The sequence below is a fragment of the Actinomyces provencensis genome, assembly GCF_900155435.1.
GTDB lineage: Bacteria > Actinomycetota > Actinomycetes > Actinomycetales > Actinomycetaceae > Pauljensenia > Pauljensenia provencensis.
The window spans coordinates 2,664,099-2,721,769 of sequence record NZ_LT700212.1 but is presented as its reverse complement, the minus strand read 5'-3'; the positions used below and the strand labels follow the sequence as shown (position 1 = coordinate 2,721,769).

Here is a 57,671-nt window from a genome sequence, read left to right as displayed (position 1 = left end):
TGAGAGTTCGACCATCGGCGCATCGGCGCGGCGGCGTGTTTCAGCAAGGTCGCGTTCTCGTTGTTCCACACATCAGTGATCGCTTCGTCCAGCTCGTCGTCCGTGGCACCGTTCCCGGCTTGTCGGAGCACGCGCAATGTGCCTTCCATATGCCAGCGTCCGCACATCGCCCAACCCAACGGAGCAAAGAGCGCCACGGCTTCGGCCAGTTGGTCGAGAGTGGGATGACTGACCACGCCGAGGCGTCGCGCGACCTCGCGCGCTTGCTCCGACTGCGCCACCTTCCCACCTCGTCTCTCAGCGACCGAATGCTCTACATCAAGGATCGCAGACCCGACCGACAGCGTTCAGAGACGAGGACCGCGATTCACGGCCTGCACCACCGGGCGCCCAGTCTCCGGCGACGACATGCCGGCGTTGAACTCCCTTAGCGCGGCCTCGGCACGGGCACGGTCGATCTTCTGCCGGGTGCTCTGCGGTGCCGGGCCGAGTGGGGTTCGGTCGTCGGTGATCTGGTACCGGTCCCGGTACGCCGCGACGATGACAGCCGCTCGCCGCCATGCCGCCCGCTGCTTCGCGTCCTTCGGCACCGGACCGAGCTGGCTCGTCCACGGCACCTTGTCGGTGAGCGCGCCCGTGAGTACGGCGTCGGCTCGGGCTTCGATCAGCTCACGGCGCTCATCCAGAGCCTGGCGCATGTCGTCGGCCATCGGCCCTCCCGCGTAGGGGATGAGGCCGGCGATGAGCCGCGGTGGCCTGCGAGTGCGGCCGGACCCGGCGGGCCGGGCCGTGGTGCGGGCGACGCGGGCGTGGATCACCGAAGCGAGGTCGTCGGCATCGCCCAGCCCTCGCGCGGCGATCAGGCGCGGTAGCAGGGTGTCGAGGTCGTGGTGGTTGGCTTCGGCGTGCCGGAGTTCGGCCGACAGGGCCGGGTAGGCGTCGGAGTCGAGCACGGCATCGACCTGTGTACTCGTGAGCCCGGCGGTGGCAAGGAGGGTGGCCCAGCGGTCGTGTTGGGCGGCTTGGGCGATGGTTTCGTACTCGGCGGCGAGCTGGCCGATGTTGCTCCACCGGTCCTGTTCGGCGCTGATCGCCTCGTGCGCGGAGAGTTCGGCGCCGATGTGCTGGATCACGCCGTAGAGCACCGACTTGGCTGTGGCGTCGGGGTTGTCGCTGGGGTGCGGCACCCCGTGGCTGTCGTCGGGCCGGTCGAGAACGACATAGGCGAAGTTCCCATCGGCGCCGCGGGTCATGGATACGTAGAAGTTCTCCCGCGTCGTGGTCGCGGTGGCGATGACGTGCGCGGTGTCGGTGGTCACGCCTTGCGCTCTATGGGCGGTGATGGCGTAGCCGAGGTCGAGGTGTTCGGCCACGTAGTCGGCGGGCAGGACGATCCCGCCACGGAGCCGGCGGCCGACCGGGCGGATGCTGACCGACCCGTCCATGTGGACGCCGGTGACGGTCCAGCGGTCGCCGTTGCGGACCCAGGATCGGCCGTTGCGGAGGCGGCGGTCGTTGTGGCGGGTGATGACCAGATCGCCCTCGGACACGGCGGTGCCGCCATGCAGGCCGACTTCTCGGGTGCCGTGCACGGTGCCGTCGATGATCCGGTCCGCTCGGGCGCGGGCGTTGAGGGCGGTGACGGTCTCGTGGGTCTCGGCGACGAGGATCGACGCCCGGCCGGCGGCGAGGTCGTGCCGCCACGCCCCATAGGCGGTGTCGATCATGGCTTCTTGGTCGCCGCTGGTGATGCGGTCGTGGTCGATGAGGGTGTCGATCGCCTCGGGACGGCCGTGGCGGAGCTGGAGCGAGGTGGTCTTCTCCCACTCGTTGGTGAAGCGGTAGATGTCGAGCAGTTCGGGGGTGTCGTCGCGGGCGTGGACAAGCATCGAGAACGCGCCGCCGGCGTCGACCGATTGGAGTTGCCCCCAGTCACCAACTAGCAGGGCTTTGGCGCCGGCCTGTTCGGCTTCGGCGGTGATGCGGTCGAGGGAGGCGGTACCGGCCAGGGATGCCTCGTCGATGATGACGAGCTGGCCCGCCTCGAACGTGGTTCCGTGCATGAGGTGGTTCTGCCACCACTTCGCCGTGTTCTCCGTGACGATCCCCAGATCGTCCGCAAGCACCTGGGCCGCGACGGCGGATGGCGCGAGCCCGACGACCGAGCCGGGGCCGTGTTCCTTCTCCCATGCGCGGCGCAACACTGACATGGCGGTGGTCTTGCCTGCGCCGGCGGGGCCGACCAGCACGTCGAGGGCGCGGCCAGAGACGGCGATCGCCGCGAGGGCTGCGGCTTGATCCTCGCCGAGCATCCGGCCCCGCGGGTCGGGGCGGCTGGTGATCTGCTCAACCGTCTCCAACCCCACCACCGGCCCGGCGAGAGTATCGGCGCGGGACAGGAGTCGGTCTTCGGCGACGAGCAGGGCTTCGGATGAGAACAGCACCGAGGCGTGCGGCCGGAATCGTGAGGTGCCGTCGGCCCGGCGGAGCTGCACTGGGCTTGACGCGAGTTCGGGCGGAGTCAGACGGAGTGAAGCGTGTTCGGCGGCATCGACCACGAGCCCGGTGATCACCTCCCGATCCAGCATCGAGGCGAACCGCCAGCCCATCAACTGCCGGGATGCTTCGGCGTGCAGGTTCCAGCGCGCCCACGTCGATCGCCTCTCACTCACGACCGCCATCACCGACAGCCCGACCTCGCGCACAACATCCAGCGGCACATCGTCGGCCCGCAACACACGACGTTCCCCGTCCTCGCCGGCGTAATGGGTGAGGGCGCGTGCCCAGCCGGTCGCATCCTGCCCGAGCACCCGGCCGGCGCGTTCCCGCCATTGGCGGGTCAGGTCTGCGAGCGAGTGGATGTGCTTCTCGGGCCTCGTTGCCAGGGTCGCTTGGGCGCGGAGCTTCAACACGATCCGGGCGGATGGCTGCCTGCCGTGCATGGCGACGTACTCGGCGATGAGGCGGTCCTTTTCGACCTCGATGTGCCGTGACCGGGTGGAGAACTCACTGATCAGTTCTTCGGTGACGCCGACGAGTTCCCAGGCGGGGTTACGGTCCCGGCCCCGGTCGCGGCTCTCCCACTCGATGCCGAGGGTGCGGGTGAGCTGGTCGGCCAGGGCGGCGTTGTAGAGCTCGGAGACCGCGACGACCGCGGCGTGCATCGGCCGGCCGGCCAGGGCGCGCCACTTGCCGTCCTGGGCGGTCTTGACCTTGTTGCTGATGACGACATGGGTGTGCAACTGCGGATCACCCGCCCGGGAGTCGTAGTGGTCGAACGCGGTTGCGGCCACGCCGAGGACATCGACGTGTGCAACCGTGCCCTCGGGGCCGTCCGCGCCGGTGCGGGTGACTGCAACCTCGCCTTCAATGAACGCAACCAGCCCTGCAACCGCCGCATGATGCGCGTCCGCGATCAATGCCTGCGTGCCGGCGTCGGCGACCGCCCACAACGCCGACACGCTCTTGGGCACCGAGAAAGTGAAGTCGAACCCTGCCACCGCGCGCCGGGTTCCGCGCTCAGTTTCCTCAGCCTCGATCCGTGCTGTCTCGACCGCCCGCGCCGCCGGCCCCAGACCATCATTGAGGGCCTGGATGCGGCGTTCGATCCGCTCGGCCACCGGCGAGAACGTCGGGTATGCCTTGCCGAGTGGGTCGCCGGTGATCGGATCACGACCGGACCCGATCAGCAGCTCGAGTTGTGCTTCCGACACCTGCGAGCCCGGCGTCAGTTCGCCGTTTCCGAGGGCGGCGAGGCCCTGGCCGATCCAGAACCCCGGCGGGTTCCCCGCCTCGGCGTAGTAGCGCGTCAACGGAGTCGAGAGCGAACGATCACCGTCGCCGGCCGCGACCGAGCGGAGCAGGTACTTGTAACCATCGCCCGCGGTCATCACGCGCATCGAAACCGTCACCAGCGACTCCTTCCCGTGCCCGCAAGGTGGGCCGGAAGTCGCCGCTCTCGGCCGCGACAATGCGCGGTCGCGCCTCTACAGAAAGACGTGTGGTCGCTCAAGTGGGTGCCAGGGTGGTGACCCCGGGACGAGGGCAACCCGAAACGCCGTTGATCGTCGTCGTACTCGGAGGCCGTGACGCGCGAATCGGCGTGCTCGTAGCGGGGCCTGTGCTGTTCGGCGTCATCGTGCACCTTCCAGGTGACCATCTCGGCAGCGACTTCCCGTGAAGTCCGGCCGGGACCATCCGTCAGCCGGAGTCCTCATGCTCGACGTCCCCAGCCAAGATCGCCCGCTCCGAGTCGGATCGCTATTCTCCGGCTACGGCGGACTCGACCTCGCCGTCGAACACGCCTTGGGCGCCGAGACCGTCTGGTTCTCCGAAATCAACGAACCCGTCGCCCGCGTCTTCGCCCACCACTGGCCCGATGCCCCCAACCTCGGCGACATCACCCTGATCGACTGGAAAGAGGTGCCACCGGTCGACGTGCTCTGCGGCGGGTTCCCCTGCCAAGACGTCTCCACTGTCGGGAAACGTGCCGGTCTCGCGCCCGGCACCCGCTCCGGGCTCTGGTCGCACATGGCGACCGCGATCGCGGCACTGCAACCCGGGCTGGTCGTCATCGAGAACGTGCGCGGGCTGCTGTCATCCCCAGCGATCCGCGCACGCCAGGAAGGAACCGACCATGAGTCCCGTAACCCCGACGATGCAACCCCCGCCGCTGCAACCCTTCGCGACCTGGAACCCGACCCGTGGGGTCTGGGAGACACCGCAACTCGACCTCTACGCGCAGCCGGCGCCGTACTGGGCGATTTGGCCGACCTCGGGATGGATGCGCAATGGATCGGCCTACCTGCTTCCCTCGCCGGTGCTCCGCATCCCAGGCTCCGCGTCTTCATCATTGCCCGCCGCCAAGGCGCTGTTTCGGACGCCACTGGCGACCGACTCCACCCGCGGCGGCGAATCGCTCGACCAAGTCAAGGCGCGGCGCGGGACGATCGCGCTCTCGCACCAGATCGTCGACCTCGTCCTCAACGGACCGCCTGGCTTGCGGAGCAAGAGCGCCGAGTCGGAGACGCTGTGGAACCTGGTCGAGGGCATCTTCAACGCTGGGGAGGCTACGCTCACGCCATCGCACGGTGGGAACACATCACCGGCAGGCCCGCACCCGCGCTCCTGACCGAGGCGGCAGGGCCGCGACCAGCCCCCAAGTTCGTAGAATGGCTCATGGGCCTCCCCGCGGGCTGGGTGACCGACCCAGCACACGCGCTCACGCCGAATCAGCAGATCACTGCACTGGGGAACGGTGTTCTTCCGCTGCAGGCTGTGCTTGCCATCGATCCGCGCCGTTTGTTCGAGAATGGTTGGTAGTCCTCCAGCGGTTCTTGGTCTGCCGTGGAACGAAGACTCATGAATGAAGGTAAAACTGGCGTTACCTCGGATTGGGGTGTGAGCGTCATCGACTGGCTTCTGCTCGCGGCGTGAGATGGATGTATGACTGCAAGTCCTTCTCAACCGCGTGCCAGGGCCTCGATTGGACAAGGGCGCATGAGTGCGGCGCCCATGATCCAGGCCAATCAGATCGTCAAGCTTCCCAGTGGCGACGGGCAGCAGGTCCCGATCCTGCGAGGCTGCTCTCTCGAACTGGGCGGTGGTGGCCTCACCGCCGTTGTCGGTCCCAGCGGCGCCGGCAAGACCTCTCTGCTCTACTGTCTCAGCGGCCTGGATCGACCGGACCAGGGACAGGTATGGATCAACGGGACTGACCTTTACGCTCTCAGCGACGAGAAGCGCACCGGGTTCCTCCGACAGACCGTGAGCTTTGTCTTTCAGCAGTACAACCTCATCGGCTACCTCACCCTTGAGGAGAACGTGCGCCTTCCACACGCCCTGGCCCGTCAGAAGGTCGACAGTGCCGCCGTCGAGGATGTCCTCTCGCGCTTCGGTCTGCTTGAGAGGAGGGCAGCGAGGGTGAGCACACTTTCCGGTGGTGAGCAGCAGCGGGCGGCGCTGTGTCGGGCGATCCTCATGCGACCCTCAGTGATCTTCGCAGACGAGCCCACAGGTGCGCTCGACACCGCCAACACGGGCATCGTGCTGCGCGTCCTCCGAGACCTCGCCACCGAGCACTGTTCGGTCGTCATGGTCACGCATGATGTGGAGTCCGCGGCCCTCGCCGACCGGATCGTGTTCATGCGCGACGGGATCATCGCCCACATGACCGGGCGGATGGATGTTGGTCAGATCCTCCACACGATGGCCCGGCTGGGAGGGGATCAGGATGCATAGGTACGCCCGGCGCATACTGTTCTCCGACCTTGGAAGCTGGTGGCCGGCCATCGTCACTGTTGCTGCCGTCACCCTGCTGGTCGGCCTGTGTGCGACACAGTTCGCATGGACCCACGACCCCCGCTTCATCGCCGCAGCCGCGGCCCAGGGACACTTGATTAGCGAGTTCACCATTGTCTCGGAAACGATCTATATGCTCGTTGCCGCCCTCGCGTTGTTCTCGCTGACCGTCGTCGGTATCGCCACCGTAGAGTCCACTCGGCGCACCTTTTCCCAGTGGCGTCTGGTCGGGGCAAGTCCCAGCGATGTTCGCCGTAGCATCTGGGCCCTGGTGGCCACGGCCTCACTCATCGGGGCTGTGCCAGGCTCGATCCTCGCGGTCGGCGCAAGCTACTTCGTCGTCCCGGCATTCAACCAGATGGCCGCCCGTGGCTTCGATGCGCCGTTACTCCCGCCGTCGATCCTCGCCTGGCTCTTCTCCCTCGTCCTCGGCGTTCTCACGTGCCTGCTCGGCACGTTCGGACCGGCGCATCGTGCCTCGCGTACCCAAGCGCTCGAGGTCTTCCGCGACATCCCCCACACCCGACAGAAAGGCTGGTGGTGGCGGGCACCGCTGGCAGCGATCCTGCTCCTGTCCTCCCTCGGGATGGTCGCCGCTGCGGCGGCGATGGGGGCACAAGAGGCCGGTATCGCGGTGATGTTCAACCTCGCCATGAACGCAGGGGTCTGCGCTGTGCTCTTCATCTACGTCATTGGTCCGCTTGTCGTCCCGGCTGTCCTCGCCAGCCTTGGGGGTCTGGCTGGTGCGTTGGGCAGTATCACCGGAAGGTTAGCGGCCAGAGCGGCAATCGAGCGGGCGAGCACGAGCGCAAACACCATCGCTCCATTGGCAGCCGGCATCGGAGGCGTGGGTGTCATCCTCACCTCCGTCAACTCCGCGGCGGCCGTCGTCGCGACCCTCGATGGCGCGGCTGAGACGAACCTCACCGACACCCTCGTCATGGCCGCACTGATCTCCTTCGTCCTTCTCATCACCTCGGCCGCGGTCACATCACTGGCCTCGCGCGACGTTGAGCGCGAGCACTCGCTGCTGCGGGTGGCGGGAATGTCGAGTCGGCGCATCACTACTTGGTATGTATGGCAGGCGTTCTTGCTCGCCCTGACGGGCACCGTTCTCGCTCTTGTGCCCATCGTTATCACCGTGGCGACGACGTCTATCAGCTCCACCGCCTACACGGGAGCACCCATCGTCGTCGTGCCGTGGGCAACACTGATCTTCGGCTTTGCCCTTAGCTGGCTTGTGCTCTTCTTCGTCCAGTGGTGGCCTGCCCGTGCCTCTCTGCGGGCTGACATCGCCGTCGGACTACGGGCCGCGTAGGTGCCACGCCATGTGCACGGTGACTGCATCCCAAGCAACTCCAGGATGGTGCGGGAAAATGGACAGCATGAGACAGGGACAGACCGGAGTCACCACCCCGGGCCTCGCCCTGCGCCATCACCGGCTCTCGTTGTTGTTCACATCATGGCCCTGGCGGTCCCTGGCCTATCTGCTCAGCACGCCAGTCGTCGCCCTGGCCTGGCTGTTGATCTGCTGGCCACTACTCCCGCTCGCCGGAGTGCCACTCGGACGCGTCGAGAGGTCGAGGCTGCGCTGGGTCGACCTTCACGATGTGCCCGATCCGCACACAGCCCCGGCGGCTTCCGGGTTCAAACAGTGGATTCGGCACCGACTTGGTGAGCAAATCACCTGGGCCGAACTGCTCTACGGCGTCGTTTTGATCCCACTCTCGCTGCTCGGGTTTGCCACTATGACTATCGGCCTACTGATACCGGCCGCGATCGCCGGTGCCAGTGCGTTGCTGATATCGATGCTGGCACTGGGGATCGATCCCCGTACTGCCGACCCGGCCTCGGGAGCGATTCAGGAGAACGCCGCCGCGCAAGTCGGGTTCTTCCTGCTCGGACTGGTTTTGCTCGCAGCGGGTATGTATCTGGTAACCCTCGCCGCCGAAGGGCAACGCTTCCTCACCCGCTTGCTTATCAGCACACCTTCCGCAGCGCTTGCCGAACAGGTCAGTGACCTCACGCGCTCACGCGCTCGGATCACCACAGCGTTCGATGAAGAACGACGCCGCATCGAACGTGACCTGCACGACGGCGCCCAACAGCGCCTCACCTCTCTGGTGATGACTCTGGGTACGCTGCAATACCAGCATCAGCGCGGGGACGACATCGAGCCGCTCATCCTCCAGGCGCGCACCGACGCTCAACGGGCCGTCGACGAGCTCCGCGAGATCGTCCACGGCATCTACCCCTCGGCACTCTCCGAGCACGACCTTGCCGACGCCTTGGACGAACTCGCCGCCCGGACCGAGGCCGCAGGCCTGCGAACCACAGCGAAGATCGACCTTCCCAGTGACCTTCCTACCGACATCCAAGTTGGCATTTACTTCGCAATCAGCGAGTTGTTCACGAACGTCGCCAAGCATGCCGAAGCAACCAACGTCGTCCTCCTCGTCCACCACACGCCTGACGGCACCCTATCCGCCACCGTCCAAGACGATGGGCACGGCGGCGCCAACGCAAACGGCAGCGGACTCCTCGGAGTCATCGACCGCATCGAAACACTCGGTGGCCGAGTGGAGGTCAGCAGCCCCGTCGGGGGTCCCACCCGCATCACACTGGAGGTTCCATGCGCATCGTCATAGCCGAAGACGCCGCCCTCCTGCGCGAAGGACTCGCACGTCTGCTCACCACTGCTGGTCACGAGGTCGTCGCTGCCGTTTCCGACGGTGACTCGCTCCTCGACGCCGTGCGCGCGCACCACCCCGACCTCACGATTATCGACGTGCGAATGCCGCCCACACACACCGACGAGGGCATCAAAGCAGGACAGGCGCTTCGGAAGCTCAACCCCGCAGAACCCATACTCGTGCTTTCGCAGATCGTCTCGGGCCGGGCAGCCGCCGACTTGCTGACGACCGGCGACGGCGGTATCGGCTACCTCCTCAAAGAGCGTGTCGGCGATGTGGATGAGTTCCTTCGGGCCCTCGACACCATCGCCGCCGGAGGCGAAGTGATCGACCCAGAAGTCGTCCGCAAGCTGTTCCGCCGCCGATCCAAGCTGGATGAACTCACTCCACGCGAGTCGGAAGTGCTCGCACTCATGGCACAAGGCAAGACGAACACCGCCATCGCCAACGAGCTGGTCATTACCGACGCGGCGGTTGCCAAGCACATCAACCGAATCTTCGCCAAGCTCGACCTCGGCGACGAGACCATCCACAAGCGAGTACGGGCTGTCCTGACCTACCTCCGGCAGTAACAAAGGCACCCGAACCCAAAGTACGACGCAGCCACGATCAGCGATCAGCCATCGCTTGATCTGCTGTCTTCTGCCCGAATCAGGACGATCCATGCCGTCACAGAACCGCGATTCTCAGCCCATCGTGGCTCGATCGCGAACTGTGCATCGGCCAATTATCCCAGTCGCTTATGACTGTGTGAAGGTCATCACGGTACGAGACGGTAGCGCGATCCTGTTCAGCGAGTTTGGGCAGCAGCCGGTCAAGGTCGGTGATGTGATCCTGCTTTGCGCGAACACGTTGTGCGGCAGCGAACCGGAGGGTCATGTCACCGTCACGACGGTCTGTCTGGATACGGACTATGTGATCGACCAGGTGTTCTGGCAGCATGCCGGCATTCTGCAGGATCGGCTCGATGCACAAGAGTTCGCCGCAACGATCTACACGGAGTCGGCGCAGATTCTCCGTCTGGGCGCGGACAGGTCTGGGATGCTGATGCCGTGGCTGGATGAGCTGGTCGCGTTGAGTCTCGAAGGCCGGCCAGTGGAGACCTTCTACCGTATGCAGGCGCTCTGGTTCAGCGTCGCCCATGTGATCGCTCCGTTCATCAAGACCTCACCTGTCCGAACATCCTCTACGCAACGCGCCGCTGCGTGGCCGACCTCGCCGCGGATTCGGCGGTTCGGGCCGCTACGTGCGGAGGCACGCAAGGTTGCTGACCTGCTGCGGTCTGAGCCTGAGCGGCGCTGGTCGGTTTCCGAGTTGGCGAAGGCGGTGCATTTGTCGAAGTCGCAGGTCGGGCGTTTGTTTGTGGAGGCGTTCGGGAAGTCGCCGATCGCGTACTTGACGATGTTGCGGACGGAGCGGATGGCGGTGCTTCTGCGCACCACTGATGCGCCGATCACGGTGATTGCCGAGGAGGTGGGTTGGGGCGATCCTGACTTCGCGGCCCGTCAGTTCCGCCGTAGCGTGGGCGTCACCCCGAGTAGCTATCGGGCGTCGAGCCGCGTGCGGGCTACGCGGGCGACCGGGTGAAGCACGCATCCATCCCGGCGATAACCGCAGGATCGACGCTTGCACGCTCCGAAACCCGCGCCCATCCGGTAGTCCGGTAGAGACTCGTCGGGTTCTCACCAGTCCTGACGGTCTTGGTCGTACCCCTGGCCCGTCTCGTCTTCTGACCTTCCCGGCGTACCTCACAGTCGCACGGCCGCCCCTTCGCGAGGGGTGGCCTTCGCGGAGGGAGGTCAGATGATGGCTGTGACGGAGGAGGCCCGGGCTGCGCGGGATGCCAGGCTTGATGAGCTGCGTGAGCGGCTGACGGGCGCCGTTGAGTCGCTGGTGTCCGGGCAGGACTGGGCGAGGGCTCTGGCGTTCGCGGCCCGGTTCAGTAGTGCCCCTTAGAGTGGTGTAGCCCGCGGTGGCCGGCCTCGTCGTGAGCGTGGGCGCGGTCACCGTGTGATCCTTCGAGGAAACTCTCACATCCCACTCGAAAGGCATCATCACGATGACCGCACCTCATATTCTCGACCCTGCCCGCCTGCTCGGTGAAGCCCTCGCCGACTCGTCGCCGGATCTGACGCGCCAGCTGCTGCAGACCATGATCAACGCGCTGCTGTCCGCCGACGCGGACGTTGTCGTCGGCGCTGAATGGGGCCAGCCCAGCCCCCAGCGCACGGCGCAGCGCAACGGGTACCGCCACCGCGACCTCGATACCCGGGTCGGCACGATCGACGTTCAGATCCCGAAGCTACGACAGGGAAGCTACTTCCCGGAATGGCTGTTGGAGCGCCGCAAACGCGCCGAGACCGCGCTGATCACCGTCGTCGCGGACTGCTACCTCGCGGGCGTCTCCACTCGCCGGATGGACAAACTCGTCAAGACGTTGGGGATCCACTCACTGTCGAAGTCGCAGGTCTCGCGGATGGCGGCCGAGCTCGACGAGCACGTCGACCAGTTCCGGCACCGCCCCCTGGGCGAGGCGGGCCCGTTCACCTTCCTCGCCGCCGACGCGCTGACGATGAAGGTCCGCGAGGGAGGCCGGGTCATCAACGCGGTCGTGCTGGTCGCCACGGGTGTCAACGCGGATGGGCGCCGCGAAGTCCTCGGCTTACGGGTCGCGACATCCGAGACCGGTGCAGCCTGGAACTCGTTCTTCGCTGACCTCGTCGCCCGCGGCCTGGGCGGGGTCCGCCTGGTCACCTCCGACGCTCACACCGGACTGGTGGAGGCCATCGCGGCGAACCTGCCCGGCGCGGCCTGGCAACGATGCAGAACCCACTACGCGGCCAACCTGATGAGCGTGACCCCGAAGAGCATATGGCCGGCGGTGAAGGCGATGCTGCACTCCGTCTACGACCAACCCGACGCCGACAGCGTGAACGCGCAGTTCGACCGGCTGCTGGACTACGTCGACGGGAAGCTTCCCGACGTGCACGAGCACCTCGACGCGGCACGCGCGGACATCCTCGCCTTCACCGGGTTCCCCGAAGGACTCTGGCACCAGATCTGGTCCAACAACCCCAACGAGCGCCTCAACCACGAGATCCGCCGCCGCACCGACTCCGTCGGAATCTTCCCCAACCGCGACGCGATCATCCGCCTCGTCGGCGCCGTGCTCGCCGAGCAGACCGACGAATGGGCAGAAGGCCGCCGCTACCTCGGCCTCGACATCCTCGCCAAAAGCCGCCTCACCCTCGCCCCCGACACCACGCCGGAGGTGACCACCGACCCCACCCTCGAACTCACCGCCTAACCAACACCACAAGGATCACCGACCGCTACACCACTCCACGGGACTTGACCCCCGGTTCAGGTCGCGCTCGTTCAACAACACGCTGTTGATCTGGGTCCAGCACGAGGCCGCGTTCGAGGCAGGGAGGGTCCCCGAGCCTTTCCCGTCGTATGTGGCCGGGTACAGGCAGTGGCAGCAGCTCGGCCGTCAGGTTGAGAAGGGACAGGGCGGCTACCAGATTCTTGCGCCGGTCACGGGTCGCTTCGCGTCATCGACGCCTGCCGACCCGGAATCGTGGCGTCGCCTGAGTCGTGGGGAGAAGCCGAGGCCGGGTGAGGTCGTGCGTTCCAGGATGGTGGGCGTCCGTCCCGCGTACGTGTGGGATGTGTCGCAGACTGCCGGGGAGCCGATCCCGGAGCCGCCGGCGCCGAGGTTGCTGGAGGGTGAGGCGCCGGCCGGGTTGTGGGAGGGCTTGGCCGCGCAGGTGGCGGCGGCCGGGTTCGAGGTGGCGCGGGTGCCGCACGAGGGCATGATCCAGGGCGCGAATGGCATGACCGACTGGTCCGCCCGTCTGGTGGTGGTGCGGGAGAACATGGACCCTGCCGCGCAGACCAAGACCCTTGCCCACGAGTTGGCGCATGTGCTGATGCACGACCCCAAGGACGAGGACGCTCGGCAGCACCGTGGCATCGGCGAGGTCGAGGCCGAGTCGGTGGCGTTGATGATCGGTGCCGCGCACGGGATGGACACCGCCGGCTACACGATCCCGTATGTCTCGACCTGGGCTGCCCGCGTCGACGGGAAGGACCCGGTGCAGGTGGTCCAGGCCACCGGCGAACGGGTGCGCAAGACGGCGCTGGCGATCCTGGACCAGCTCGACACCCACCAGGCCGGCAACGGCACACCGCCCGGCCTTGAACGAGACACCCCAGCCAGGGATACCCCGGCGAAGGTGCCTGCGCGGGTCGAGCCGATGCCCGAGCGAGCCGGGGCGCCTGTCCTGGCGGGTCGGGGGCTGTGATGCCCGAGACCACTGATTTCGCTAGAGCGTTGCTGCGGGCCAGTGGCGCGTCAACGCTCGCCGTGGCGGCTCGGCATCTGGCTGTGGCGGGGTTGCCGGTGTTCCCGTGCGCGCCGCTGGGGAAGCATCCGTATACGCTGCGCGGGTTCCACGATGCCAGTACCGATCCGGCACAGGTTGAGGAGTGGTGGGCGCGTATCCCGTACGCGAACCTCGGTGTCCCGACCGGTGTGGCGTCGGGGATGGTCGTGGTCGATGTGGATGTGCATGGCCCTATCGATGGGCGGCTCGCGTTCGAGAGTGTCGCAGCGGCTGGTCTGGTGGATGGGTGGGGTCTGCTGGTGCGGACGCCGACGGGTGGGATGCACGCCTACTTTTCGGCGACGTCGGGTGTGGAGCAGCGGTCGTGGCAGGCCGCCCGGGCCGGGATCGACTTCCGCGGCGATGGGGGCTACATCATCGTGTCGCCCTCGGTGCGCGTCATCGACAGTGTGCCGATCCGCTACGAGATCGCCGAAGTCAGTGAGCACCTCGCAGCCGGGATCGATTCGGCCCGGTTGCGGGACTTCCTCGATCCGCGTCCCGGTGCTGTCCTGCGGACCGGTCGTGCGTTGGTGCGGGTCGCGGATGTGGAGCGGTTGGCGTCCTGGGTCGCTCTGCAGGGCGAGGGTGAACGGAATCGTTCGCTGTTCTGGGCGGCGTGCCGCTTGGCAGAGAACGGCGTGACGGCGTCTGATGCTCGGGATGTGCTGGTGGCTGCCGCGCAGCAGCCCGGTTTCGATGAGCGGGAGATCGCCCGCACCGTGAGCAGCGCCTACCGTCGTGTCCACGCCGCCCCGACCGTCCGCGACGACGGTGACTCGTTCGCGGGTCCTGGTGCGGGTGGTCGGCAGCGGGCGCCGACTCGGGGGCTGGCATGACCAGGTGGCGGGGCCGCCGGTGGGCGGTCATCACCTCGGTCGCCGGAACGGTGTTCATCGCGGCCGGCGCGTTCTGGCTGTCGTTCACGGCGTTGGCTGACCTGGCACGCCGAGCGGGCATCGGGGAGGGCCAGGCGTGGGCGTGGCCTTTGATCGTTGATGGCGTGATCGTCGTTTCGACCGTCGCGGTGGTGGCGCTCGCGGGTGAGCGGGCGGCCTGGTATCCGTGGACGCTGCTGATCGGTGGCGCGGCGGTGTCGGTGACCGCGAACGCGCTGCACGCGATCGTCGCCGCTGACGCCGATGTACCCGTGGGGCTCGCGGCGGCGGTCGCGGCCGTCCCGCCCGTGGTGCTGCTGGCCTCTACCCATCTGACCGTCGTCCTCATCCGCACCACCACCCAACCCGCTGCCGAAGTTGCCGGGGCTCGTGAGTCGGTCGCGCTCGAAGTCATGCCCGCTGTGCCGCCTGCCGTGGCGTCGCCGACACCGGAGCTGACGCGGATTGCTCCTGCCGACGTTGTGGATCGTCGGGTGCGGGCGGCGGAGTTGCGGGAGTCGGGGTGGTCGAACAAGAAGATCGCCAGGTCGCTCGATGTGCATCCCTCGACGGTGGGTCGCTGGTTCGCCGACGCGCACCAACCCGGTGAGCCAGAGCAACCGGACTCTGCGCCGATGCCGATGTTGGAGGGAGCGACACCATGAGCACCGACGATCTGATGCGCGAGCAACCACCGCACCGCATCCCCGAACACACCCCGGAGCCGGCGAAGGCACCGGAGGGCGTCGAGCCGGCGGGGACGCCGGATGCGGTCAAGCAGAAGGCGGCCGTTCGGTCGGCTCGGGAGCGCCTGGATCAGGTGCGCGGCCGGGGCGTGGAGTGGGTGCGCCCGACCGATCTGATCGTCCGTGGTAGCGGGAGCCTCGCGGGGCGCGGGATCGAGTTCAACAGCGAGCAGGGCCGCCGGGCTCGTGCCTCGCTGGCCGCGGGTGGTCGGTCGCTGTCGGAGCGGGCCAAGCGGCTGCCGCCGTTGTCGGCGTTCGGCCGTCGCGGCCAGCGGTCCGAGGGGCCGGCACGGTCCGGGGTCGGGATGAGGTAAGCCGGGGTGGTGATGAGTCATGGACACCCAGCGCAGCGGGGTGAGGGTCGCCAGGGGCGGCCGGTGCACCTGCCTGCCAGGAGGTGCCCACACCATGGCTTCGACCACCACCCCGACCGCGACCGATCCTGCGGGTGAGGACTACACCAGCGGTGAGGGCCTGCGTTCCCTGCTGAACCGGCTCCACGACGCCGGCCCCGGCGCGTGGGAGCACGACCCGGTAGCCGCCGAGCTGATGATGTTCGCGGCGGAGAAGTACATGCCGCTGGCGCGCAAGCACGGTCTGGACCCGTGGGAGGCCGCGTCGGCGGCGTTCGACGTGATGCGTACCCGCGCCGCCCGTGAGGCCGACGACCCGTGGGCTGTCGTGACACATGCGGTGCGGATCACCTGCATCGCCGAAGAGCGCGGCCAAGGGCTGCTGTGCTCGGTGCATCAGGCCCGCCGCCCGCACATCTCCTGCTTCCACGACCCCGAACGGCTCTCCGAACGCGACAACACGCTGTCGGACTACCACCCGGCGTTCCACGTCACCGACCCCCACCACAACGACGACGAACCCGATGCGGATGTGGGTGAGCCGGCGTCGGTGACCGGCGCGGTGGAGGACGCGATCGTGTTGTTCATGCTGCTGGGCTGGCCCGAGGGCACCGCCCGCCCGGCGATCGAGCACGTCTGTGAAGCCCTCGCCCGGATCGGGTCACGCACCGGCACCTATGAGGCGCTGCGCCGCGACCAGCACGCTCGCGCCCTGCTCGATGTCCCCGCCGCCTCATGGACGATGCTGTTGCGTGTGCTGCTGGGCCGCACCACTCCCGGCTACGGGACGACCGGCGAAGGCCGAGGCATCCTGCTGCGGCTGCTGATCGGCGAGGGCCTGCCCGTGCTGCTGGGCGATGACGGGCTCGTGGCGACCATCAGCCACGCCGCACCCCACACCCGACGGCGAGGTGCGTGATGACCGCGGCGACGGGGCACATCGAACTCGACCGGACCGTCGAGTCGATCCAGGTCGGCCGCCGGCACCGGCACGACCTCGGAGACCTCGATGCTCTCGCCGCGTCCATCGACCGGGACGGGCTGCTGCAACCCATCACCATCACCCCCGACGGGGTGCTCGTCTGTGGGATGCGGCGGCTCGCCGCGATCCGGCAGCTCGGCTGGCGCACCGTCAACGTCTGGGTGCGCTCGTCCATCTCGGACAGGTTGGGGCACCTGCTGGCCGAGCAGGACGACAACCAGCTCCACAAGACCCTCTCCCCGCTGGAAGCCGCCGGGCTGTATCGGGAGATCAAGACGCTGATGGCCGAGGACGCCGCCCGACGTGAGGCGGCCGGGCAGTTCACCAGCGACTATCAGCCCCGGTGGAACGGCCCCGTCGAATCGGCGGAGCCGTTGGCTACGCCCGCAGGCGATACCCGCAGGCAGGCCGCACAGATGGTCACCGGCGCCAACTCCTACACACGGCTGGAACAGATCGGCTACCTGCAACACCTCGTCGCCGACCCCGACACGCCAGAACCGCTGCGTATTGAGGCACAGGCCGGGCTGACGCAGATCGAGGCCGGCGGCCCGGTCGACCCCGCATATCAGCGGGTCCGTGACATCCACCAGACCAGCGACACCGCCCGCGACGAGCATCTGCACGACCTGGCCGAACAAGCCCTCGCCCGCATCGACGCCAGCGCACCGAAGAATGGCAAGCCGAAGTCGAAGGCGGGGAAGGCTACGCCGGCGGTGCCGGATGCGCGGTATGCGGTGCGGGCGTTCGTGCTCACCTGGGCCGAACTCGACTCGTGGTGGCTGCACTACGACCTGGACGAGCTCGCCACACAGCTCACCGACGAGCAGGTCGAGTCGTTCTACGCGACCGTCGAAGGCACCCAGCAGTTCGCGGGCCGTCTACGCGCCGCCCGCGAACACGCCGCCGAACGCCCGCACCTGCGCGCACTCTGACGCGGCGCTCGGTCTGCTGGGGCGCACCTGACGGGCATGAAGACCTCCTCCCCATCCCTCTCGCGTGGCCACCTGGTCGCCCTCATCGCCGCCGGCCTCGCGCTCCTGATCCTCGCCGGGGTCGGCATCTACGGCCTGGTCCTCGGACCCCGCACCACCAGCACCCCGACCCCGGACCCGGCACCGTCCCCGACGCACACGCCCACGACTCCGGCCCCGTCGCCGCGGCTTCCGGTGGTGCCGCGATCCGCTGACCCGGAGACGTTCGCCCGCAACGTCGCCGAGGCGATCTTCGCGTGGGACACCACCAGCGGACTCATGCCGCTGGACTACACGGCCGCGATCCTCGACATCGGTGACCCGTCCGGCACCGAGCAAGCCGGTCTCGCCTCCGACCTGGCGACCTATCTGCCGACGCGCGATGCATGGATCGAGCTGCGCAAGCACGAGACCCGCCAGCACCTCCTGATCGACCAGGCGTTCGTGCCCAAGACGTGGGCCGACGCCGTGACGCAGGCACAGCCCGGCCAGATCGCCCCTGGCACCAGCGCGTTCACGATCGAGGCCACCCGGCACCGCGACGGCGCCTGGAACGGCGAACCCGTCACCAGCGAACACGCCGTGTCGTTCACCGTGTTCGTGCTCTGCCCCGATACCGGCGGGTCGTGCTCGGTGCTGCGGCTGTCCCAGCTCGACAACCCGCTGCGATGAGAGCGGGCCTGTCGTGTTCAAGAAGTTCGCTGTCCTCGCTCTCGCCGGGCTGTTCTTCGGCCCCGCGATGCTGCTAATCGGGATCGGGGTGCTGATGAACCCCGCCGCCATCGCCGCCTGCACCACCACCGGCACGCTCTCGGTGGGCAACGTGCCTGACAGCCTCCAAGTCACCACCGCAGACGGCGCGACGTTCACGTTGAACAAGCGGCAGCTCACCCATGCGGCCACCATCATCACGGTCGGCGGCCGGATCGACGGGGTGGGCCGGGCCGGTGTGAAGGTCGCGCTGATGGCGGCGCTTACCGAGTCCACGCTGCGGATGCTGTCGAACATCGGCACCTATCCCGAGAGTGCCGATTTTCCGAACGATGGCAACGGCTCGGATCACGACAGTCTGGGCTTGTTCCAGATGCGCCCGCAATCTGGGTGGGGCACGGTCGCGGAGTTGATGGACCCGCAGTATCAGGCGCGGGCGTTCTTCGGCGGGCCGAGTGGCCCGAACTACCCCTCGCCGCGCGGGTTGCTGGACATTCCGGGATGGGAGCGCATGGACCCCGGCGAAGCCGCCCAAGCCGTCGAAATCAGCGCGTTCCCCGACCGGTACCGCAACTACGCGCCCGTCGCCGACACCATCCTCGACACCCTCACCCGCAGCAGTGGGGGCCGCGGTGGGCCGGCAGTTGGCGTGGCGGAGTCGTCGCGGGTGGTGTTCCCGCTGCCGGAAGGGACGTGGGTCAAGACCGACGACTTCGGTCCGCGCATCCACCCGATCACCGGCGAACAGTCCTTGCACACCGGCCTCGACCTCGCAGCCCCCGATGGCACGCCGATCCTGGCCGTCGCGGACGGCACCGTGACCGTGGCAGAGTTCAGCGGCGGCTACGGCGGTCTCATCGTCATCGAGCACACCATCGACGGCCAGAGCGTCGCGACCGCGTATGCGCACATGTGGCAGAGCGGCATCCACGTCCACGTCGGAGACCGGGTGAGCGCCGGGCAGCACATCGGGGACGTCGGCTCCTCGGGCCTGTCCACGGGGGCGCATCTGCACTTCGAGGTCCGCCCCGGCGGCACCAACGGCGAAGCCATCGACCCCGCGAAGTGGCTGGGCGACCACGGCGCGGCGAACCTTCCCGAAGCTGCCACCGGCCCCGCCGCGGGCTGCCAGAACGGCGCCGCAGGAGTTCCGACCCCGTTGACGGGTGACCCGGATCAGATGGTGGACGACCCCACCAGCAACGGGCGGATCACCGCTCGGCTCGCGCACCTCATGGCCCAGACCAAAGCCGCGTTCCCCGACACCGGCTGGGGCTGCTACTCACCGAGGCCCGGCACGAAGTCCGAGCATCCGCTCGGGCGGGCGTGTGACATTACCTTCGGCAACGCCATCGGTCGCTACTCGACACCGGGCCAGTTGGAAGCTGGCTGGAAGGTCACGAACTGGATGAAGGACAACGCCGCCGTGCTCGGGGTGGAGTACCTGATCTGGCAAGGGAAAATCTGGTCTGTTGCCCGCGACGACCAGGGCTGGCGGCCGTACAACGGCGGTGGGATGCACGACCCCGCCTCGATCACCGGCGGCCACTTCGACCACCTGCACGTCACCGTGAAAGCCGGTGCGTGATGGACGTGTTCCCCGATTTCGATGGTCTGGCTGGGATCGGTGATCTGAAACAGGTCGTCGGTGCGCTGTTCATGTTCGTGCTCATCATCGCGGTGCTCATGCTGATCGTCTCCGCGATCTGCTGGGCGATCGCTGCCTCTCACGGCAACTACTCCGCTGCCGCCAAGGGCCGGGTCGGGGTACTGGTCGCCCTCGGTGCCGCCGCTCTGGCCGGTGGCGGGGTGGCGTGGATGAACTGGCTGATCGCTCTCGGCCGACAACTCTGACCCGTACTGCGTGTGGCCCGTCCCGGATCGTCTCGGGGCGGGCCTTCGCACGTCATGCAACGGCAGGCGGGTGGTGGGGGCGCACCTGATGGCAGAAGCAACCCCTCTGCGTGAATGGAGAATCGTCGTGATCGACATCGACCCCAATGGCACCGGTCTTCCCGGTATCGAACAGCTCCGCACCATCGTTGGTGCCGTGATGACGGTGGGGTTGATCCTGGCCGTCCTCGCCCTGATCGTTTCGGCGATCGTGTGGGCCTATGGCGCGAACAGCTCCAACCCCCACCTCGCCGGACGCGGCAAGACCGGCGTCCTGATTTCCTGCGGCGCCGCCGTGATCTGCGGCGCGAGCGTCGCGCTCGTGAACTTCTTCTGGGGCGTCGGCCAAGCCGTCTGAGCGCAGTCGTGCGAGGAAGGCAGGTCTTGTGATGGGCATTTGCGATGTCCCAGTGATTTCCACCGTGTGTGAGACGGCCGGTGAGGCCGCCGCCTCGCTGGTGTCGGCGCCGTTCGACTGGCTCGCGCAGGCGATGGGCGGCGCGGCCGGCTGGCTGTTCGAGGCCGTCTGGACGGTCTTCGACACCACCACTCTTATCGATGTGCAGCGGCCAGGGTTCGTGTCGGTGTTCAACCTCGTGTTCGGCATCGCCGTGTTCGTGATGCTGCTGTTCTTCGCACTTCAACTCATCACCGGCATGATCCGCCGCGACCCCACCGCCCTCACCCGGGCCGCGCTCGGCCTCGGGAAATCCGTCCTCGGCTCCTTCGTGGTCATCACCCTGGTCGCGCTGCTGCTGGAAATCACCGACCAACTCTGCGTCGGCATCATCCAAGCCGCCGGCGAAACCACCGAGACGATGGGCGACAAGATCGCCGCCCTCGTCCTGGCCCTGTCCGGGCTGTCCATCGCAGCCCCCGGTGTCGGCGCGATCATCATGATCTTCCTCGCCGGGCTGGCGATCGCCTCGGCGGCGATCGTGTGGCTGTCGCTGCTGATCCGCAAGTCGCTGCTGCTCGTCGCGGTCGCCCTGGCGCCGTTGGCGTTCTCCGGGTCGTCGTGGGACGCGGCACGCGGCTGGGTCGGCAAGTGGGCCATGTTCGTCATCGCCTTGATCCTGTCGAAACTCGTGCTGGTCGTGATCTTCCTCGTGGCGATCACCCAGGTCGCCGCACCCATCGACCTCGACCTGGCCTCGGTGTCCGATCCGCTCTCGGGCATCGTGCTCATGGCGCTGGCCGGGTTCGCCCCGTATCTGACGTACCGGTTCCTCGCGTTCGTCGGCACCGACTACTACGGGCAGGCCGGCGCCGAGGACGACGCCAAGCGCGCCCTGAACCGCCCCATCCCCGTCCCGTCGAAGCCGTCCGGTGACGGGCCGAAGAAGGTCCTCGACGGCCAAACCAGCGGCGACGGTGGCGGTGGTTCAGGAAGCGGTGCCGGTGGTGCGGTGCCGCCGAAGCCCACCCCGACCGCTGGAAGCAGCGGCGGCGCAAGCGGTGCCGGCGCGGGAGCTGGCGCGAGCGGGAGCGCCGGAACTGGAGCCAGCGCAGGCGCGGGAGCTGGGGCGGGTGCTGCGGCGGCAGGCCCGGCGGCTGCGGTCGTGGTCGGAGCGCAGGTAGTGAAGGGCGCCGCGACCGCGGGGCCAAAGGCCGGGACGGCGTTGGCGGGCGAGGCCGAGACGGCCGCCGCCGGCGCCGGACAGACCAGCGCCCCACCATCGCCCTCGACACCGGCGCCGACCGCACCACCGAGCCCACGCCCGACAACCCCGAACCCGCCCAAGCCGACGAAGGAGTGACCGATGCCCAGTCACGCGAAAGACACCGCCTCGCCGGGCGAGCTGGTACCGGTGAAGTTCAGCCGCCTCACCCGCCGCGGGGTGCTGCTGGGGCTGTCGGTCGCCCAACTCGTCACCCTCGGCATCGGCGGCCTCACCCTGATCGGCGCGTTCTACGCCGGCGGCGGGATGCTGCTCGCCTACACCGCCCCCGTCTGGGCGCTCTGCGCCGCGCTGACCTGGATACCGGTCGGCGGGCGCCCGGTCGTTGAATGGCTGCCGGTCACCGTCTGGTGGCTCTGGCGGGTCACGGGCGGGCAACTGCTCTACCGCCGCCGCATCGTCAAGCCCCGCCCCGCCGGCACCCTCGCGCTCCCCGGCGACATGGCACGACTCCGCGAATACACCGACCTGGAGACCGGGGCGTGCATGATCCACGACCCCCACGCCGCCACCCTCACAGTCGTGTGCGAAGTGGCCCATTCGGCGTTCGTCTTGTTGGACCCCGGCGAGCAGGAACGCCGCGTCACCACCTGGGGCCGTGCGCTGGCGACGGTGTGCCGCTCGGGCCGGATAGCGACGCTACAAGTCCTCGAACGCACCCTGCCCGACTCTGGCACGGGGTTGGCGGAATGGTGGACCGCGCACGGCACCCCGGACGGCTCCTGGCCGGCCGACACCTACGCCGAGCTGATCGAGCGCGCCGGCCCGGCCGGGGAACGGCACGCCACCACGATCAGCCTGTCGCTGGACATGAAAGCCGCGGCCCGGCAGATCAGGACCGCCGGCGGCGGCATCAAGGGCGCCGCCGGGGTACTGCGGCAAGAGATGTCCACCCTGGTCTCGGCGCTGCGGTCGGCCGACCTCGCCCCCTCCGGGTGGCTCGACGCCGGACAGATCGCCGTCATCCTCCGCTCCGCCTACGACCCAGCAGTCGCCTCGGCGTTGGAGCGGCACGGGCAGATCGGCCGCGACCTCGCCACCGCCGGCCCGGTCGCAGTCACCGAGACCTGGGGCAACCTGCGCACCGACTCCGCCCACCACGCCGTGCTCTGGGTCTCCGAATGGCCCCGCAGCCTCGTCTATCCCGGCTTCGCCGCCCCGATCCTGCTCTCCACCGGCATCCAACGTGCCGTGTCGCTGATCTACACCCCGATGCGCTCCGACCAGGCCGCCCGCGACATCCGCCGCAAGAAGGTCGAGTACATCTCGGACGCGGCCCAGCGTGCCCGGCTCGGGCAGATCGAGGACGCCGCCCAATCGGCCGAGTTCCACGACGTGCTGCAACAAGAAGCCGACCTCACCGCCGGGCACGGCGTCCTGCGCGTGACCGGACTCATCAGTGTGTCGGCACCCAGCATCGACGACCTCGAAGCCGCCGTCGCCGCGATCACCCAAGCCGCGATCCAAAGCTCCTGCGAAACCCGGCGACTCGTCGGCCAGCAAGCCGCCGCGTTCACGGCCGCAGCGCTGCCCTTGTGCCGCACTATCTAGCAGGGCCTCTATCCAACGTGGAAGTCACGCTGGTGGTTCTCACCGTCCTCGACCCAGTGGATACGAAGGATGGGATCGGTAGAGCCGCCCAAGGTGAACATCAGTGGCACTCGTCGCATCTGGCCACGATGGATGGTCGTGGGATCATCACCGCCGACAAACATGCCGCCGTTCTCGGTTGGGCTTTCAAAGGTCACGCTCTCGGCGTCCCGGTCACCGGTATTGGTGATCTCTGCCCAGTGCTTCGTGCTGTAGCGCGGCGCACCTTTGGAGCTGAAGCCCGAGACCTCTCGTTCCTGGCGCGGTTGAACGAGGAAATCAACGCCGACAGGGCTTGGGGCTGCCCCTGTTGCCTGCGGGAGGGACACGGCTGAGATGTCGTGCTCTATGGCCTTCCAGACTTCGTGGTTGAGTTGTTCGACGCTGCTGAACTCGCCCAGCAAGCCGCGATCCTGCATGTCCTTCTTGAAGGCACGTAGTGCGTCGAGCTGCGTCGTGTCAACATCGTTAGGCAAGGGTGCAGTTGAGAAGTACATGTGAACCGGTCTGCCCAACTCCAGAGCACGATCCACTTCTTCGATGGTTCCCGAGATGGCATCGGGGGTCGGTGACCCTAAGCGCCCGCCGAACAGGGCGAACACGATGTCGGAGTCATCGACACCCTGCGCGTTTATGAGTTTCTGCGGATGCGCTCCCATGACCGGCACCGCCGATGTCTCCCACCGCCACGGCTGCAGAATCACCCCCTTCGTTCGCGCATTGGCATCGTTCCATCCATAAACCGCCTTCTCCACAGCGTCCCGTGCCTCCGGAACATCGGAGGGCGAAGCGATCATTACGCGCAGGACGGAAGCGATATAGGGCATGTCTTAAGCCTAGGGAACGTCGCTGACATCGGCACTGGCGTGCACCTGGTTGGCGTCCGAACCTGAACGATGGAGGCCCGCCATGCCCACCTACGAGAACCCCGTCACCGACGCCGCCGAAGCCTACGAGGCGTTGCGGGGCCTGGCCCACGCGACCCGGAGCTGGGACGAGCCCGCCGAGACCTACCGCGTCATCGGCGAGGTGGTCGCCGGTATCCGGTGCCTGGGGCAAGTGCTCGACCAGCTCGCAGGCGTCCACCTGCGCCACCAAGACGGCGTGAGCACCGATGACGGTGACCGGAAGGCTGGAGCCGTCGCGGCACTGAGCGCGGCCGATGGGTTCCATCAGGCCGCGGTACTGCTGGACCGGGCGCACGATCAACTCAGTGCCGCGTTCATCCAGTCCGGCAAGATCGTCTGGCACCCCCAACCCGCCACCACCGAGCGGTGGGTCAGTGTCGTGTTCTTGCAGGGCGATGAGGCCGACCGGCCGCTGCGCATCCTCGGAGAACTCGGGCACGTCGACGCGGTGGACTACCTCGCCCAGTGGGACTACGGCGACGAGACCACCGACGCAGCAATGGAAAACGGGTACGTCTACGACAAACCCGGCGAAGGAACCAACGACCAGGTAGCGATCTCGGGCGACTACGCGCTGGTCGTGAACCCACACATCGGCTACGTCTCCCTGCTCCGCCGCCACACCACCAACCCCGAACCCGAACAAACCGAAGCGCCCGCGCCGGTGCGGGGCGGGCCGGAACTGCTGGTGTCGTACTCGTCCCCGAACGCCCCGAAGCCCGCTGTCGCACCCCGGCAGGCGCAGTCGCAGGGGTCGTGGTTCGAGCCGGCCGCGATCACGACGCTCAAACAGAGCGGCCGCCTCTCACTCTGACCCCTGCCGGTGCCGGGGGCGCACCTGCCCGGCATGAACACCACAGACCCCACGCCACGCACCTCCCGGCAGGCCGGCACGCTCACCCTGACCGTCTGGCCCGATACCCCGGTCGGCGAGCACCAGCGGTACGCCTACCGCATCGAGGACACCGAAGCCGGGCACAGCCTCGAAGGCCGCGACCTGTTCACCGGCGCCGGTGCCCCCGTCGCGCCCGAGCGGGCGCTGCGCGACCTCGCCGGATACCTCGGTGCCGCCGGTGAGTCCCGGCAGTACGCCATCGACCACCCCGGCCATGCCGAGCACGCCGGGCTGTTCCCAGAGTGGGCGGCGGAGGCCGCGCGGCAGAACGCCGACGCACTCGCCCTCCTGAGCGAGACACCACCGCTGCCACCGGGGCCGTCGTGGTTCGACCGCTCCGCTGCCAGTTCAGATGCTCGCACGCGGGGGCGGTCGCTGTGAACGAGCGGGAGAAGCTGCATACCTCGGTGCTCGTCGCCCCGGCGTCGGAGCGGCGCAAGTACCGCAAGCAACGCCGGCAGGCTGCCGCCCGGCTCGTCGCCGAGCAACGCCGCGCTGAGGCCAAAGCCGCCAAAGCCAAGGCCGAAGCCGAGCGAGCCGAGCGGCGTGCCACGACGTATCTGCCGAAGGCCGGCGAACCCGGACCGGCGATGCTGCGGACGCCGGGCCGGTTTCGCCTCCCACGCCATCAGGACACCAGCGCGGTGCTGTCGGCGCAGTATCCGTTCCTCGCCGAAGGCGGCCTCGGCAGTCAGGGCGTGTTCGTCGGGCAGGACATGTACTCTGGCGGATCGTTCGTCTATGACCCGTGGGAGTTGTACCGGCGGGGCATCATCACCGCCCCGAATATGATCCTCGCCGGCATCGTCGGCTCCGGAAAATCCAGCCTCGCCAAGTCGCTCTACACGCGATCGTTGCCGTTCGGTCGCCGCGTCTACATCGCGTGCGACCCCAAGGGCGAGCACACCGCCGTCGCCGAGGCAGTTGGCGGGAAGGCCATCGTCCTCGGCCACGGGCTCCGCACTCGGCTGAACCCACTCGATGAAGGCCACCGGCCCTCGGGTCTGTCGGATCGGGAATGGGGCTCCACGTTGGCGTCGCGGCGTCGCGAGTTGCTGGGTGCGCTCGCAGAAACGGTGCTCGGGCGCGACTTGTCGCCCTTGGAACACACCGCCATTGACACCGCCTTGACCGCGGCTGTCCGAGATGCGAAGGTGCCGATCCTGCCGATGGTCGTAGACCGCCTACTCACCCCGTCCACCGACGAGGACGGGCGGCTGGCCGAAGACGGCCGACTCGTCGCGCACGCGCTGCGCCGACTCGTCGGTGGCGACCTCGCTGGCCTGTTCGACGGCCCCTCCACCGTCCGGTTCGACCCCACGTTGCCGATGGTGAGCCTCGACCTGAGCCGGGTCGCGGAGAACGCCGCCCTGCTGAGCGTGTTGATGACCTGCGCGTCGGCGTGGATGGAAGCCGCGCTGATGGACCCCGATGGCGGGAAACGCTGGATGATCTACGACGAAGCCTGGCGACTCATGGCCCACCCCGCCCTGCTACGCCGGATGGACGCCCAATGGCGGCTCGCCCGCCACTACGGGTTGGCCAACATGCTCATCTTCCACAAGCTGAGCGACCTCGACAACGTGGGCGATCAAGGCTCGGCCATGCGCTCCCTGGCAAACAGCCTGCTCGCCAACGCCGAAACGAGAGTGATCTACCGGCAAGAGTCCGACCAACTCTCCCTCACCGCCAAGACCCTCGGCCTGACCGGCACCGAACAACACCTCCTACCCGGCCTGGGCACTGGGCAGGGGCTGTGGCGCATCAAGGAACGCTCCTTCGTCGTGCAACACCAGATGCATCCCGATGAGTTGGCGCTATTCGACACCACGACCCGCATGATCTAGACATCTTGGAAGTTCGCTGGCGATCCTCAGCAGTCCTCAGCGAGAACGGTGGACCATTAAACTTGGTGAACGCTCCAATGAGGACTCCACCATGCAGGCTCCGGGTCGACCGGATAGCGGAGTGGAGCTCTCGCACTGAGAGCTCCACTCGTTCGTTGGCTCAAGGTGGCTAGCGAGGTCCCAAGGACCCCAGCGCCCGCCGCCCAGATGGTTTCGAGCAGATACTGCAAGAACTTCCTTGGTTGTCCGGACTGACTATTGGGGACACTTGCCCGTGTAGCTTTCATACGCTTCTCCTTTCGCTTGTCCCTTCCGGGAATCTCACTTAGGAGGCGGACGAACGCCAGAGCCAGGGTCACCGCCAGCCACACTGTGCCAAGCCACATTGAGGGCTCGCTAGCACCTTGAACCAACGACACTCCCATTCTGGTCGTTGCTCCCAACCCTGTCCACCGCCAAGGCCTTGCACGTGATCTGGTGACGCACCTGACCTGATGTGGTTGGAGTCTCAGCAAACTCCGAGCGGCCCCACGAACCCGTCATCCAGGTCAAAACGTGGTCACTTGGACTCTGAACGCAGGGAGGGCGATACCCGGTAGAGGCACAGGCGCACCTGCCGGACATGAAGCGAAGCGAACCCGACTGGCCTGTTAGCATCCCGACCGTCGTTCTCACGGTGCACGAGGACGGCATCTTGATCGCCACTCTCGACGGGGCACCGCTGACGCCGCCTCAGTGGGCGCCGCCGTGGCGGCGTGAGTCATTCCCGCAGATCATCGACCAGGCCAGTAACGACCGCACCCGCCCCATCCGCGTCGAGGTCCGCGAAGCAGACGGCTCGGTGTTCACCGACCTCATCACCGCACGACATCGCCGCGCCCTCCCCGAACCAGAACCGGCCGTCGAGGCGAAGCCCGCAGCGGGCATGCCGGTGTTCCATACGGTTGAGGGCGAGGGGTTCGTGCCCGGTGAGGATGTCGCCGTTGCGATCATCACCGGCCACACCGACGCCGCGCACACCGGCACCGCCCGCGCCATCATCGACCCCAAGCATCCGATCCCAGACCAGACGACCGGGCGGGTTGAGGTCCTGCTGCTCGGCCGGATCTCGGGCGCGACGGTGATCCGGCGGCTGCCGTGACCGAGGGGAGGCAGACCGGATCGTTCGGGGACGAGCTGACCAACGCCGCCATGATCGGCCTGGTCGCCCTCTTCGGGATCGCGCTCGTCCTCCGCGCCGCTGGCACCATCACCGCCTGGCTCACCGACACCGCCCAGCCCGAAGGTGGACTGGCGGCAGGGGTTGGGGTGCTGTTCCATCCCGGCGACCCTGGCGCCGCGCTCGATGCGGACGGTCTGAACCCGATCGTCTACTGGGTGGTCACCGGGGCCATGCTCGCGCTCCTCGTTGCGCTGGTGGTGTTCGTGTGGGTGCGAGTGCGCCGCTTCACCCACCGGGCCGAGCAAGACCCGCGACGGATGGCCGGGATCGCCACCCGCCACGAAGTCGCCACCACGGCATCAGACAAGGCGCTGCTGCGTAGGGCCGAGAACCTCCGCCCCGGCCTGACCGACCCGAAGCCGCACGATGTCGGATACCGGCTCGGTGCCTCGAAAGGCGTGAGCGTGTGGGCATCGGTCGAGGACTCGATCATGGTCATCGGCCCGCCCCGCTCCGGCAAAGGCCTGCACCTGGTGATCCCGGCAATCCTCGACGCACCCGGCGCCGTCGTCGTCACCAGCACCCGACCCGACAACCTGACCGCGACCATGCGCGCCCGCCGCCGCATCGGACCCGTCGCGATCTTCGACCCCCAACACCTCGCTGAGGGGCTGCCCGCCGGACTGCGCTGGTCACCGATCCGGGGATGCGAGTCGCCACAGACCGCGATGATCCGCGCCACCGGCCTCGCCGCCGGCACCGGCCTGTCCGCCGGCGGCGTCGATTCCGGAGGCTTCTGGGAAGGCAAGACCCGCGCCGCGCTCCAAGCCCTGCTGCACGCCGCAGCGATCGACAACCGACCACCCGCCGAGCTGTTCCGCTGGACCCTCGATCCCACCGCCGCCGCGGATGCGGTGGCGATCCTGACCGGCTCCACCCGCGCCGCGACCGGATGGGCCGAGTCCTTGGAGGCGATGATCGACTCCGACCCACGCACCCGCGACTCAATCTGGCAAGGAGTCTCCCTCGCGCTCGGATCACTCGCTGATCCCCGAGTGCTCGACGCCGTATCACCGGCCGAGGGAGAAGGCTTCGATCCCGAGGCATTCATCCGCGACCGCGGCACCCTGTTCCTGCTGGCGACCGGCTCCGGTGCGGGAGCCAGCGCGGCGCTGGTGGCTGCGTTGGTGGAAGACCTCATCGAGACGGCCCGCCGTCTCGCTGCCCGCTCACCCGGTGCCCGTCTCGATCCGCCGATGCTGCTGGCGCTGGACGAGATAGCCAACCTCTCGCCCCTGCCGTCATTGCCGACGTTGATGGCCGAAGGTGGCGGGTCGGGCATCACAACCATGCCCGTATTGCAGTCACTCGCGCAGGCGCGGGACAAGTGGAACGAGCACCAGGCCAATGCGATCTGGGATGCCAGCATTGTGAAGGTCATCCTCGGCGGCGCGTCGAACTCCCGCGACCTGCAAGACCTCTCCGCGCTGGTCGGTGAGCGTGACGAATACACCGACTCGGTGACGCTGGGCGATCACGGCACCCGCTCCAACCAAAGGTCCGTGCGCCGCGTCCCGATCTTCCCACCCGACCGCATCCGCCGACTGCCCTTCGGCACAGGCGTCGTGCTGCTGCGCTCCGCACCACCCATCGTCACCGACCTGCACCCCTGGCCCAGCCGCCCCGACGCCGGGCAGCTCACCGCCGACCGCAAAGAGATCGAAGCACTCCTGCGCCGCACCGAGAACTGACCCCGGAGACGGTCGCGCACCTTTCCGCCACAGCGGCCCCTGCAAGACGGGCTGCGTGAGCAGATAGGAGCACTCCGATGTCGATTCAGACTCAGCAGGCCGTGTCCGGGTTCGTCGCCTCCGTGCCGCAGTTGAGCTTCACCGAGAAGGGTGATGCCCGGCTCTACATGAAGTTCGGGCTGGAGCACTACCGGCGCGAGGAAGACAACTCGTTCACCAAGCTGGAGACCACCTTCCACGACCTGATCGCGTTCAAAGCCGCAGCCGAGTTCGGGCACCAGAAGCTCGCCAAGGGCGACAACTTCATCGCCGACGGGCGCGTGCGCGAATATTCCTACGAGCGCGACGGCCAGCGGCACGAGGGCGAAGAGTTCATCGCGACCCGCCTAGGTCACGACCTGGCACGCACCCGCTACGAGGTCGATCGCACGCCCCGCCGCAACGCCACCGAGCAGACAGCGCCCACGCGGGACGCCTCGGCGTTCACCAGCCCCGAGCCGAGCCAACCGGCCGCTGCGCCGGCGATGGGAATGTGAGGGTCGACATGAGTCCCATCAGCACCCCCACGCCGGGGCCGGAAGTGCCGGACGACTTCGATGATCGTCCGGCGTTCGACCCGGGCAACGATCTGCCTGGGCCACCCCGCCCGATCAACTGGAACCTGCTCTCGGCTGCCGACCTGGAAGCCGAGCTGCTGGAACTGAACCGCTGGGTCGACTGGCTACGCCACACCTACGGACTGCCCGCCAGCGTGATCCCACCCATGTGGCACCGCCACCCCGAACTGCTCTGGGAACTGTCCGCGCTGCACCTGCACTGGCTGTGCGCCTACGACCCCGAGCAGAACGGCTCCGCGCCGCTGGGCTGGCACCGCGACTTCGCCGACGCCCGCCAGCGCCTCCGCGACTGGGTAGCCACCAGCGGCACCCGCCTGGACCGCGACCGACCCACCCGCCAGACCACCTGGCCCGGCGAAGCACCCACCGAGCCCGTCGAAGAGGCGCCGATCACCGACCGCGACGAGGACTTCGTGCGCTACGTCCTCGATGAAGTCGCTACCCGGCAGGCCGCCGAAGACGCCTTCTTCGCCGGCGTCGATCCGACGACGGGAGAAGTCCAGTGAGCAAGCCCCGCAAGTCGCCACCAGCCCGGATGCGCACGTACCGTATCGAGGCTGAGCCGCGTGCCACGCCCGATCTGCACAAGCTCGCGCAACTGTTAATCGGCATGGCCTTCGCCCGCGCCGACGCCGAGCGCGCCAACCAGCAGACACCACCGTCGAGTCCTCGGCACGAGGTCGACGGCGAGGTAGAATCGTAGACGTACCAAGCTAGCGGTCACGCTCCGGTGTGGCCGTGGTGCGCAAGTCTTGTTCGGCCTTCGAGGCTTACCTAGGGCGCTCCGCTCGGAGCGTTCCGGGTCGTGTTTTCCAACGAGTCGCACCGCGCGAGCGGTCGCCGCCGCTCGTGTTGGCCCCACCTGTTGGGGAAGGAAACACGACCCATGACCATCACCCACGTCGCACCGCCGGCCGCGCTCGCCTATGTGGGCGAGACGACCTGCCTTGCGGTGTCCTACCTGCGCGTCTCGACCAAGGAACAAGCCGAACGCGGCGGCAGGGAAGAAGGCTTCTCGATCCCCGCCCAGCGTGAAGCGAACCTCCGCAAAGCCCGCGAACTCGACGCGATCATCACCGAAGAGTTCGTCGACGCTGGAGAGTCCGCTCGCAAAGCCGACCGGCCCGAGCTGATGCGGATGATCGAGTACGTCAAGACCCACCCTGTCGCATACTGCATCGTCCACAAGGTCGACCGGCTCGCCCGCAACCGCGCCGACGACGTGGCGATCCACCTGGCCTTGAAAGAGGCCGGGGTCATGCTCGTCTCGGCCACGGAGAACATTGACGAGACCCCGAGCGGGATGCTGCTGCACGGCATCATGTCCACCATCGCCGAGTTCTACTCCCGCAACCTCGCCAACGAGGTCGCCAAGGGCATGACCCAGAAGGCGATCACCGGAGGCACCAACGGCAAAGCACCCATCGGCTACCTCAACCTCCGCAAGCGCGACGAACTGGGCCGCGAAATGCGAGTGGTCGAGCCCGACCCCGACCGGGCCGCCCTCGTCAAGTGGGCGTTCGAGGCATACGCCACCGGGAACTACTCGACCATCACCCTGCACGAAGAGTTGATCGACCGAGGGCTGACGAGCGTGCCCACACCCAAGCGGCCGTCAAAGGCCCCGGCGCTGTCCACGATCCAGAAGATGCTCACCAACCCGTACTACAAAGGACAGGTCAGCTTCCGTGGCGCCACCTACGACGGGCTGCACGAACCGCTGGTCGCCACCGAGGTCTGGTACCGGGTGCAGGCCGTCCTCACCGCGCACCAGACCTCCGGGGAGAAGACCCAAGCCCACGACCACTACCTCAAAGGCAGCATCTACTGCGGCGAGTGCGGCTCCCGGCTGATCCTGTCCAACGCCCGCAGCAGCCAAGGGGTGATCTACCCCTACTTCCTGTGCGCGGGCCGGCACTCCAAGCGCACAACCTGCGAACGCAAGTCCATGTTTGTGCCCGACATCGAAGCCGCTGTCGAGGACTACTACCGTCGCGTGCAGATACCCGCGCATATCATCACCGCGCTGCGCGAGCTGGTCACCGCAGAGTTCGACCGACTCCACGCCACCGCCCGGCGCGAACGCCACGCCTACACCGCCGAACGCGACGCGCTCCGCGACGAGCGCAAGAAGCTGCTCCAAGCCCACTACGCCGGCATGATCCCGCTCGACCTGCTCGGCGAGGAACAAGAACGCATCGCCCGCCGCCTGGCGTTCCTCGACGCCCAGATCTACGCCGGAGACATCGAGTACGACCAAGCCAAGGCCCACCTCGAAGACCGCCTCGCCCTCGCCGGAGACTGCCACGCGATCTACATGAGCATTGACGACTCCCTGCGCCGTCTGGCCAACCAAGCCTTCTTCGACAAGCTCGTCGTCATGCCCGACGACACCGTGGACGGGCAGCCCGGGGAACCGTTCAACATCCTGTTCGATCCGGAGGTCCAGCGCACCGCGCTCGCACGACAGCGAGCCACGGCGGAATCTGGACCTCAAACCGGAAACGTCGTCGGTTTGAACAACGACGATCTGGTGGAGCCAACGGGACTCGAACCCGTAACCCCCTGCTTGCAAAGCAGGTGCGCTACCAATTGCGCCATGGCCCCTCTGCGTGGCCCGACATCGACCACATGAGCCGGCGTCGCAGACCTCGCGGTCCGACGTGCCGGCAGCGCCGCCCTCGTACGCCCCCCGGGATCAGACTCCCGACGGATCGTCGGTGACGGACCTCCACAGTGCGGCATTCGTGTCGAGGTCCTGGCCGATCTGACGGATGACCAACCCGATCGCCGCAGCAGTGCCGACGGCGGCCAGGGTTGCGATCCACTTCTTCACGGGGGACCTCCACTCTCCGCCGACTGCGGATGGTGGGCCTAGATGGACTCGAACCATCGACCTCAGTCTTATCAGGACTGCGCTCTAACCAACTGAGCTATAGGCCCTCCGTGCCCGTCCGGGCACCGCACAATGCTACCCGAGGGGCCGCCCGCCGACAAAACCGCGCCCAGTGAACTGGGCCACCGCTCGCCCGCGGGGACGGCGTCTCCTCACTCGTCCATCAGGGAGACGCGCACACCGCCCACCAGGGAGGCGATGACGTTGTACAGCAGCGCCCCCAGGGTGGAGATCGCGGTCATGATGATGACATTGGCGACCGCGAAGACCGTCGCGTAGGAGACGACCTTGGGCAGCTTGACGTAGTCCAGCAGCGCCACGAACTTCGTCGCGCTGATCTGGTTGAGGAAGTCCTCGATGGAGGAGAAGACGTGCATCCCGTCCAGCATCAGCCACACGACCACCGTGGCGATGACGGTCGCGATGCCCATCGCCACCGACAGGAGGAACCCGACCTTCATCACCGTCCACGGATCGACGCGGGCGACCGCGAGGTTCACCTGGCGGGGTGCGTCCTCGGAGATGTCGATCTCCGTCCCGACGCTTGCACTCATTCGTCACCCTCCTCGACGCCGTCCTGCACAGACGCTACAGCGTCCGGGGCACCCACGTCAGCCGCCCCACCGTCCGTGGTCCCCTCCGGGACCTCCTCGACCTCCTGGGTCGACGAGGGCGACGCGTCCTCGGCCAGCTGCTCGGTCGCCTCGGCGGTGACTTCCGCGGCGGTGTCCCCCTTAGGGGTGTCCCCCGAGGTCACAGCGGGATCGGGCGCTCCGGGACCGCCGTTCTCCTCCGGGAGTTCGTGCTCGGTGTTGCGCGTGATGGCGATGATGTGGTCGTCGCCGTCGGGCCGGGCGAAGATCACGCCCATCGTGTTGCGTCCGGTCGGACGCACGTCCGCGGCACTGACCTGGACCAGCTTGCCGGACTCGGTGATGACCATGACGTCCTCGTCGGGGTCCACGATGAGTGCCCCGACCAGTGCGCCACGCTCCTCGACCAGCTTGCCGACCCGCACGCCCAGGATGCCGCGGCCCTTGGTCGGGTACTCCTCGACGGGGGTGCGCTTGGCGTAGCCGCCCTCGGTGACGATGAGCAGGTCCGCGCCGTCGCGCACGACCTCCATGCCCAGTAGTTCGTCATGGCCGCGGAAGCGCATGCCCTTCACGCCGGAGGTGGAGCGGCCCATGGGGCGCAGCTGTTCGTCGGAGGCCGTGAAGCGGGACGCCTGCCCCTCGCGGGAGACGAGGATCAGGTCGTCGTCCGCATTGACGATCTGGGCGGAGACCAGCTCATCGGGCGCCCCGTCCTCCTGCTCGCGGAGGTTGATGGCGATGATCCCGCCCGAGCGCGGGGAGTTGTACTCCGAGAGCCGCGTCTTCTTCACCAGTCCGGACCTGGTGGCCAGCACCAGGTACTCGGCCTGGTCGTAGTCCTCGATCGCGAGGACCTGGGCGATGGTCTCCCCCGGCTGGAAGGCCAGGAGGTTGGCGACGTGCTGGCCCTTGGCGTCGCGACCGCCCTCGGGGATCTCGTAGGCTTTGGCGCGGTATACCCGCCCGAGGTTCGTGAAGAACAGCAGCCAGTGGTGGGTGGTGGTGACGAAGAAGTGCTCCACCACGTCGTCCCCGCGCAGTTGCGTGCCGCGCACACCCTTGCCTCCACGCCGCTGGGAGCGGTAGGCGTCGGTGCGGGTGCGCTTGGCGAAGCCGTCGCGGGTGATCGTCACCACGACGTCCTCCTGGGGGATGAGGTCCTCCATGGACATCTCCCCGCCGTAGGGCAGGATGCGCGTGACGCGCTCGTCGCCGAACTTGTCGACGATCTGGGCGAGCTCGGTGGAGATGATGTCGCGCTGGCGCTGGGGGGTGGCCAGGATGTCCTCGAGGTCCTCCACGCGGGCACGCAGGGCCTCGTGCTCGTCGAGGATCTTCTGGCGCTCCAGGGCGGCGAGGCGGCGCAGCTGCAGGGCCAGGATCGCGTCGGCCTGGACCTCGTCGATCTGGAGGAGGTCCATGAGGCCGGTGCGGGCCGCATCCGCGGTGGGCGAGCGACGGATCAGGGCGATGACCCGGTCCAGGTCCTCCAGCGCCTTGAGGTAGGCGTCGAGGATGTGCAGGCGCTCCTTGGCCTTGACCAGCCGGAACTGGGTGCGCCTCTCGATGACCTCCATCTGGTGGCGGACCCAGTAGCGCACGAAGCCGTCCAGGCTGAGGGTGCGCGGCACGCCGTCGACCAGCGCCAGCATGTTCGCGGGGAACGAGTCCTGGAGCTGGGTGCGCTTGTAGAGGTTGTTGAGGACCACCTTGGCCACGGCGTCGCGCTTGAGCACGATGACGAGGCGCTGGCCGTGGCGACCCGAGGTCTCGTCGCGCATGTCGGCGATGCCGGTGATCTGCCCGGTCTTGACCAGGTCGGCGATCTTGGCGACCAGGTTGTCGGGATTGACCTGGTAGGGCAGTTCCTTGACCACCAGGCACTGGCGGCCGTGGAGCTCCTCCACGTCGACCACAGCGCGCTGGATGATGGAGCCGCGGCCCGTGCGGTAGGCGTCCTCGATGCCGCGGCGCCCCAGGATGGTGGCACCGGTGGGGAAGTCCGGACCCTTGATGCGGGCCATGAGGGCCTCGAGGAGTTCCTCGCGCGTGGCCTCGGGGTGCTCGAGAGCCCACTGCACGCCGGAGGCGACCTCGCGCAGGTTGTGCGGGGGAATGCGCGTGGCCATGCCCACCGCAATGCCCTCCGAGCCGTTCACCAGCAGGTTCGGGAAGCGCGAGGGCAGGACGACGGGCTCCTGCGAGCGACCGTCGTAGTTGTCCTGGAAGTCGACGGTGTCCTCGTCGATGTCCCGGACCATCTCCAGGGCCAGCGGCGCCATCCTGCACTCGGTGTACCGGGGGGCGGCGGGGCCCAGGTTGCCGGGGGACCCGAAGTTCCCCTGGCCGGCCACCAGGGGGTAGCGCATCGACCAGGGCTGGACCAGCCGGGCCAGGGCGTCGTACACCGAGGCGTCACCGTGGGGGTGGTAGTGGGCCAGCACGTCACCGACGACGCGCATGCACTTGTAGAAGCCCGCCGTGGGTCGGTACCCGCCGTCGTACATCGCGTAGAGGATGCGGCGGTGGACGGGCTTGAGGCCGTCACGCACATCGGGCAGGGCGCGCCCGACGATCACCGACATCGCGTAGGCGAGGTAGGACTTCTGCATCTCGCCCTCGAGATCGACGGGGTTGACGCGCCGGTGCGGGTCGAAGACCGCGGTGTCCTGAGGTGTCCCGACGGCGTCGCCGTCCTGGGGGGTGGTGCGTGCCTCGTCCGGCTGGGAGGGCTGGTCACTCACTGTGGATGTTCTCCTTGGGGTTGCTCAGGCGCGATCAGGCGTCGATGAAACGGACGTCCTGGGCGTTTCGCTGGATGAAGGCACGACGTGACTCCACGTCGTCCCCCATGAGGAGGGTGAAGACCTCGTCCGCAGCGGCCGCCTCACCGACCTCCACCTGCTTGAGGATGCGGTGGGCCGGGTCCATGGTGGTCTCCCACAACTCCTGGTCGTTCATCTCACCGAGGCCCTTGTAGCGCTGGATGCCGCCCTCCTTGCGGTCCTTGGGCATCTTGCGCCCGGCGCCGAGTCCCGCGGCCAGTCGCTCGTCGCGCTCCTTGTCGGAGTAGACGAACTCGTGGGCGGCGTTGGTCCACTTGAGCCGGTAGAGCGGGGGCATGGCGAGGTAGACATGTCCGCCCTCGACCAAGGGCTTCATGTAGCGGAACAGGAAGGTCAGCAGCAGCGTCGCGATGTGCTGACCGTCGACGTCCGCATCGGCCATGAGGACGATCTTGGCGTACCGGAGCTTGGCGAGGTCGAACTCCTCCCCGATGCCCGTCCCCAGCGCCCCGATGAGGGCCTGGATGGTCTCGGAGTTGAGTGCCCGGTCGAGCCGTGCCTTCTCCACGTTGAGGATCTTCCCGCGCAGCGGCAGGATCGCCTGGTGCTCGGGATCACGCCCCTGCACGGCGGAGCCACCGGCCGAGTCGCCCTCGACGATGAAGATCTCGCACACGGAGGCGTCCCTGGAGCTGCAGTCACGCAGCTTGGAGGGCATCGACACCGTGTCGAGGGCCGTCTTGCGGCGCGTCGCCTCGCGGGCCTTGCGTGCGGCCACGCGTGCCATCTGGGCCTGCATGCCCTTGCCGACGATGGCGCGGGCGTCCGCGGGGTGGGCGTCCAACCAGTCGTTGAGCTGCTGGTAGACCTGCGTCTGGACGAAGGTGCGTGCCTCGGTGTTGCCGAGCTTCGTCTTCGTCTGTCCCTCGAACTGGGGCTCGGTCAGCTTGATGGAGATGACGGCGGTGAGGCCCTCACGCACGTCGTCACCGGAGAGGTTGTCGTCACGGTCCTTGAGGATGCCCTTCTCACGCGCGTAGCGGTTGATGACCGTGGTGAGCGCGGTGCGGAACCCCTCCTCGTGGGTGCCACCCTCCGTGGTGTTGATCGTGTTGGCGTAGGTGTGCACCGAGGAGGAGTAGGACCCGGTCCACTGCATGGCGATCTCGAGGGACATCGTGCCCTCCGGGTTCTCCGACTCGAAGTCGATGATCTCGGAGTTGATGACCTCGGACTTCTTCGTGGAGTCCAGGAACGCAACGTAGTCGCGCAGGCCGTGCTCGTACATGTAGGACACGCGTCGCACGCCGGGCACCGGGTCGTCGGAGGTCCCGGCCTCGTCACCGGTGATCTCGTCGCCCTCGTCCTGGACGCCGGGACGCTCGTCGGTCAGCGTGATGCGCAGACCCTTGTTGAGGAACGCCATCTGCTGGAACCGCTGGCGCAGCGTCTCGAAGTTGAAGTCCACGGACTCGAAGATGTCGGGGTCCGGGTAGAAGGTCTGGGTGGTGCCGGTCTCGTCGGTGCCCTCACCACGCACGAGCTGGGTGATCGGGTGGCCACCATTGGCGAAGGACATCCGCCACACGTGACCCTGGCGGCGCACCTCCGTGTCGACGCGGGTCGAGAGTGCGTTCACCACGGAGATCCCGACGCCGTGGAGACCGCCGGAGACGGCGTACCCGCCACCGCCGAACTTGCCGCCGGCGTGGAGGATCGTCATGACGACCTCGACGGTGGGCTTGTGCTCCGTGGGGTGCATGTCCACGGGGATGCCTCGACCGTTGTCGACCACGCGCAGGCCGCCATCGGCCAGGATCGTCACCTCGATGTGGGTGGCGTAACCGGCCAGGGCCTCGTCGACGGAGTTGTCGACCACCTCGTAGACGAGGTGGTGCAACCCGCGCTCCCCCGTCGATCCGATGTACATTCCGGGCCGCTTGCGCACGGCCTCAAGTCCCTCCAGCACGGTGATGTCGGAGGCACCGTAGGTGTCCTCACCGTTGCCGGTGACGACCACGGGTTCGATGTCGTCATCACCCCGGGTCGTCCCAGTCGTCCCAGCCACTCAGGCTCCCCTCGTCCGTGCGTGCGAACCGTGCGCACGCGGGCCACCGTCGGGCCCCGGTCCGGCGTCACGCGCCGGACCCCTCAAGGCGCACGAATGCGCGTCCTGATCAAGAATTCTCCGCCTCCATCCTACCAAGGATCCCGTTCCCGGCCCCGGTCCAGCGGACCCGGGGATCCCGGCGGGAATGGGCGCTGACCAGCGATGACACCGCTGCGTCCACAGTGTGTCCGGGGTCACCCGGCCCAGACGGCGTGGGGTGCCCCGGAGAGGCCTCCGGAAGTGCCCGCAACTGCCGGTCCCACGTCGTCGGGCGACCGGGGGCAGGGGCGACCGGGGGCGGCAGGACACGTCACCCGTAGGTGTCGCGCGGGCCCCTCCCGGGCACCGACAGACGGCCCTTCTTCCACGAGGGCGCCGCCGGCCCGCGCACGATCACCTGGGTGACGACCCCGGGACCGACCTCCTCCTCGATGCGACGCTCGATGTGGGGCAGCAGGAGACGCAGTTGCTTGGTCCACGCCGTCGACGAGCAGCGCACGACGAGGCGCTCACCCTCGAAGGTCTCGATGTGGCAGTGCTCCGCCACCTGCTCACCGACGATGTCCGGCCACTTCGCCATCACGGAGCCCATCGCGGTGGGACCGTCCCATCCGCGCCGCTTCGACATGCGCCCGATCACGGATCCGAGTGCACGTGGCTCCGGCCACCGTGTCCGGGAGGCGGCCAGGCCCGGGGAGCGCCTCCACCTCGTCGAGGCCGTCCCCTCGGCATCCGCACCACCTCGGGCGTCACCGGCCACGGCCCCGGTGGTCCCCGGTCCCACGACGCCGATCACACCGCCGCGAGCACCGGGATCCCCCGCGCCGTCCTCCGTGCGGGATCCTGCCCCGGCCGCACCCCTGCCGGCAGGGTCGCCCCCGCCCTCGTCGACCCCCTCACGACGCCATGCACCGCCTGACCTGCGGGGAGAGCGTCGCAGGTCGCCCCGCGACCGCGCGGCCTCCTGGAAGCGTGCGAGCACACCCAGGGCGACCTCGCTGAGTTCCTCCGGCGTGGGCTCCGGCAGGCCGGGGACCCGGGGAGCGCTGGTCCCCGCACCGTCGCCGTCCTCGGACCCGGCGGCCGGGCCCCGGGCAGGGGTTCCCGGACCCCGGCCACGTCCCCGCCCGGGACCCTGCGCGGGACCCGTCGGCTCGACCGGGAGGTCCTCCTCAGGCATCCGAGACCACCGATCCCTCCTGCTCGTCGGCGTGGACCACCAGACGGTGCCCCTGGAGGGACTCCGGCACGTCGTCTGCGACCGCCGCGGTCACGAGGACCTGGTCGGCGTCCGAGACCATCTCCGCGAGTCCCTCCCGCCTCTCCGCGTCCAGTTCTGCGAAGACGTCGTCGAGGACCAGGATGGGTTCCTCGCCGTCCTCCTCGAGGACGGCGAAGGCACCCAGACGCAGCGACAGGGCAACCGACCAGGACTCCCCGTGACTGGCGTATCCCTTCACGGGCATACCGCCCAGGTCCAGGACCAGGTCATCACGGTGGGCGCCCACCAGGTTCACACCACGCTCGACCTCACGCCCACGCACCGCTGCCAGGGCCTCCAGCAGGCGCGCCGTCTGTGCCCCGACATCGCCCAGATCGGTGTCCGCACCGGCACTGGGACCGGAGCGGACATCCTGCGCAGTTCCCGATGTGCCCGTGGCGGTCCCACCACCGGTGTCCGCAGCCGTGCTCGCACCTGCGCCCGCATCCCGCGCCAGCACCCGGTCCACCGAGGCGTCCAGACTGATCCGCAGCTCCTGCGGGGAGTCCGAGACCCGCGCGTACGCCGCGGCCACGGGGCCCCGGAGCTGCTCGACCAGCGCCGCACGCGCGGCGGTGAGCTGGGCGGAGAGCGCGGCGAACTGCTGGTCCCACACCTCAAGGGTGGACAGGTCGGGGGCCATGCCCCGGCGCATCCTCGCCGAGGCCTGCTTCATGAGTGCCGCCCGCTGGCGCGCCACCCGGTCGAAGTCCGAGCGCACCACCGTGAGGGTGGGACGCAGCTGCGTGGCCAGGTCGTCCAGGAAGTGCCGTCGCACCGCGGGGTCCCCGCGCACGAGTTGGAGGTCCTCCGGGGCGAAGACGACGGTGCGCACCATCCCGACGATCTCGCGGGGACGCAGCACCGTCCGGTTCAGCCGCGCCCTGTTCGCGCGACCCCGCACGATCTCGAGTTCGATGACCTGCTCGCGGGTCCCGCCCTCGTCCGCGTCCCCGTGCTCCCCCGAGACCAACCTGACGCGGATGACGGCGCCGGCGGGGGCGGCCTCGTCACCACGGGGCAGTCGGACGAGGGCACCTTCGGCGGCGACGCGGTGGGAGGAGAAGGCCGAGAGGTAGGCGATGGCCTCCACCAGGTTGGTCTTGCCCTGACCGTTGCGTCCCACCAGCACGGTCGTGCCCGGTGGCAGTTCCACGACGGTGTGGCGGTAGGAGCGGAAGTCGTCCAGTGCCACGTGCGAGACGCGCATGGCGACCTCCGCTCAGATGCCGAAGCGGATCGGCATCAGGAGGTAGCGGAAGTAGGTGACCTCGCCGCCGTCGGCCTTGGTCTGACCGGTCATGACGGCCGGCTTGGTGGGGTGGGTGAAGCCGAAGCGCACCCAGTCCGTGTCGGCGACGCTGAGTCCGTCGATGAGGAACTGGGGGTTGAAGGCGGTGGCGATGGGCTCACCGTAGAGCTCCGCCTCGATGGCCTCCGATGCCTGGGCGTTGTCGCCCTGACCGGCCTCGAGGACCACCTGGCCCTCGGAGAAGGCCAGACGCACCGAGGTCTTGCGCTCGGCGACCAGGGACACGCGCTTGACGGCCTCGAGGAGGGTCTGGCGTTCGCAGACGGCCTGGATCGTCGTGTTCTCCGGGAAGAGGCGACGCACCGGCGGGTAGTCGCCGTCCATGAGCGTGGAGGTGGTGCGGCGGCCACCGGCGGAGAAACCGATCAACGAGGACGCACCGGGTTGGGACTCGTGGGAGAGGCCGATGTCGACCTTCGCACCCGAGGTCATGGACTTGGCGACATCGGTGAGGATGCGGGCCTTGACCAGTGCCGACTCGGAGATGGAGGTGTCGGTCGGCTCCCAGGTGAGTTCGCGCATGGCCAGGCGGTAGCGGTCCGTGGCCAGGAGGGTGATGTTCTCGCCCTCGATCTCGATGCGCACACCGGTGAGCAGCGGCAGCGTGTCATCGCGGGAGGCAGCGATCGAGACCTGCTGGACGCCCTGGGTGAGGACCTGGGAGTCGACCGAGCCTCGGATCGTGGGCTGGGCCGGGAGCAGCGGGTACTCGTCCAGCGGCATGACGGCGAGGGTGAAGTGCGAGGACCCGCAGGTCAGGTTCACCTTCTGGCCCTCGAGGGCCAGGTGGACGAGCTGGTTGGGCAGTGACTTCGAGATGTCGGCGAGCAGACGCCCCGAGACCAGGACCTCTCCGTCCTCCTCGACGGTGGCGGGGACCTCGGAGTTCGCGGAGACCTCGTAGTCGAAGGAGGAGAGTGTCAGTGCCTGGTCGTGGGCCTTGATGCGCACTCCGGCCAGGATCGGTGTCGCAGGACGAACCGGCAGTGCGCGTGCCGTCCACGACACGGCCTCGGAGAGAACGTCACGAGCGACGATGAACTTCATGCCGGGTCCCTCCATGGTGATACGGATGTGCCGTCCAACTCTACGCGACCGGGCTGGAGGTTCGCACCACTCCACAGCGGGTGCGACCCGGGGTGTGCCGGTCGGGGACGGGGTGAGGTCAGGGCTGGTCATCGGGGAGCGGCTTCGGCTGTGCGATGTGCGGGTCGACGTGCTCAGGAGGTCGCGGATCGGGTCGGTGTCGGGCGTGGAGTCACTTGAAGGCTTTCCACATCATTCTTGGAATTACAAGAATCGTCACCGTCATAGGGTGTGTGGAAACCGTGGACAAGTGCTGTTTTCCCAGATCAGGTGGGACTTTGTCATGTGGACGGACACTGGGTCCTCACTGTGGAGGACACGGTGGTGGCTGTGGACGGAAGTTGTCGTTCCCCGGGGCTTCCACAGGAGGGGTACAGTCGTCCACAGCCCGCGGCCCCCTCATCCACTGGTGAATCACAATTCCGTCCCCAGGCAGGACCCGCCCTCCCCCACTCGTCGAGGTCCGCCCTGTTCCTTGGTCGAGGTCCGCCCTGTTCCTTGGTCGAGGTCCGCCCTGTTCCTTGGTCGAGGTCCGACCTGTGTGCCACCGACACGGCTGCCCGGACCCGTGGGACTCGAGATTGCGGGTGAGGTACCAGGTTCAGGACGGGATACCGGGTCGAGGTACCGGCTTCAGATCGAGGTACCGGGTTCGGGGCGAGGTACCGGGGTGTGCGCGTGGATCTCGGCCGGAGACGTGGATCTCGGCCGGAGACGTGGATATCAGTCGGAAACGTGGATCTCGGCCGGGCCCCGGGCACTGTCCCCGTGCACTCCGGGCGTGCCCCGCCGGGAAGACGAGAGCTGTCAGGACTCGCGGGCCTTCTGCTTGATGCGGTTCGTCAGCTCGGTGACGTGGTTGAAGGTCTCACGCTTGGCCGCCATCAGTTCCGTGATCTTCTTGTTCGCGTGCATGACAGTCGTGTGGTCGCGGCCACCGAAGGCGGCCCCGATCTTCGGCAGTGAGAGATCGGTGAGCTCCCGGCACAGGTACATGGCGATCTGGCGTGCCTCGACCATGGTCCGTGAGCGGTCCGCACTGGAGAGCTGCTCGAGGGTGACCCCGAAGTAGTGGGCGGTCTGGCCCATGATGAGGGCCGCCGTGATCTCGGTGTCCTCGGGGTCGGAGATCATGTCCTTGAGGACCAGCTCGGCCAGGGGGAGGTCGATGCGCTGCTGGGTGAGGTTCGCGAACGCCGTCACCCGCAGCAGGGAGCCCTCGAGCTCGCGGATGTTGGAGGAGATGCGCGACGCGATGTACTCCAGCACGGCGGGGTCCACCTCCAGGTTCTCCGCCGCCGCCTTCTTCTGGAGGATCGCGATGCGGGTCTCCAGATCCGGGGGCTGCACATCGGTGAGCAGACCCCACTCGAAGCGGGAGCGCAGGCGGTCCTCGAAGCCGTTGAGCTGCTTGGGGGGCAGGTCGGAGGTCAGCACCACCTGCTTGTTGGCGTTGTGGAGCGTGTTGAAGGTGTGGAAGAACTCCTCCACCGTCTGCTCCTTGCCCTGGATGAACTGGATGTCGTCGACCAGGAGGATGTCGACCTCGCGGTAGCGGCGTTGGAACTCCTCGGCGCGGTCGTCGCGGATCGCGTTGATGAAGTCATTGGTGAACTCCTCGGAGTTCACGTAGCGCACACGCAGGTGCGGGTACAGGGAGAGTGCGTAGTGCCCGATGGCGTGGAGCAGGTGGGTCTTGCCCAGACCGGAGTCGCCGTAGATGAAGAGCGGGTTGTAGGCCTTCGCCGGACTCTCCGCGACCGCCGTGGCGGCAGCGTGGGCGAAACGGTTGGACGGACCGATGACGAAGGTGTCGAAGGTGTACTTCGGATTGAGATGGGTCTCCGTGGAGTCGATGTTGACCGCGTCGAGGATCCGGGAGGCATGGGCTCCGCGCGGGGTCTGCAACGGTGGGTAGTGGTCCTCGGGGGAGGCGCTCCCCGCGGCTGACGGATCGGACCCGGCGGTGTCCCGCCCTGCCTCCGGGGCGGAGTCCTCCTCCTCGTCGTCCTCGGGGACCAGGGAGGCGTCGATGGTCACCGCGATGCGGAGGTCCCGTCCGGTCGCGGTGGAGAGGGCATCGGTGAGCTGCTGGGAGACACGGGTCTCGATGAACGACTTGGTGAACTCATTGGGGACCGCCAGCAGGATCGTGCCCTCGATGTCCCCCAGGGGCTTCGTCATGCGGATGAAGGAGGAGGCCACCGGCCCCAGCTCCAGGGAGTCGAGGGACTGCACGGCGACCGCCCATGCGTCAGAGAGTGCATTTCCCACCGCTGGAACCTCCACGAGACCGGGGGCGGGGTGACGTTCGACACGGGGGTGACGCCCCGGAGACCCCGCATCGGAGCTCCACAGTACCGTCCCACACACTTGTCCACAGCTTGGGGAAAGAGCTGTGGAGAACTTTCCGGTGAATGACAGAAATGTAGTTACACGGCCGATCGCGGTAACGACGCCGAATTCTGCCCATCCACAGGCTTGTGGACGGTGAGGGGGAATTCACCGGTGTGGACGCCTCTGTCCACCGACAGGTCCACAGATGTGGACACAGTGCGCCGTTTCGGCGCCGTTGACGTCCTGCGGCCCGCCTCCTAGGCTGGACACCCGTATGTGCCCGTCCTGTGGGCACGCCCGGCCACCCCCTGCGAGGACGTCTCGGTGGGAGTGGGCACACCGACCGATGATCGGGGGACACTCCCCCGTTCCCCGAGGAGACTGTCGTGACCAAGCGGACCTTCCAGCCCAACACCCGTCGCCGTTCCAAGGTGCACGGCTTCCGTCTGCGCATGAGCACCCGCGCAGGACGCTCGATCCTGGCCAACCGCCGCCGCAAGGGCCGCGCCAAGCTCTCTGCCTGAGAGCGGCGCAGGTGTTGCCGCGCGCGCACCGCATGGTGGATCCCGAGGACTTCCGGAGCACGATCCGCCGCGGGTCCCGTGCGGGGAATGCCATGGTCGTCGTGCACTGCCGAACCGACGAGGACTCCCCGGAGCGCCTCGTCGGTTTCGTCGTGCCCAAGAAGGAGATCCCACGTGCCACAGGACGCAATCGGGTGAAGCGCCAGCTGCGTCACCTCATGCGCGCGCGCGTCGACGCCCTGCCCGCAGGCGCGCGAGTGGTCGTGCGCGTCCACGCACAGGCACTGGGCCAGGACTCGGAACACCTGGGATCGGCCCTGGACAATGCGCTCTCCCGCGCCTGGGCGCGCTCCGGGAAGGTCCCGCGATGACCGCGCGTCCGGGCCCCCTCGCCCGAGTCCTCATCGGGCCGGTCCGCCTCTACCAACGCCTCATCTCGCCGCTGACCCCACAGCGCTGCCGCTACGCCCCCACCTGCTCCGCCTACGCCGTCGAGGCCCTGCAGGTCCACGGCGCCGTCAAGGGGACCCTGCTCGCCACGTGGCGCCTGCTGCGGTGCAATCCGTGGTCCCTGGGTGGGGTCGACCACGTCCCCCCGCGCGGCCGCTGGCGCGCGGACGCCTGGGTGCCACCCGCGGACTGGGCGGGCAACGCCGACATCGAGGTCCCGCTCCCCATGGGACTGGGTGGGGTGGACGTGCCGCCCGGGTCCGGGGACGCGTTCCCGTCCCCCACCCCTGACGAGGGCGGCGCCGCCCTCGTCCACACACACCTCCCGGCCCCGGCCGGACGACCCGTGGACGCCCAGGGCGTCCCGACCACCTGAAGGAGCACCCCATGTGGGAGAAAGTCCTCCACCCTTTCGCCGTCGCCATCGCGTGGCTGTGGGTGAAGATCCATGACGTCCTGAGCCTGGTCGTCGGGTCGGGATCCGGTATCGGCTGGGTGCTCTCGATCGTGGTCCTGACACTGATCGTGCGGCTGTTGATCCTGCCGCTGTTCCTCAAGCAGATCAAGTCCACCCGCGGCATGCAGGCCGTCCAGCCCGAACTGCAGAAGATCCAGGCGAAGTACAAGGGCAAGACGGACACGGTCTCACGTCAGAAGATGGCGGAGGAGACCCAGGCCCTCTACAAGAAGCACGGGACCAGCCCCTTCGCCTCCTGTCTGCCGCTGCTGGTGCAGATGCCGATCCTCTTCGCCCTCTACCGGGCGATCTTCGCGATCAAGCCGCTCATGGAGGGCACCTACACGATCGGTGGCACGCCCTACGAGTCGCTGGGTCCGATCACCAAGGCCGTGGCCACCGAGATCGACGGGTCCACCGTGCTTGGTGTCCCGCTGTCCCACACGATCCGCGACGGCGACGGCGGCCTCGGCCTGTTCGCGTTCGTCATCATGATCATCCTCATGGTCGTCATGCAGTTCCTCTCCATCCGGCTGTCGATGACGAAGAACATGCCCCCGCAGACGGATCCCAACAACCCGATGGTCCGCTCGCAGAAGATGATGATGTACCTGATGCCGGCGATGTTCATCTTCACCGGCCTCGCCTTCCAGATGGGCCTGCTGGTCTACATGGTCACCACGACCGCCTGGTCCTGGGGGCAGTCGGTCTGGACGGTCAAGGTCATGCCGACCCCCGGTGCCCCCGCCTACAAGGAACTGGTCGCCAAGCGCCAGCGCGCCTACCGCGAGTGGGCCAAGCCCTTCTTCATGGACTACGACCGGGAACGCGCCCTGGTCGCTGACTCCCCCGAGGCCCTCGAGGAACTCAACGTGCGCACCCTGGCCGAGGTGCAGGGCAAGGCCAAGGGCCAGAAGGTGGCCAGCGACTTCCCCGAGGCCATGGGCCCGGGCGAGAGGGTCACCGTGTACCGGAACTTGGCGAACCAGGAGTGGACGGTCCTCCCCGACGAGATGTGGATGCGCGGCGTCAAGCGGGCCACCGAGAAGTCCCAGATCCAGCGCTCCCACCAGGCGACCCGCGAGCAGCCGCGCAAGCTCAGCCGCGAGCAGCGTCGCCAGCAGGCACTGCGTGAGCAGGAGGAGGCCCGTCAGGCGGAGCGTCGCGAGGCACGCAAGCACGGGGCGAAGCCGGCCTCGAACCTGACCCCGGAGGAGATCGAGCGACGTCGTCAGGAACGCCGCCAGGCCCGCCGCAACCAGGGCAGGAAGAAGCCGAACTCCTCCCAGGAGTGACCGCGCCGGACGCGCGGCCGAAGGCGGCCGCGCACCCCGGCGGTAGCAGTACCCCATTCCCCACATCCGGCCGAAGGACACATCATGAGTGAGAGCACGCAGAAGGACCGCATCGCCCAGCTCGAGGAGGAGGGCGAGATCGCTGCCGACTACCTCGAGGAGCTCCTCGACATCGCCGACCTGGACGGCGACATCGAGATCGACGTCGAGAACGGTCGCGCATCCGTCGAGGTCGTCTCCGAGGACCGCACCTCCCTGGACCGTCTCGTGGGCGACGAGGGTCAGGTCCTGGACGCCCTCCAGGAGCTGACCCGCCTGGCGGTGCAGACCGAGACCGGGGAACGCTCCCGGCTCATGCTCGACATCGCGGGCTTCCGGGCGGACCGCAAGGCCCAGCTCCAGGCCATCACCGAGGAGGCCATCGCCCGCCTGCGGGCCACCGGTGAGCCCCAGCGGCTGGATCCCATGAACCCCTTCGAACGCAAGGTCTGCCACGACGTGGTCTCCGCTGCCGGCCTGGTCTCGGAGTCGGAGGGGGCCGAGCCGAACCGTCGGGTCGTCATCCTTCCCGCTGAAAAGTCGGCTGACGAGGGCGGGGCGGGTGCCGAGGTGGTCGAGGAGGTCACCGTCGTGGTCGACGAGGGCGAGGACTCCGGCGCCGGGGACCCGCAGGAGTGAGCGGGGCCGGTGAGGTGGGCGACGGAGTCGGGGACGTGGCGTCGGTGACGTCCGGCAGCGGGGAGCCGCCGGCCGGGCGGATCCCACCTGAGCGGGAACGCACTGCCCAGCAGGAGGATCCGGTGGGGCCGGGCACGGGGGCGGAGGTCCCGGAAGAACCGACCCCGGAGGTGGTGGACCTCTTCGGACTCGCCTTCCCCGCGGTCGAGGAGTTCGCGCGGATGCTCGAGGACGAGGGCGAGCTGCGTGGCCTCATCGGACCCCGGGAGCTTCCCCGCCTCTGGTCCCGACACATCGTCAACTCCGCCGCTGTGCTGGACTTCCTCCCGCGTCGGGGTCAGGTGCTCGACGTGGGGTCCGGTTCGGGCTTCCCCGGGATCGTCATCGCGATCGCACGTCCGGACCTGGACGTGCACCTGGCGGAGCCCATGCAGCGCAGGTGTGAGTGGTTGGCGGACGTGGTCTCCGCCCTGGGTCTGGACAATGTCACCATCCACCAGGCGAGGGCCGAGGAGCTGCGCGGCAAGGGGAAGTCGGATGTCGTCACGGCACGCGCCGTTGCCAACATGTCGAAGTTGATTCGGTTGACATCCAAGCTCATCGCGCCCGGTGGTTCCCTGGTGGCGCTCAAGGGCAGGCGTGCTCCCCTGGAGGTCGAGGAGGCAGCAGCTGAGCTCAAGCGCCACCACCTGTCCGCGAAGGTGCACGAGGTCCCGAGCATCATGGAGGACGACTCGACCTACGTGGTCGTGTGCCGGAGGGTGTGAGGCACCCCGGGGCAGGTGTGCCCGTGGCAGCGCCTGCCCCTGCGTGTGCCGGACGGGCAGCGGGAACCAGCCACGTAGACTGGGCGGGTGGCGAGAGAGGTGGACCTGTGACCGACCGGAACGTCGCGGACACCCCGCTGTCCGCCCAGATCGAGCAGAACCTGGCGGACCGCCGGATGCTCGAGGATGCAGTGTTCCCGCGCCCGGGTCGCCCTGTCGTCATGACGGTCGCCAACCAGAAGGGCGGCGTCGGCAAGACGACGTCGACGGTGAACATCGCGGTCGCACTGGCGATGGGTGGTCTGAACGTGGTCGTCATCGATGCGGACGCCCAGGGGAACGCGTCGAGTGCTCTGGGCGTGGCGCATGACGTCGGGACCCCCTCCACCTACGACGTGATGATTGGCGGGATGGCACTGGCAGAGGTGTTGCGCCCGTGCCCCGACGTGGAGGGACTGGTGGTCGCTCCGGCCACGATCGACCTCTCGGGTGCGGAGATCGAGATGGTGGACCTCCCCCGCCGGGAGTTCCTCCTGGCGGACGCCCTGTCCGAGTTCCTTTCGCTGCACCGGGAGGTTGACATCGTGCTCGTCGACTGTCCGCCCTCCCTGGGCCTGGTGACCCTCAATGCCCTGGTGGCCACGGACCAGGTGCTGATCCCGATCCAGACGGAGTACTACGCGCTCGAGGGACTCACGCAGTTGTGGTCGACGATCCAGCGGATCAGCCGCGACCTGAACCCTCACCTGCGGGTCTCGACGATCCTGCTGACCATGGCGGATCGGCGCACGAACCTGAGCCAGGAGGTCGAGGAGGAGGTCCGAGCCCATTTCCCCGACCTCACGCTGGGGACCGTCATCCCTCGTTCGGTGAGGGTGTCGGAGGCACCGAGCTACGGCCAGAGCGTGATCACCTACGATCCGCGCAGCTCGGGAGCCCTCGCCTACCGGAAGGCCGCACTCGAGCTCAGCCAACGCCTGGCAGCCGGGAGTGCCTGAACTCCTGTTCGTGGGGGTCGCATTGTCGGCCCGGCGGGCATGACCCGGAGTGCATGACCTGGAACCGGCCCAGATCGTGCCGGGCCGAGAGTGTTTCACGTGAAACATTCACGGCCCCGGTCTCCGTCTGCTCCCGACCGGTGTTTCCCGTGCTCTGCGCATCCGTGGCCCTTGTCGGCGTGGTGGGTGGGGTGCTCGGGACGGTGGCCTCCGGATCTCCGTGGCAGGGCGGACCGTCTGCGTCACTGTCCGAGCGTCCGTCTCCCAGCACGTGCCGGTGTCCGTGCTCCCGCCCGGGACTTCGCCCCTCTGACGAGGGGGTGAACGTCTGCCCACCTGTTCCCGTGGCAGCGCCCGGCCCCACGCACGTGGGTGCACGCGTGCCGGTGCCTGCGGGCGTGGGGAACCAGGGTCGGACGCCGGGAGGTGCGACAATGAAGCGGCTTCGGAGTGTGGATGTTTCACGTGAAACATCCACCGTTGGTCCCGAGGTCGACACGACACGAGAGGTGATGGAGTGGCTGCACGACGAGTGACCCCCGACGGCACTGGGAGTGGGAAACCCGCGAACGGTGAAGCCGTGGGAGTACAGGGCGACCCTGATGAGGTGGTCGCCGGGTCCGCGCACCCCACAGCTACCGGGTCGCACGAGCAGGAATCCGTCGCACCCACCAAGCACGGACGCAGGACGGGTCTGGGTCGTGGCCTGGCTGCGCTGATCCCCTCGGGACAGAACGAAGAGGCGATCCAAGGAGCCCGTCCCCTGGACGTCCTGTTCCCCGGCCGTTCGGACGATCGTGAGGTGCACGCGCGAGGAGGGTCGGCACGAGATCTCCTCGTCCCCGGCACACAGGGCAAGTCCAAGAACCGCGGGAGCGTACATGCCCGGCAGACGGCGCCCCGTGGGAGGACTTCTGCGAAGTCCCTCCCTGACGGGGTCGGCGTCGGGAACAGCGGGACCCCCTCCGGGTCGGCGACAGGGGAGCAGTCACCTGCCACCCCGCGCACAGGTGGGAAGGGGCGGAAGGCTCCGGAGTCCGCCGCCGCCACGCGCACCGGCGCCGGGAGTGTCGGCCCCACTGAGGAGCGTTCCGCGTCGCCGAGGACGGGGTTGCCCGGGGCGCGCGGACCCGAGTTGTTCGACGACCTGCTGACGCGGGCGGCCGATGTTTCACGTGAAACATCCGCACCGGGGCCCGCCGGAAACCTTGACGTACTCGGCCGGGATGCTCAGACGGGCATCGACAGCGGGACGGAGCCGGACCTGGTCTCGGTGCCGGGCGCGACCTTCGCTGACATCCCCACGGCGTGGATCATCCCCAACCACCGGCAGCCACGTGAGGTCTTCGACGAGGACGACCTGGACGAGCTCGCGGCATCGATCCGTGAGGTCGGTGTGCTCCAACCGGTGGTCGTCCGGCTGATCGACACCTCCGGGACTCCCGACGCAGGGCTGCTGGAGCTGTTGGAGGAGCGCCCGGATGCGCGCTACGAACTCATCATGGGTGAGCGGAGGCTCAGGGCCTCGGAGATCGCGGGCCTGCCGAGTGTCCCGGCGATCGTCCGACACACCGACGACGCTGATCTGCTCCGGGATGCGCTGTTGGAGAACCTGCACCGCGCCCAGCTCAATCCGCTGGAAGAGGCTTCCGCGTACCAACAGTTGATGGCGGACTTCGGAGCCACGCAGGAGGAGCTGGCGAAGCGGATCGCGCGCTCCCGACCGCAGATCGCGAACACGCTGCGTCTGCTGCGTCTCCCGCCTACCGTGCAGCGGAAGGTCGCGGCAGGTGTGATCTCCGCGGGGCACGCCCGCGCTCTCCTGTCATTGGCGACCCCGGAGGAGATGGATGCCCTGGCGGACCGGATCGTCTCGGAGGGGCTCTCGGTCCGCACGACGGAGGAGCTGGTGAGGCTGGGACAGACGAGGCGCCCTGCGAACGCCCCCCGTCGACGGGCGGCGGCACTGTCTCCCCTGGGGGAGAGCCTCGTCTCCCGGCTCAGTGACGCCTACGACACCCGCGTCACGATCACCGAGGGGAGGACGAAGGGACGGATCGTCATCGAGTTCGCCGGACCCGACGACCTGGAACGCCTGGCGGAACTGATCGTTCCCGGGAACTCAAACGAGCTCTGACCTGCACATATACACTTGCGAGTCCACGGTGGAGGCACGCACGGGGCTCCACGCGGGATCCCGGGACGCTCCCGCACCCTGACCACTGGTTCAGGTTGTGAGTGTCGAGGAGGACAACGGGGTCACCCGGACCCGATGGGGTCCGGTGGGGCCCGGTCAGGGACCACCACAGGGTTGCCGAGCGCTGGTGTGAATGCTCACAGGTCGTTCCAGGAGACCTCCCGGGCAGGGAGAATGGGGTCATCCTGATGCGCTGGGGGCAGACATGACAGACACGGTTCCACGGACCACGGCGGTCCTGTTCGACGTCGGTGGTGTCCTCGTGACGAATCGTCCCGACCCCGCGCGCGTCGCACAGCTCCTCGGGCTCGACACCTTGGCGGAATCGGTCTCACTGGTGGACCACTCCACCTGGTTCCACCGGGATGCGTATGACGCCGGATGCTCAGACCGCGAGTTCTGGGACAGGGTGGCCGGCGACTGCGGACTCGGGGAGATCAGCGACGAGACCCTGCACGCCCTGGTCGACGAGGACGTGGCACGGTCCGAGGAGCCGGATCCCGGGGCCCTCACCATCGCCCGCGAACTGCACGGGTGTGGACTCCGACTGGGGATCCTCTCGAATGCTCCGGTGGCGATCGCGCGGGCGATCGAGCACCGCCCCTGGGCGGTGGGCCTGTTCGACAGCTTCACCTTCTCGGGTCCACTCCGGGAGACCAAGCCCGAGAGGGCCATCTACCGGCAGGCCGTGGAGGACATCGGTGTACCCGCCGGTGAGATCCTCTTCATCGACGACCGCTCGCCGAACCTGCGGGCCGCCCAGCTCATGGGGATGTCCACCCTGCGGTGGACCACCGTGGCCGCCGCACGCGCGCAGCTCGCCGAGCTGCTGGCCAGTCGCACGGGCGCGCTCGCCTCCTGACCCTCCCTCGGGTTCAGATCACCCGGGCGCCCTCGTCCTCGTCGAGCGGGACCGCGCCACCTCCTGCGGCGACGTACTCCACGATGCGCGCGCACACATCCGAGAAGGACCCGAAGGCCTCGGCTGCCTGGGGGAACAGGGACGTGTCCGTCATGCCGGGGGCGACGTTGGCGTCGATGAACCAGATGACGTCCTCGCCGACGATGAAGTCGATGCGCGACAGGTGGCGCAGTCCCAGGACCCGGTGGACCTCGAGGGCGGCGTCACGGACCGCGGCGACGAGGTCCTCGTCGAGTCGTGCGGGCACGAAGTACTGGGTGCTGTCGGTGGTGTAGCGGGCCTCGTAGTTGTAGCGACCGTCATCGGTGACGATCTCGACGGGGGGCAGGGCGACGGGCCCGTCCTCCAGGTCGAGCACCGAGACCGCGATGTCGTGGCCCTCGACGTACTGCTCGATCATCACGCGCTCCCCGAACGCGAAGGCGTCGACCATCGCGGAGCGCAGGTCCTCGGAGCCGTCGGCACGTGAGATGCCCAGGGCCGATCCTCCGTCGGTGGGCTTGACCACCACGGGGAAGACCATGTCGTGGTCGAGGACACCCAGGACCTCGGAGGCCCCGAGCTGCCGGAACAGGGACTGGGGCAGGGACACCCAGCCCGGGGTCTCCAGGCCCGCAGCAGCCACCAGGCCCTTGGCGGTGGGCTTGTTCGAGGCGAGCATGGCCTGCACGGAGTTGGATCCCACGAAGGGGACGCCCAGGCTCTCCAGGAGGGCCTGGAGGGACCCGTCCTCGCCGACCGAGCCGTGGACGAGGGGCCAGATGACGTCGGGTGCGAACTCCTCAACCAGGGGCAGCAGGTCGGAGTCAAGGTCGGAGACACGCACGACGTGCCCCAGGTGCTGGAGGAGATTGGCGACCCGTCGTCCCGAGCGCACCGAGACGTCTCGCTCGTGGGTGAGGCCGCCGGCGATGACGAGGACTCGCAGGGAGGTGGTCATGACGTGCTCCTGAAGGTGGTGTGCGGTGTCGGCAACGGGAACGGATCGGTATCTGCGCAGGTCAGACGGCATCCGAGCCGGGACCTGGGTCTTCGGGGGGACGTCGGGGGGATGCTGCCCGGGGCTCGGGAGGGGTGGCTCCCGTCCCGAACATCTCCACCAGCTCCCGTTCGGCGTTCACCACCTGGGCGAGGCGGCGCACGCCCTCGCGGATCTCCTCCGGAGAGGGGTAGCAGAAGGAGAGGCGCATGTGGTCCGCGCCCCGACCGTCGTAGTAGAAGGCGGTGCCGGAGACGTAGGCGACCTGCCCGCGGACCGCGCGCGGCAACATGGACTTCGCGTCGAGCCCTTCCGGAAGGGTGACCCAGGTGTAGAAGCCTCCGGCCGGGGTGGTCCAGGAACAGTCGGGCATGTACTCGGCCAACGCCCCCAGCATCGCCTCGCAGCGCTCCTGGTACATGGCGCGGAAGTCCTTGACCTGCCCGTACCAGTCGTACTCCGCCAGGTACCCGCCGATCGCCATCTGTCCGACCATGGACGGGGAGAGGATCGCGGACTCCGAGGCGAGCACCAGCTTGTCGCGGATCGCATGGGGCGCGTAGGCCCACCCGATGCGGAAGCCGGGGGCGAACATCTTCGAGAAGGACCCCAGGTAGACGACGCCCTCGGGGGAGTAGGACTTCAGCGCCGGCAGGGGATCGGAGTGGAACCCGAGGAGCCCGTAGGGATTGTCCTCGAGGATGAGGATCCCCTCGCGCATGCAGATCTCGGCGATGACGGGACGGCGCTCCTCGGAGAGCGTCACTCCGGCGGGGTTCTGGAAGTTCGGGATCGTGTAGAGCAGCTTGATGTGGCGACCCTGCGCGCGCAGCTGGCGGATGGTGGCCTCGAGCGCTTCGGGAATGAGTCCGTCGTGGTCCATGTCCACGTGGACGACGTCCGCCTGTCGGGCGCGGAAGACCCCCAGGGCGCCGACGTACGAGGGCGACTCAGCGAGCACGACGTCACCGGGATCCACGAACAGCTCGGTCATGAGGTCCAGCGCCTGCTGGGAGCCGGTGGTGACCACCACGTCGTCGGGATCGGCACCGGCGATCCCGTCGTAGGACATGACCTCGGTGATGCGTTCGCGCAGCACCTCCCACCCCTGGCCCGACCCGTACTGCATGGCCACCGTGCCGTCGCGCAGGATCAGTTGCTTGGCCGACTCGGCGAGCTCCCTGATGGGCAGGTCCTTGAGATTGGGCATGCCACCGGCCAGGGAGACGACCTCGGGGCGCGAGACGACGGAGAACAGCGCCCGGATCTCGGAAGCTCGCAGGTTGTGGGCTCGCTCGGCGTAGGAGCCGAACCATGGATCGAGCCTGTTGCCCTGCGTGCCGCCCGAGGGGCGTGTCGTGTCGCTCACGGGACCTTCCTCCGTCGCTGTGGAGCGGCCCGGACGGACCGCGTCCCCCAAGTGTGCCACCGCACACGGATGTCCTGCGACGCGCCACCGCGTCCGGCGCGCCCGGTTGCCGACATGTGCGTGGACGGTGGCATGCCGGTGGCGGGGTGCGCGTGCGGCGAAGGTGGCGGGGTTCGCTCGACGGGGGCGATGGGCTGTGCGGACCCCTCAGAAGTGGGGCGCCAGGAGGTCCCGGAGCTCCGCCTTGGGGCGCGCACCCACCAGCCGGGCACTCTCCCTGCCGGCGGTGTAGGCGACGAAGGTGGGGAGCGACGTGACTCCGGCACTGCGGGCCTCACCGGGGTGTGCCTCGACGTCCACGGAGACGACCTGGACACGTCCGGAGAGCTCGCGGGCCAGTTCGGCCACGACCGGCTCCATCTGTCGGCACGGTGCGCACCAGGGTGCCCAGAAGTCGACGAGGACGGGCAGGGGCGACATCAGGACCCGCTCGGGGAAGTCCGCCGGTCCCACGGCCTCGACGCCGGAGGTGACGGGCACCCCGGGGTCGGTCCCCGGACGGTGGCGGCTCACCGCCCCTGGACGGCCAGCCATCGCTCGGCATCCAGGGCGGCGCGGCACCCGGATCCGGCGGCGGTGATCGCCTGGCGGTAGATGTGGTCCACCGCGTCGCCGCAGGCGAAGACACCCTCGAGGTTCGTGTGCGTGGAGGGCTCGGCGACCCGGATGTACCCGGCGGCGTCCAGTTCCACCTGACCGCGCACGATGTCGGTGCGCGGGAGGTGACCGATGGCGACGAAGACGCCGTCGACCGGCAGTGTGGTCAGGGAGCCGTCCGTGGTGGAACGCAGCTCGATGCCCTCGACCTTCTCCGTGCCCAGGACGTCGGCCACCTGCTCGTTCCAGGCGAACTCGATCTTCGGATCGGCCAGGGCTCGGTCGGCCATGGCCTTGGAGGCGCGCAGGGCGTCACGGCGGTGCACCACGGTGACCTTGTGGGCGAAACGGGTGAGGAACGTGGCCTCCTCCATCGCGGAGTCGCCGCCGCCGATGACTGCCAGGTCCTTGTCGCGGAAGAAGAACCCGTCGCAGGTCGCGCAGTAGCTGACACCCCGTCCCGAGAGACGGTCCTCATTCTCGAGCCCCATGTGGCGGTACTCCGAACCTGTGGCCAGGATGACGGCGCGCGCCAGGATCTCCTCGTCCTCGACGAGGACCCGCTTGACCTCCCCGGTCAGGTCCACCTCGGTGGCGTCCTCGAAGCGGACCTGCGCACCGAAGCGCTCGGCCTGTTCACGCATGTGCTCCATGAGGTCGGGTCCCATGATCCCCTCGGGGAACCCGGGGAAGTTCTCGACCTCGGTGGTCGTCATCAGGGCGCCCCCGGCGGTCACCGAGCCGGCGAGGACCACGGGTGACAGTCCGGCGCGTGCACAGTAGATGGCGGCCGTGTACCCGGCTGGACCGGATCCGACGATGACGACGTCGTGCACGGTGGTGTCGCTCATGGAAGAAGGGTTCTCCTCTGTCGTTGTCGGGCTCACCTGACGGCGAGCTCGTAGATCCAGGCCCAGTTCTCACCGTTGGGGCCGGTCGGCATCGTGCGGAACGACAGCGACAGGGCGGTGACCTCGGTGGGCTCGGGCAGGGTGATGGTTGTCTGTGGACTCAACGCCGAGGTGGCCAGTTCTGTTCCCGTACGCGGGTCGGCGGGGTTGTCCGAGACGTCCTGGACCACGACCTCACCGCCGGAGGTCTCCGGGGCCATGGTGAGGGTGATCTCGGAGACAGGTGCCTCCTCCTTGAGCGTGAGCAGGATCGTCACGGTGCCCGTGGGCGAGAACTGGTTGAGGGAGTACGAACGCGAGTGCCACTCGGTGTTGGGGTCCCCGTCGAACATGTTCATGACGGAGTCGGGATTGTCGCCCCCGTCGTCGCGCCAGGAGAAGATGGTGGGGGTGGCTATCTCGGGCGTCACCACGTCCGGTTCCTGCGGTTCCCCGGGCTCCTCGGAGGCGGAACCCGATTGCTCCCCGCTCTGCTGTCCACTCTGCTCACCCGACTGGGTGGGAATGGTGGGCAGGTCGAAGACGCCGACGGGCGAGAGCGCCGTGTTGACCCCCCACACGCCTCCGGCGATGACCAGGGCGCCGGCGAAGACCAGTGCCGGGATGGTCGGGTCCAGCCCCCGGCGCCGACCCCCGGTCCCCCGCGGAGCGGTCCCGGAAGCACCGCCACCCGAGGTGGACGAGGGCGGGCCGGCGGGTCCGTCCCCGCCGGC

General features: G+C 68.2%; 51 protein-coding genes, 2 tRNA genes and 4 pseudogenes (1 of these 57 only partly in view). 39 read left to right on the top strand and 18 right to left on the bottom strand.

Translation table 11 applies throughout. The annotated features are described in order from the left end of the window. Both BQ9890_RS11875 and mobF read right to left on the bottom strand, forming a co-directional pair. On the bottom strand, nt 1-281 hold the start of the coding sequence (locus BQ9890_RS11875) for a hypothetical protein (protein WP_143226337.1). The gene continues 505 nt to the left of window position 1, outside the view; the window shows 281 of its 786 coding nt (coding positions 1-281); its start codon is at nt 279-281; its stop codon lies off the left edge, out of view. A 66-nt stretch (nt 282-347) separates the two neighbouring features. Then, the gene (gene mobF, locus BQ9890_RS11870; RefSeq protein WP_143226336.1) at nt 348-3,911 is read right to left on the bottom strand and encodes a MobF family relaxase; all 3,564 of its coding nucleotides are present in this window, start codon (nt 3,909-3,911) and stop codon (nt 348-350) included. A gap of 304 nt (nt 3,912-4,215) precedes the next feature. On the opposite strand from mobF, the pseudogene BQ9890_RS16945 reads away from it, so the two are divergent. The 21 genes and pseudogenes from BQ9890_RS16945 to BQ9890_RS11775 form a co-directional block, all read left to right on the top strand. After that, nucleotides 4,216-4,593 (top strand): annotated as a pseudogene (locus tag BQ9890_RS16945) (DNA cytosine methyltransferase); the annotation flags it as partial. 43 nt (nt 4,594-4,636) lie between these two features. Beyond that, nucleotides 4,637-5,131 carry a hypothetical protein gene (locus BQ9890_RS16410; RefSeq protein ID WP_230297925.1) on the top strand — a complete coding sequence of 165 codons (495 nt, stop codon included), beginning with the start codon at nt 4,637-4,639 and terminating at the stop codon, nt 5,129-5,131. Nucleotides 5,132-5,499: 368 nt separating this feature from the next. Continuing rightward, entirely contained in the window at nt 5,500-6,240 is a 741-nt protein-coding gene (locus tag BQ9890_RS11860; RefSeq protein ID WP_075891745.1) for an ABC transporter ATP-binding protein, read from the top strand. Then, nucleotides 6,233-7,618 carry an ABC transporter permease gene (locus tag BQ9890_RS11855; protein ID WP_075891743.1) on the top strand — a complete coding sequence of 462 codons (1,386 nt, stop codon included), beginning with the start codon at nt 6,233-6,235 and terminating at the stop codon, nt 7,616-7,618. Before BQ9890_RS11860 ends, BQ9890_RS11855 begins: the two co-directional genes overlap by 8 nt. A 67-nt stretch (nt 7,619-7,685) precedes the next feature. Next, entirely contained in the window at nt 7,686-8,948 is a 1,263-nt protein-coding gene (locus BQ9890_RS11850) for a sensor histidine kinase (protein WP_143226335.1), read from the top strand. Further along, nucleotides 8,933-9,565 carry a response regulator transcription factor gene (locus tag BQ9890_RS11845; RefSeq protein ID WP_075891739.1) on the top strand — a complete coding sequence of 211 codons (633 nt, stop codon included), beginning with the start codon at nt 8,933-8,935 and terminating at the stop codon, nt 9,563-9,565. Before BQ9890_RS11850 ends, BQ9890_RS11845 begins: the two co-directional genes overlap by 16 nt. A 178-nt stretch (nt 9,566-9,743) precedes the next feature. After that, complete coding sequence (locus tag BQ9890_RS11840; protein WP_230297924.1) at nt 9,744-10,580, top strand: helix-turn-helix domain-containing protein; 837 nt, start codon at nt 9,744-9,746, stop codon at nt 10,578-10,580. A 472-nt stretch (nt 10,581-11,052) separates the two neighbouring features. Continuing rightward, the gene (locus BQ9890_RS11835; protein WP_075891735.1) at nt 11,053-12,300 is read left to right on the top strand and encodes an IS256 family transposase; all 1,248 of its coding nucleotides are present in this window, start codon (nt 11,053-11,055) and stop codon (nt 12,298-12,300) included. A gap of 67 nt (nt 12,301-12,367) precedes the next feature. After that, a pseudogene (locus BQ9890_RS16620) lies at nt 12,368-12,520 on the top strand (ArdC-like ssDNA-binding domain-containing protein); the annotation flags it as partial. Nucleotides 12,521-12,751: 231 nt separating this feature from the next. Further along, nucleotides 12,752-13,300: an ImmA/IrrE family metallo-endopeptidase gene (locus tag BQ9890_RS16400; RefSeq protein ID WP_230298033.1), complete on the top strand. Its 549-nt coding sequence runs from the start codon at nt 12,752-12,754 to the stop codon at nt 13,298-13,300. After that, the gene (locus BQ9890_RS11825) at nt 13,300-14,220 is read left to right on the top strand and encodes a bifunctional DNA primase/polymerase (protein ID WP_075893148.1); all 921 of its coding nucleotides are present in this window, start codon (nt 13,300-13,302) and stop codon (nt 14,218-14,220) included. Before BQ9890_RS16400 ends, BQ9890_RS11825 begins: the two co-directional genes overlap by 1 nt. Beyond that, nucleotides 14,217-14,924, top strand: coding sequence for a helix-turn-helix domain-containing protein (locus tag BQ9890_RS11820; RefSeq protein ID WP_075891733.1), 708 nt, complete (start codon nt 14,217-14,219; stop codon nt 14,922-14,924). Before BQ9890_RS11825 ends, BQ9890_RS11820 begins: the two co-directional genes overlap by 4 nt. Beyond that, entirely contained in the window at nt 14,921-15,319 is a 399-nt protein-coding gene (locus BQ9890_RS11815; protein ID WP_075891731.1) for a hypothetical protein, read from the top strand. The genes BQ9890_RS11820 and BQ9890_RS11815 overlap by 4 nt, the downstream gene beginning before the upstream one ends. 94 nt (nt 15,320-15,413) lie before the next feature. Beyond that, nucleotides 15,414-16,277 carry a hypothetical protein gene (locus BQ9890_RS11810; RefSeq protein ID WP_075891729.1) on the top strand — a complete coding sequence of 288 codons (864 nt, stop codon included), beginning with the start codon at nt 15,414-15,416 and terminating at the stop codon, nt 16,275-16,277. After that, nucleotides 16,277-17,275 carry a ParB N-terminal domain-containing protein gene (locus tag BQ9890_RS11805; protein WP_075891726.1) on the top strand — a complete coding sequence of 333 codons (999 nt, stop codon included), beginning with the start codon at nt 16,277-16,279 and terminating at the stop codon, nt 17,273-17,275. Before BQ9890_RS11810 ends, BQ9890_RS11805 begins: the two co-directional genes overlap by 1 nt. Before the next feature lie 36 nt (nt 17,276-17,311). Then, nucleotides 17,312-17,986: a hypothetical protein gene (locus tag BQ9890_RS11800; RefSeq protein ID WP_075891724.1), complete on the top strand. Its 675-nt coding sequence runs from the start codon at nt 17,312-17,314 to the stop codon at nt 17,984-17,986. Between the two features lie 13 nt (nt 17,987-17,999). Then, nucleotides 18,000-19,613 (top strand): M23 family metallopeptidase, encoded by a 1,614-nt coding sequence (locus BQ9890_RS11795; protein ID WP_075891722.1) that lies wholly within the window; start codon nt 18,000-18,002, stop codon nt 19,611-19,613. 5 nt (nt 19,614-19,618) lie between these two features. Beyond that, entirely contained in the window at nt 19,619-19,879 is a 261-nt protein-coding gene (locus tag BQ9890_RS11790; RefSeq protein WP_456047833.1) for a DUF6112 family protein, read from the top strand. A gap of 127 nt (nt 19,880-20,006) precedes the next feature. Beyond that, the gene (locus BQ9890_RS11785) at nt 20,007-20,276 is read left to right on the top strand and encodes a DUF6112 family protein (RefSeq protein WP_230297923.1); all 270 of its coding nucleotides are present in this window, start codon (nt 20,007-20,009) and stop codon (nt 20,274-20,276) included. 52 nt (nt 20,277-20,328) lie between these two features. Beyond that, nucleotides 20,329-21,678 (top strand): conjugal transfer protein TrbL, encoded by a 1,350-nt coding sequence (locus tag BQ9890_RS11780; protein WP_143226334.1) that lies wholly within the window; start codon nt 20,329-20,331, stop codon nt 21,676-21,678. A gap of 3 nt (nt 21,679-21,681) precedes the next feature. Then, entirely contained in the window at nt 21,682-23,151 is a 1,470-nt protein-coding gene (locus tag BQ9890_RS11775; RefSeq protein WP_075891713.1) for a PrgI family protein, read from the top strand. An 8-nt stretch (nt 23,152-23,159) separates the two neighbouring features. Here BQ9890_RS11775 and BQ9890_RS11770 read toward each other — a convergent pair whose 3' ends face one another. Beyond that, on the bottom strand, nt 23,160-24,017 hold the full coding sequence (locus BQ9890_RS11770) for a DUF4062 domain-containing protein (RefSeq protein WP_075891711.1): 858 nt from the start codon (nt 24,015-24,017) through the stop codon (nt 23,160-23,162). A gap of 82 nt (nt 24,018-24,099) precedes the next feature. Between BQ9890_RS11770 and BQ9890_RS11765 the strand changes: the two genes are divergently transcribed. The 9 genes and pseudogenes from BQ9890_RS11765 to BQ9890_RS16940 form a co-directional block, all read left to right on the top strand. Further along, nucleotides 24,100-24,912, top strand: coding sequence for a hypothetical protein (locus BQ9890_RS11765; protein ID WP_075891709.1), 813 nt, complete (start codon nt 24,100-24,102; stop codon nt 24,910-24,912). A 33-nt stretch (nt 24,913-24,945) separates the two neighbouring features. Beyond that, nucleotides 24,946-25,374 (top strand): hypothetical protein, encoded by a 429-nt coding sequence (locus tag BQ9890_RS11760; protein ID WP_075891707.1) that lies wholly within the window; start codon nt 24,946-24,948, stop codon nt 25,372-25,374. Next, the gene (locus tag BQ9890_RS11755; RefSeq protein ID WP_075891705.1) at nt 25,371-26,840 is read left to right on the top strand and encodes a VirB4 family type IV secretion system protein; all 1,470 of its coding nucleotides are present in this window, start codon (nt 25,371-25,373) and stop codon (nt 26,838-26,840) included. Before BQ9890_RS11760 ends, BQ9890_RS11755 begins: the two co-directional genes overlap by 4 nt. Nucleotides 26,841-27,462: 622 nt before the next feature. Continuing rightward, a complete protein-coding gene (locus tag BQ9890_RS11750; protein ID WP_075891703.1) occupies nt 27,463-27,981 on the top strand; it encodes a hypothetical protein in 519 nt (172 codons plus the stop codon). Continuing rightward, the gene (locus tag BQ9890_RS11745) at nt 27,978-29,753 is read left to right on the top strand and encodes a type IV secretory system conjugative DNA transfer family protein (protein ID WP_230297922.1); all 1,776 of its coding nucleotides are present in this window, start codon (nt 27,978-27,980) and stop codon (nt 29,751-29,753) included. Before BQ9890_RS11750 ends, BQ9890_RS11745 begins: the two co-directional genes overlap by 4 nt. Before the next feature lie 77 nt (nt 29,754-29,830). Further along, nucleotides 29,831-30,289: a single-stranded DNA-binding protein gene (locus tag BQ9890_RS11740; protein ID WP_075891701.1), complete on the top strand. Its 459-nt coding sequence runs from the start codon at nt 29,831-29,833 to the stop codon at nt 30,287-30,289. An 8-nt stretch (nt 30,290-30,297) separates the two neighbouring features. Next, nucleotides 30,298-30,876 carry a hypothetical protein gene (locus BQ9890_RS11735; RefSeq protein ID WP_143226333.1) on the top strand — a complete coding sequence of 193 codons (579 nt, stop codon included), beginning with the start codon at nt 30,298-30,300 and terminating at the stop codon, nt 30,874-30,876. Further along, the gene (locus BQ9890_RS15475; RefSeq protein ID WP_143226332.1) at nt 30,873-31,073 is read left to right on the top strand and encodes a hypothetical protein; all 201 of its coding nucleotides are present in this window, start codon (nt 30,873-30,875) and stop codon (nt 31,071-31,073) included. Before BQ9890_RS11735 ends, BQ9890_RS15475 begins: the two co-directional genes overlap by 4 nt. Before the next feature lie 183 nt (nt 31,074-31,256). After that, nucleotides 31,257-32,303, top strand: a pseudogene (locus BQ9890_RS16940) (recombinase family protein); the annotation flags it as partial. Between the two features lie 598 nt (nt 32,304-32,901). Here the strand turns inward: BQ9890_RS16940 and BQ9890_RS11715 are convergent. The 10 genes from BQ9890_RS11715 to dnaA form a co-directional block, all read right to left on the bottom strand. Continuing rightward, nucleotides 32,902-32,977, bottom strand: a tRNA-Ala gene (locus BQ9890_RS11715). A gap of 91 nt (nt 32,978-33,068) precedes the next feature. Further along, nucleotides 33,069-33,206 (bottom strand): DLW-39 family protein, encoded by a 138-nt coding sequence (locus BQ9890_RS15970; RefSeq protein WP_195907670.1) that lies wholly within the window; start codon nt 33,204-33,206, stop codon nt 33,069-33,071. A gap of 30 nt (nt 33,207-33,236) precedes the next feature. Continuing rightward, nucleotides 33,237-33,313: transfer RNA gene (locus BQ9890_RS11710), tRNA-Ile, on the bottom strand. Nucleotides 33,314-33,418: 105 nt separating this feature from the next. Beyond that, nucleotides 33,419-33,820: a DUF3566 domain-containing protein gene (locus tag BQ9890_RS11705; RefSeq protein WP_075891699.1), complete on the bottom strand. Its 402-nt coding sequence runs from the start codon at nt 33,818-33,820 to the stop codon at nt 33,419-33,421. Continuing rightward, a complete protein-coding gene (gyrA, locus tag BQ9890_RS11700) occupies nt 33,817-36,606 on the bottom strand; it encodes a DNA gyrase subunit A (RefSeq protein ID WP_078062418.1) in 2,790 nt (929 codons plus the stop codon). Before gyrA ends, BQ9890_RS11705 begins: the two co-directional genes overlap by 4 nt. A gap of 34 nt (nt 36,607-36,640) precedes the next feature. After that, a complete protein-coding gene (gene gyrB / locus BQ9890_RS11695) occupies nt 36,641-38,668 on the bottom strand; it encodes a DNA topoisomerase (ATP-hydrolyzing) subunit B (RefSeq protein ID WP_326844928.1) in 2,028 nt (675 codons plus the stop codon). A 400-nt stretch (nt 38,669-39,068) separates the two neighbouring features. Continuing rightward, nucleotides 39,069-39,938, bottom strand: coding sequence for a DciA family protein (locus tag BQ9890_RS11690; RefSeq protein ID WP_078062417.1), 870 nt, complete (start codon nt 39,936-39,938; stop codon nt 39,069-39,071). Further along, on the bottom strand, nt 39,931-41,229 hold the full coding sequence (gene recF, locus BQ9890_RS11685; protein ID WP_075891697.1) for a DNA replication/repair protein RecF: 1,299 nt from the start codon (nt 41,227-41,229) through the stop codon (nt 39,931-39,933). The genes BQ9890_RS11690 and recF overlap by 8 nt, the downstream gene beginning before the upstream one ends. A 12-nt stretch (nt 41,230-41,241) precedes the next feature. Continuing rightward, a complete protein-coding gene (gene dnaN, locus BQ9890_RS11680) occupies nt 41,242-42,378 on the bottom strand; it encodes a DNA polymerase III subunit beta (protein ID WP_075891695.1) in 1,137 nt (378 codons plus the stop codon). 846 nt (nt 42,379-43,224) lie between these two features. Continuing rightward, the gene (gene dnaA / locus BQ9890_RS11675; RefSeq protein ID WP_075891693.1) at nt 43,225-44,691 is read right to left on the bottom strand and encodes a chromosomal replication initiator protein DnaA; all 1,467 of its coding nucleotides are present in this window, start codon (nt 44,689-44,691) and stop codon (nt 43,225-43,227) included. Nucleotides 44,692-45,140: 449 nt separating this feature from the next. Here dnaA and rpmH point away from each other — a divergent pair, with 449 nt between their 5' ends. The 9 genes from rpmH to BQ9890_RS11630 all read left to right on the top strand — a co-directional run bounded on the left by rpmH (nt 45,141) and on the right by BQ9890_RS11630 (nt 52,982). Beyond that, nucleotides 45,141-45,278 carry a 50S ribosomal protein L34 gene (gene rpmH / locus BQ9890_RS11670; RefSeq protein ID WP_043534720.1) on the top strand — a complete coding sequence of 46 codons (138 nt, stop codon included), beginning with the start codon at nt 45,141-45,143 and terminating at the stop codon, nt 45,276-45,278. Nucleotides 45,279-45,289: 11 nt separating this feature from the next. Next, the gene (gene rnpA / locus BQ9890_RS11665) at nt 45,290-45,649 is read left to right on the top strand and encodes a ribonuclease P protein component (protein ID WP_075891691.1); all 360 of its coding nucleotides are present in this window, start codon (nt 45,290-45,292) and stop codon (nt 45,647-45,649) included. Next, on the top strand, nt 45,646-46,104 hold the full coding sequence (gene yidD / locus BQ9890_RS11660; protein WP_075891689.1) for a membrane protein insertion efficiency factor YidD: 459 nt from the start codon (nt 45,646-45,648) through the stop codon (nt 46,102-46,104). The genes rnpA and yidD overlap by 4 nt, the downstream gene beginning before the upstream one ends. Nucleotides 46,105-46,115: 11 nt before the next feature. Then, a complete protein-coding gene (gene yidC / locus BQ9890_RS11655; protein ID WP_075891687.1) occupies nt 46,116-47,480 on the top strand; it encodes a membrane protein insertase YidC in 1,365 nt (454 codons plus the stop codon). An 84-nt stretch (nt 47,481-47,564) separates the two neighbouring features. After that, the gene (locus BQ9890_RS11650) at nt 47,565-48,158 is read left to right on the top strand and encodes a Jag family protein (protein WP_078062416.1); all 594 of its coding nucleotides are present in this window, start codon (nt 47,565-47,567) and stop codon (nt 48,156-48,158) included. Between the two features lie 122 nt (nt 48,159-48,280). Then, nucleotides 48,281-48,925, top strand: a complete 645-nt coding sequence (gene rsmG, locus BQ9890_RS11645) for a 16S rRNA (guanine(527)-N(7))-methyltransferase RsmG (RefSeq protein ID WP_075893138.1) — start codon at nt 48,281-48,283, stop codon at nt 48,923-48,925. 176 nt (nt 48,926-49,101) lie between these two features. Then, nucleotides 49,102-49,923 carry a ParA family protein gene (locus BQ9890_RS11640; protein WP_143226450.1) on the top strand — a complete coding sequence of 274 codons (822 nt, stop codon included), beginning with the start codon at nt 49,102-49,104 and terminating at the stop codon, nt 49,921-49,923. 1,111 nt (nt 49,924-51,034) lie between these two features. Then, on the top strand, nt 51,035-52,060 hold the full coding sequence (locus BQ9890_RS14930; protein WP_407638903.1) for a ParB/RepB/Spo0J family partition protein: 1,026 nt from the start codon (nt 51,035-51,037) through the stop codon (nt 52,058-52,060). Between the two features lie 265 nt (nt 52,061-52,325). Next, on the top strand, nt 52,326-52,982 hold the full coding sequence (locus BQ9890_RS11630; RefSeq protein ID WP_075891683.1) for an HAD family hydrolase: 657 nt from the start codon (nt 52,326-52,328) through the stop codon (nt 52,980-52,982). Between the two features lie 13 nt (nt 52,983-52,995). Here BQ9890_RS11630 and BQ9890_RS11625 read toward each other — a convergent pair whose 3' ends face one another. From BQ9890_RS11625 to BQ9890_RS15965, 5 genes and pseudogenes are all read right to left on the bottom strand, one after another. Further along, nucleotides 52,996-53,982: a D-alanine--D-alanine ligase family protein gene (locus tag BQ9890_RS11625; protein WP_075891681.1), complete on the bottom strand. Its 987-nt coding sequence runs from the start codon at nt 53,980-53,982 to the stop codon at nt 52,996-52,998. 61 nt (nt 53,983-54,043) lie between these two features. Next, entirely contained in the window at nt 54,044-55,390 is a 1,347-nt protein-coding gene (locus tag BQ9890_RS11620; RefSeq protein ID WP_075893134.1) for an aminotransferase-like domain-containing protein, read from the bottom strand. Between the two features lie 207 nt (nt 55,391-55,597). Then, complete coding sequence (locus BQ9890_RS11615) at nt 55,598-55,963, bottom strand: thioredoxin family protein (protein ID WP_230297920.1); 366 nt, start codon at nt 55,961-55,963, stop codon at nt 55,598-55,600. Then, nucleotides 55,960-56,898 (bottom strand): thioredoxin-disulfide reductase, encoded by a 939-nt coding sequence (trxB, locus tag BQ9890_RS11610; RefSeq protein WP_078062414.1) that lies wholly within the window; start codon nt 56,896-56,898, stop codon nt 55,960-55,962. Before trxB ends, BQ9890_RS11615 begins: the two co-directional genes overlap by 4 nt. Nucleotides 56,899-56,930: 32 nt before the next feature. Next, nucleotides 56,931-57,671: pseudogene (locus tag BQ9890_RS15965) on the bottom strand (discoidin domain-containing protein); the annotation flags it as partial.

Excerpts from the sequence above, each read along its gene's own strand:
- yidC (WP_075891687.1), top strand. The coding sequence starts at position 46,116 with ATGTGGGAGAAAGTCCTCCACCCTTTCGCCGTCGCCATCGCGTGGCTG.
- BQ9890_RS16410 (WP_230297925.1), top strand. The coding sequence starts at position 4,637 with ATGAGTCCCGTAACCCCGACGATGCAACCCCCGCCGCTGCAACCCTTC.
- trxB (WP_078062414.1), bottom strand. The coding sequence starts at position 56,898 with ATGAGCGACACCACCGTGCACGACGTCGTCATCGTCGGATCCGGTCCA.
- BQ9890_RS11825 (WP_075893148.1), top strand. The coding sequence starts at position 13,300 with ATGCCCGAGACCACTGATTTCGCTAGAGCGTTGCTGCGGGCCAGTGGC.
- yidD (WP_075891689.1), top strand. The coding sequence starts at position 45,646 with ATGACCGCGCGTCCGGGCCCCCTCGCCCGAGTCCTCATCGGGCCGGTC.
- BQ9890_RS11625 (WP_075891681.1), bottom strand. The coding sequence starts at position 53,982 with ATGACCACCTCCCTGCGAGTCCTCGTCATCGCCGGCGGCCTCACCCAC.
- BQ9890_RS11820 (WP_075891733.1), top strand. The coding sequence starts at position 14,217 with ATGACCAGGTGGCGGGGCCGCCGGTGGGCGGTCATCACCTCGGTCGCC.
- BQ9890_RS11750 (WP_075891703.1), top strand. The coding sequence starts at position 27,463 with ATGAAGCGAAGCGAACCCGACTGGCCTGTTAGCATCCCGACCGTCGTT.
- BQ9890_RS11630 (WP_075891683.1), top strand. The coding sequence starts at position 52,326 with ATGACAGACACGGTTCCACGGACCACGGCGGTCCTGTTCGACGTCGGT.
- BQ9890_RS11760 (WP_075891707.1), top strand. The coding sequence starts at position 24,946 with ATGAACACCACAGACCCCACGCCACGCACCTCCCGGCAGGCCGGCACG.
- BQ9890_RS11735 (WP_143226333.1), top strand. The coding sequence starts at position 30,298 with ATGAGTCCCATCAGCACCCCCACGCCGGGGCCGGAAGTGCCGGACGAC.
- BQ9890_RS11800 (WP_075891724.1), top strand. The coding sequence starts at position 17,312 with ATGAAGACCTCCTCCCCATCCCTCTCGCGTGGCCACCTGGTCGCCCTC.
- BQ9890_RS11650 (WP_078062416.1), top strand. The coding sequence starts at position 47,565 with ATGAGTGAGAGCACGCAGAAGGACCGCATCGCCCAGCTCGAGGAGGAG.
- BQ9890_RS11810 (WP_075891729.1), top strand. The coding sequence starts at position 15,414 with ATGGCTTCGACCACCACCCCGACCGCGACCGATCCTGCGGGTGAGGAC.
- BQ9890_RS11815 (WP_075891731.1), top strand. The coding sequence starts at position 14,921 with ATGAGCACCGACGATCTGATGCGCGAGCAACCACCGCACCGCATCCCC.
- BQ9890_RS11640 (WP_143226450.1), top strand. The coding sequence starts at position 49,102 with ATGCTCGAGGATGCAGTGTTCCCGCGCCCGGGTCGCCCTGTCGTCATG.
- recF (WP_075891697.1), bottom strand. The coding sequence starts at position 41,229 with ATGCGCGTCTCGCACGTGGCACTGGACGACTTCCGCTCCTACCGCCAC.
- BQ9890_RS11860 (WP_075891745.1), top strand. The coding sequence starts at position 5,500 with ATGAGTGCGGCGCCCATGATCCAGGCCAATCAGATCGTCAAGCTTCCC.
- BQ9890_RS11855 (WP_075891743.1), top strand. The coding sequence starts at position 6,233 with ATGCATAGGTACGCCCGGCGCATACTGTTCTCCGACCTTGGAAGCTGG.
- BQ9890_RS11805 (WP_075891726.1), top strand. The coding sequence starts at position 16,277 with ATGACCGCGGCGACGGGGCACATCGAACTCGACCGGACCGTCGAGTCG.
- dnaN (WP_075891695.1), bottom strand. The coding sequence starts at position 42,378 with ATGAAGTTCATCGTCGCTCGTGACGTTCTCTCCGAGGCCGTGTCGTGG.
- BQ9890_RS11705 (WP_075891699.1), bottom strand. The coding sequence starts at position 33,820 with ATGAGTGCAAGCGTCGGGACGGAGATCGACATCTCCGAGGACGCACCC.
- BQ9890_RS11850 (WP_143226335.1), top strand. The coding sequence starts at position 7,686 with ATGAGACAGGGACAGACCGGAGTCACCACCCCGGGCCTCGCCCTGCGC.
- BQ9890_RS11740 (WP_075891701.1), top strand. The coding sequence starts at position 29,831 with ATGTCGATTCAGACTCAGCAGGCCGTGTCCGGGTTCGTCGCCTCCGTG.
- BQ9890_RS11770 (WP_075891711.1), bottom strand. The coding sequence starts at position 24,017 with ATGCCCTATATCGCTTCCGTCCTGCGCGTAATGATCGCTTCGCCCTCC.
- BQ9890_RS11775 (WP_075891713.1), top strand. The coding sequence starts at position 21,682 with ATGCCCAGTCACGCGAAAGACACCGCCTCGCCGGGCGAGCTGGTACCG.
- BQ9890_RS11835 (WP_075891735.1), top strand. The coding sequence starts at position 11,053 with ATGACCGCACCTCATATTCTCGACCCTGCCCGCCTGCTCGGTGAAGCC.
- BQ9890_RS11690 (WP_078062417.1), bottom strand. The coding sequence starts at position 39,938 with ATGCCTGAGGAGGACCTCCCGGTCGAGCCGACGGGTCCCGCGCAGGGT.
- BQ9890_RS11765 (WP_075891709.1), top strand. The coding sequence starts at position 24,100 with ATGCCCACCTACGAGAACCCCGTCACCGACGCCGCCGAAGCCTACGAG.
- BQ9890_RS11845 (WP_075891739.1), top strand. The coding sequence starts at position 8,933 with ATGCGCATCGTCATAGCCGAAGACGCCGCCCTCCTGCGCGAAGGACTC.